The following is a 57,671-nucleotide window of genomic DNA, read 5'->3' on the forward strand; positions in this document are numbered from 1 at the left end:
TGTCTGGGACGGGCTACTAGAGTAGTTGAGTATATCCAGGAGCTGCCCAAGGAATATGTTGCCACACTGCGGCTGGGAATGGCCAGCGATACAGAGGACCTGACCGGCACGATTACGGAATCTGTTGAGGAGGTTCATATCACAGAAGCCGAAGTGCTGGCTGTGCTGAACTCCTTTCAGGGCGTGATCTCACAGGTACCGCCGATGTATTCCGCAGTGAAGGTGGACGGCAAGCGTCTGTACGAGCTGGCCCGGGAAGGCAAGACCGTAGAGCGCAAGAGCCGTGAAGTGGAGATTTATGAGATTGAGATGCAGGAAATGGTCTGGAACGGCAATTATCCGGAGATCACTTTCCGGGCGTTATGCTCCAAGGGAACCTATATCCGCACCCTCTGTGTAGATATCGGACGTAAGCTTGGTCTTCCCGGTGTGATGGTGAAGCTGGAGCGGACGATGTCGGCCGGGATCTCGGCCAGTCATTGCCTGACTCTGGAGCAAATTGCGCAGCACAAGGAAGGCGGCACACTGGATGAGCATCTGATTGCTGCCGACGAGGCGATTTCACATTTGCCCAGACATACCGTTGCGGCAGAGAAGAAGAAAGCAGCCCTGCAGGGGCAGCGTCTGTCGCCCCGTTTTGTAATGCCGGAAGTGAAGCAGGCCGGAGATTTCCGTCTCTATGATCAGCAAGGGGAGTTCCTCGGTATTTATGCTTTGGAGGCTACCGGAGCTATTGCACCTGTCAAGGTCTTTGCCCAAGTCTAAACTTTAATTTATTTGCGAATGTAGGTGAGAAACAGCGTGAGAACCGTAACGTTAAGCTATCCGATGCTGCCTGAGACGGCAGCACAGTACGCGCAGCCTCAAGTAGTTGCTCTGGGACAGTTCGATGGACTGCACCTCGGGCATGCCAGTGTCATCACATCAGCTGTTGCTCTTGCCCGCGAGGCAGGTGTACCCGCTGCGGTGATGACTTTCTACCCCCATCCCAAGGATGTTATGGGCAAGGGGGATTATGAGGGATATTTGACCCCTTCTAAGGATAAGCAGGAGCTGCTTGCCGGGATGGGGGTTGAGCTTTTATATATCATTGAATTTAATGAAGAGCTCTCCCGGGTGAGTCCGGCGGATTTTGTCTCTGTAATGCTGCTTCCGCTGCAGATTATAACTGCAGTTGTTGGGTTCGACTTCCGCTTCGGCTACATGGGCGGGGGAGATGCGGACACGCTTTCGGAGCTGGGACAGGGTGCGATGAAGGTAGAGACGGTCGCCCCGTTCCTGCTTGAAGGAGAGAAGGTCAGCAGCTCGGGTATCCGCAAGAGCTTGCTGAGCGGGGAACTGGATAAGGCCAATGCCTGGTTTGGACGTTGTTATCACTTGCGCGGTATCGTCGGTCACGGGGAGAAGCGGGGCCGGACCATCGGCTTTCCGACCGCGAACCTGCAGCTCGAAGACCGCTATGTGATTCCGGCCAAGGGCGTATACGCCGTCAAGGTCTTTTACCGGGACGAGGTCTTGTACGGGGTGATGAATGTCGGCGTGAAGCCAACATTTCACGAAGGCGTGACCACTCCGAGCTTTGAGGTTCACCTGTTTGATTTTGCCTCAGATATCTATGGGCAGGAGCTTAAGGTGGAGCTGGTTTCCTATATCCGCTCAGAGCGCAAATTTGAGTCTATCCAGGCCTTAATTGCACAGATCGGCGCAGATGCTGAGACGGCCAAAGGGATGCTGGGATATCATTCCTAATCTTTCCGGACAAGCCGTTTACTTTTGCCTGTGAAGGTGCTATACTGATTAACGTTGCTGGAATGACAGCATGTGAACCTTAGCTTGGTTACTTGTTCTCACCGACGGTGACGAGGCTACTGGCGATTATAATGAAGGAGGTGAACAGGATGGCATTGACTCAAGAACGTAAACACCAATTGATCGACGAGCACAAAACTCATGAATCCGATACTGGATCCCCTGAGGTGCAAGTTGCTATCCTTACGGAGAACATCGTTAATTTGACTGACCACTTGCGTACGCACAAGAAGGATCATCATTCCCGCCGCGGACTGCTGAAGATGGTTGGACAACGTCGTAAACTGCTGGCGTATTTGAAGAACAAAGACATCAGACGTTACAGCGCCCTGATCGAAAAACTGGGATTGCGTCGTTAATTTTCCATAAGTTATGCCCAAAAGCAGCCTGGTTGTATACCGTATGTCCTTCTTACGAGCGACAGCGGGACAGCCGGGTTGCTTTTTGAAAATTTAGGGTAAACTTTTACAGTTGACAAGTGGATAGCATTCGCAAAAACGGCTATAGCACTTCTGCGGAGGACAAGCCGTTTTTGCTTGTAGAACATACAGGAACGTATTATTACCATTCAAGGAGGGGTTTTATGGAACAACGTGTGGAAATGCAGCTGGGCGGAAGACGCCTTGTGCTGGAAACAGGCCGTCTGGCCAAACAAGCGAACGCAGCCGTGATGGTGCGTTACGGAGATACTTCAGTATTGTGTACGGTTACAGCATCCAGTGAGCCTAAAGATCTGGATTTCTTCCCGCTTACAGTGAATTATGAGGAAAGATTATATGCAGTAGGCAAAATCCCTGGCGGATTCATCAAACGTGAAGGACGTCCGAGCGAGAAAGCGATTCTGTCCAGCCGTCTGACAGACCGTCCCATTCGTCCATTGTTCCCGGAAGGATTCCGCAATGACGTTCAAGTCTTGAACCTGGTAATGAGCGTGGATCAGGACTGTGCGCCTGATATTGCTGCCATGATCGGTACTTCCGCTGCGCTCAGTATTTCCGATGTGCCGTTCAACGGACCAATCGGCGGCGTGGCTGTAGGCCGGATTAACGGAGAATTCATCATCAACCCTGATCAAGCCCAGCAGGCAATCAGCGATATTTATGTGGTTGTGGCCGGTACGAAGGATGCCATCATGATGGTAGAAGCTGAAGCCAATGAAGTGACTGAAGAAGTGATGCTTGAAGCGATCATGTTCGGGCATGACGAGGTCCGCAAGATTGTGGCTGTGATTGAACAGCTCGTAGCCGTTGCCGGTAAAGAGAAGATGGCTGTGAAGCTGCATGCGGTTAATGCGGATGTGAATACAGAGGTTCGTGCTTTTGCTGAGAGCCGTCTGGTAGAAGCCGTAAGAATTGCCGAGAAGCATGCCCGTCAGGATGCTATCGATCTGGTGAACAACGAAGCGGTGGCGTATTTCGCAGAGAAATACATAGAAACCCCAGAGCTTCTTAAGGATGTTAAGGAAGCCCTGCATGATATTGTGAAGGATGAAGTCAGACGTCTGATCACGCATGACAAGGTTCGTCCGGATGGACGTAAGCTGGACGAGATCCGTCCGATCGAATGCGATACAGCGCTGCTGCCGCGCACGCACGGTTCCGGTCTGTTCACACGCGGCCAGACACAGATCCTCAGCGTATGTACACTGGGTGCACTGGGCGATGTGCAGATTCTGGATGGTATTGATCCGGCTGAAACCAAGCGCTTCATGCACCACTACAACTTCCCTCCGTTCAGCGTAGGGGAAGCCCGTCCGCTAAGAGCACCGGGACGCCGCGAGATCGGCCACGGGGCACTCGGTGAACGCGCATTGTCCAAGGTGATTCCAAGTGAGACTGAATTCCCGTACACCATCCGTCTGGTATCCGAAGCGATTGAATCCAATGGCTCCACCTCCCAGGCAAGTATCTGTGCCAGTATTCTGGCGATGATGGATGCAGGGGTACCTATCAAGGCGCCTGTAGCCGGTGTAGCGATGGGTCTGATCAAGGACGGGGAGCATGTGTCCATCCTGACCGATATTCAAGGCATGGAAGATCACCTCGGCGATATGGACTTCAAGGTAGCAGGTACAGCAGAAGGCGTAACGGCGATTCAGATGGATATCAAAATCGACGGCATCGACCGTAAAATTCTGCAGGAGGCGCTTGAGCAAGCCAGAGAAGGCCGTATGTTCATTTTGGGTAAAATGAATGAAGCGATTGCTGCTCCAAGAACGAGCCTGTCTAAATATGCTCCGAAGATCATTATCATCAATATCAATCCGGACAAGATCCGTGATGTGATCGGTGCCGGCGGTAAAATCATCAACAAGATCATTGAAGAAACCGGCGTGAAGATCGACATCGAACAGGATGGCCGCGTATTTATCGGTTCTTCTGACGAAGCTATGATCCAAAAGGCCCGTGGCATCATCGAAGGAATTGTGAAGGAAGTAGTGGTTGGTGAGATTTATGTGGGTACGGTTAGACGCATTGAGAAATTCGGCGCATTCGTTGAATTGATCCCTGGCAAAGACGGACTTGTGCATATTTCCCAGCTGTCCACTGAGCGTGTGGCCAAAGTGGAAGATGTTGTGGCGATTGGCGACACCATTACCGTCAAGGTAACGGAGATCGACCAGCAGGGCCGCGTCAACCTGTCGCGCAAAGCGGTGCTGACTTCAGAGAGCGGAGCGAAGGCGTAAGCATTACGCTGCCGCTTCACCGCTATCCTGACTATAGATAAGAAGAGACAGAAGCAGTACAGTTCTGGCTCTTTTTTTTGGACAAGTATACGCAGCAGTACCGTCCTGACTGACGGTTATACCATACCCGCTTGAAGGCGGCATTGACGAGTATGCATAATTTGCACCCTTCATACATAGGCTGGGACAAAGCGTCCCCGCACGGCTTGACCCTGGTGCGGAGACGGAACAGACCGTTTGTGCCGGGGAGGTATAACGTCATGAAGACGGACAAGGCGGCGCTAGTGCTGGCTTGCATCGCAGTAGTCATTGGAATTGGCAGCACGAATGGACCCGTGAAAGAGATGATTGCCGGGCTTAAGCCTCAGGCGGATGCAGCCGTGATGAGCTATGCACAGAATCAGGCGGAGGATGATCTGCGCGCGCAGATTACCCGCCGGGCCGAGGCGCTGAATGCGCAGCCGGTGAATGCTGTTGTGGACCGGGTATGGAAAGCCATACCAGGGTATAACGGGCTGGAGGTCGATGTGGAGGCAACCTACCGGAGCGCGCTTTTGCGGGGACCCGAAGCAGGTCTCAAGCTGTTGTACCGCCAGATTAAGCCTAAGGTATCACTGGATGATCTGGGAGCGCAGCCGATTTACCGGGGGAATCCGGCGAAGCCGATGGCCTCGCTGATGATTAATGTGGCCTGGGGGAATGAGTATATCCGTCCGATGCTGGACATTCTGGATGCGGAGAAGGTGAAGGCCACCTTTTTTCTGGACGGAAGCTGGTTAAGCCGCAACAAGGAGCTTGCAGTAGAGATGCTGAAGCGCGGGCATGAGGTGGAGAACCATGCGTATACGCATCCTAAGATGAGTATTCTAAGCCGGACACGTGCTACTGCCGAGATTGAGAAGACGCAGAAGCTGCTGAAGGAAAGCCTGGGTGTGACGAACAAGTGGTTTGCTCCGCCGTCAGGCGACTTTAACCAGCAGACGGTGGAGATCGCCGCCTCACTGGGACTGAAGACGGTGCTGTGGACGCTGGATACGGTCGATTGGCGCAATCCGTCCCCCGAATCAGTTGTTGCCAAGATCAGCAGCCGGGTAGAGCCGGGAACGTTGATCCTGATGCATCCGACGGCATCCTCCTCGCAAGCGCTGAGAGGGATGATCCGGGGGATTAGAGCCAAGGGCCTGCAGCTGGGAACCGTCAGTCAGACACTCTCCGCTGAGCGTATCATGACTGCGGAAGTTGAGTGAACGCCCTATTTCTGATAGGATAAGAGGCGCGAATAACAAATACAGACAGAACCAGGGGCTGTGCCAGGAGGATTACACATTGGACAAAATATTATTATCGAACGGACTCCGGGTGGTGACCGAGAAGATCCCGACCGGCCGGTCCGTATCTTTCGGAATCTGGGTCAAGACGGGCTCCCGCAATGAGAACCCGCTGAACAACGGGATTTCCCATTTCATCGAGCATATGCTCTTTAAGGGGACTGACCGCTATAGCGCCAAGGATATTGCTGAACAGTTCGATGCCATTGGCGGGAACGTCAATGCGTTTACCTCGAAGGAATATACATGCTTTTATGCGAAGGTGCTGGATGAGCATCTGCCGATTGCCGTGGATGTGCTGGCAGATATGTTCTTCCGCTCACGGATGGATGCCGAGGAGCTGGCCAAGGAGAAGAATGTAATCCTGGAGGAAATCGCCATGTGCGAGGACACGCCGGATGATCTTGTCCATGAGCTGATGTGTGCTGCCGCTTACGGTGAGCACCCGCTGGCCTATACGATCCTTGGGCTGAAGGAACGCCTGCTGGAGATGACGCCGGATGATCTGCGTGCTTACATGAAGGAGCAGTACACCATCGAGAATACAGTGATCAGCGTAGCCGGTAATATTAACGACGGTCTGATTCCGCTGCTGGAGCAGCATTTCGGTTCCTTCACGAATCATGGTGAAGCGCCGGTGCTGACTGAGCCTGCATATCAGGGGGAGCTGGTGTTCCACAAAAAGAAGACCGAGCAGAATCACATCTGCATCTCCTTGCCGGGCGTCCGCAGCGGCGGGCCGCTGCAATATCCGATGGCGCTCCTCAACAATGCGTTCGGCGGCGGCATGAGCTCGCGGCTGTTCCAGGAGATCCGCGAGAAGCGCGGTCTGGCCTATTCCGTCTTCTCGTACCACAGCGCCCAGGCTGACAGCGGCTTGTTCACGGTCTATGCCGGGACAGCGCCGAAGCAGACCAAGGAAGTGACCGAGCTGATCAAAGAGATGCTGCGTGATCTGGCGGTGAACGGCCTGAGCGAGGACGAACTGCGTAAAGGCAAGGAGCAGCTCAAGGGCAGCCTGATTCTCAGTCTGGAGAGCACGGGCAGCCGGATGAACCGGATGGGCAAAAATGAGCTGATGCTCGGCCGGCAGGATACGCTGGATGAAATGATAGCCAAAATCGGAGCTGTAACCATGGAGGACATCAATGCTCTGCTGGACTTTATGTTCGCACAGCCGTTGTCCCTGGCGATGGTAGGCTCCACTGATAAAGCGATAGCCAATGTTAGGAGAGATGATCTTGCCTCATTACGTACAAATTAACAAGCTTCCGGGGAATGAGGATGTGCTGCTGCCCTGCAAAATGTCCGAGCAGGCCTCGGGGTATGACCTGTATGCCGCTGTAGGAGAGCCTGTGGTGCTTGCTCCGGGCGAGCGGACGCTGATCCCCACCGGTATATCCCTGGCGATGCCAGGCGGGCTGGAGGCACAGATCCGTCCGCGCAGCGGGCTGGCCCTCAAGCATGGCATCACCTGCCTGAACACACCGGGCACCATCGATGCGGATTACCGGGGCGAAATTAAGGTGTTGCTGATCAATCTGGGACAGGAGCCATTTGCGATTGCCCGTAACGAGCGGATCGCCCAGATGGTATTCCAGGCTGTGCCTGAAGTGACTCTGGTGGAAGTGGATGAGCTGTCTGACACGGTCCGCGGAGCCGGTGGCTTCGGGCATACTGGCAAATAGTAAACAGGAATTATAAAAAAGCTTGCGGACGCGCACCTTTAGGTGCGCTTTCCGCAAGCTTTTTTGAAATATATCGTTTAGCTGGAAGATCCCCCAGTCTGTTTCTGCACAATGACCTCGTACAGCTTCTCCATCTGGGCATCCCTGCGATCAATAATATCTTTAGCAGTTGTATAGGCTTCAATATCAGGAATCACGGCTGTGGCCGGGTCTCGGGAAGGATCAGGACGGGTGAATTTTTGGAAAGAGACCTGAAAGCCGATACCCGATGCCGGAAGCTGGAATCCGATAACATTTCCGTAAGCGGACGGCTGATTTCCGCTCGCCTCACCAATGATTTGACCGAGCTTGTTGTCTTGTATGATCAGAGCGAACCAGTTCGCCGAGCTGAAGGTGCGGGGAGAAGTCAATACATAGACGGATCCATTGAAGGAATGATCGGTCAGCCGGATATTTTGGACGGGAGCAGGTTCGTTCCTACCTGTACCGTCGTCCGGAAAGTCTGGGAATTGCTGCTTAACTTGTGTGGAGAAGCGGACCTCACCTCCAAAACTCCGGTAGCTCTTGACATCCGTGTAGGCGAGAAATTCTTCAACCACCCTGGAATCCCCACCTCCATTATTTCTTAAATCAACCGCTATATTGCTGATTCCCTGTGTATAGACCTCGTCAAAGAAACGTTTAACCATTGACTTATAATCCTGTGAATACACACAGTCATTGATCTGAAAGATTCCCAGGGACTGCTCAGGCTTGATTTCAAAAGTGAACGCAGCAGAATGTGCCGGGTACGGATTGTATTCCTTCTGTCCGCTGTCTGATGACAAGGGGATGCTCTCCGAAATTTGATGTCCGGCCCTTGTTGCGTTTATCAAGACTGTACCTTCGGTGACCAGTCTTAAATGCTGCAGGAACCATTCTGACCGGAGCAGGCTGGCTGCCTGCGTTCTTACCCAGTTCTCATTCTCAGCCGGAATAAGCTGCTGCAGATCCTCTTCGAGATCCTTGACACTGCGTCCTCCAATGGCTGTAATCCGATCCCCTGGCTGAAAGGCTCCCCGTCTATCCTTCACCAGCAGACCTTCCCGGCTCCAAAATAAAGGCAAATCAAGGATATTCACCTCCGGGAGCGGGTAGAGCGTCGTGTGCCCGTCATGAAGCAGCATGACTATAGTGTCTGCAATGAAATAGAATTCACCAAGTGTCTTGGATTGCTTAATGTTGGCGTAAGCAGTGTCAATAACGGATTGCTCATCATTGGTCCAACCGTTGATCAGACGGGGGTGCATCTGGACAAGTGTCTGTACAAGCTTATCCAGGTCCTCTTTCATTTGCTCCGGACTTAGCTCTGCCATGGCAGGACTGGGGGCATGTGCAGAAATGGCTAGCTTATTCTTTTCCGGCAAAGAGTTCGCTTGTTCACTCTTTGAGCCACTAATACTGGTCCGATTCAAGTAGACTGCTGCGGTAAGGATTGCTGCAACTGCGACGACTGGTACAATGTAACGAATGAATTTATTCCGCATAGCATTCCTTTCATATCCATTTTTAGTTGATTATAGATTGAAATATCAGCAAAACTCTGTGACTAATATCTGTGCTGCGGGAATTCCTCTCCGCTCTTCACCCATCGGCGGCTTCCGGCATAAGATGCTCTATAGTCGAATGTGGTTGTGGAAAGGAGCGTCATCCCTATGCTTACTGGCATCAGGATCGTGTTCCTGGGCGGGGACGCGAGACAAATTGAAGTGATTCGGAAATGTGTGGAATTGGATGCGGCCGTAAGCGTTGCCGGATTCGATACATGGGATGCCCCATGCCCGGGGGTAAGCCTGGAACTGTTGTCGCCCGAGCTGCTAAGTGAAGCGGATGTGCTGGTGCTGCCGGCGGTCGGCTGCGATGATGAGGGTTACATTAACGCGCTGTATTCTTCGGAACGCCTCCAGCTGCGGGAGGAGCATATCGCGGCTCTGCCGTCCCGGGCATTGGTATACACCGGCATGGCTAAAAGCTATCTGCGCGGCCTGTGTGCCGGACATTCGCTGAAGCTGGTGGAGCTGCTGAACAGGGACGATGTGGCGATCTACAACTCTATCCCGACAGCGGAGGGAGCTTTGGTGATGGCCGTACAGAACACGGACTTTACCATACACGGCTCCACATCGATGGTGCTGGGGATGGGCCGGACCGGCTTCACCATGGCCAGAACCCTCCAGGGAATGGGGGCCACGGTCAAAGTAGGCGTCAGGAAGCAGGAGCACTTTGCAAGGGCGGAGGAAATGGGCTGGAAGCCTTTTATGACAGAGGATTTGCTGCTGCATGCGCCTGAGGCGGATCTGATCTTCAACACCATACCCGCTATGATTATCAACGCACAGGTCCTGTCCCGGCTTCAGCCGCACTGCGTGATCATCGATTTGGCGTCCGCACCGGGCGGATGCGACTTCCGTTATGCCGAGAAGCGCGGGATCAAGGCGATGCTGGCACCGGGCCTGCCCGGGATTGTTGCCCCCAAGAGCGCCGGAATCATTATGGCAGGTGCGCTGGTACAGTCGATATCGGACGAGACTTTAATCAGGGGGGATGAATGAATGGATTGGCACGGAAAAACAGTAGGTTATGCCATTACCGGCTCACACTGCACCTTCGCTGAGGTGATGCCGCAGATTCAGCGGTTCATGGACTCAGGAGCGAATGTGGTGCCGATTGTGTCTGCTTCGGTACTGAACACGGATACCCGCTTTGGAACCTCGGAAAATTGGTTAAAACAGTTGAAAGATATAACAGGGAATGATATCATTTCTACAATTGTTGAAGCGGAGCCGCTGGGTCCTTCCAAGCTGCTGGATGTGCTGACGATTGCTCCCTGCACAGGGAACACAACAAGCAAGCTGGCGAACGCGATGACGGACAGTCCGGTGCTGATGGCAGCCAAATCGCAGATGCGCAACGGGCGTCCGCTGGTGCTGGCGATCTCGACGAATGACGGGCTTGGGCTTAACGCTGCGAATATTGCGAAGCTCCTGGTAGCCAAACATATTTATTTCGTCCCGTTCGGACAGGATAATCCCGAGGGGAAGCCGAATTCGCTGGTGGCGCAGATGGATCTCATTCCCGAAGCCTGTTACGCCGCCCTGCAGGGTCACCAGTTACAGCCTATGTTAGTACAACGATTTCATTCTGCATAGCTTATATAATCAGTACAAGATTGCCCGGAAGAGCGAATTTTAGCTGACGGACCCATAAGCTTCATTTCTGCCGTCCTCATCCCGGGGGCGGCACGAACAATTTTACGCTATAATAAGAGTCAGGTTATCGCGGCTACGAACACTTCTGCCTCGCGGGGTGATTTATTTCACGTAGGGTTCAGTAAGTCTGCTGAGAGAAGCAATGGAGGAATTATACATGGGTATTTTGGTGCAAAAATTCGGCGGAACCTCACTCTCCACACCAGTGGCCAGAGAACACGTAATCCGTCATGTCAAACGGGAGCTGGCCAGCGGGTTCAGCCTGGTGGTCGTAGTCTCGGCTATGGGCCGCAAGGGGGAGCCCTATGCTACCGATACACTGCTTGATCTGGCGGTTCAGAGCGGGAATTCACTGCCTCACCGGGAACGGGATTTGCTGATGTGCTGCGGGGAGATCATCTCGGCGGCCAATCTGTGCGGTCTGCTGGAGCAGGAGGGCATTCGGTCAACGGTGCTGACAGGAGCGCAAGCCGGGTTCCTGACCGACAACAGCTATGGCAATGCCAGAATCCTGGACGTGCGCACAGAACGCATTCTACGGGAACTGCGTGAGCATAAAGTAGTAATAGTAACCGGTTTCCAGGGTCAGACTGAAGCGGGTGATTTCACCACGCTGGGCCGCGGAGGAAGCGACACCTCAGCTACAGCCCTGGGGGCTGCGCTGCGTGCGGATATGGTAGACATCTATACGGATGTGGACGGAATACTCACCGCTGATCCGCGGATTGTTGAAGATGCAAGACAGCTTACTTATGTCAGCTACACCGAGATTTGTAACATGGCGTATCAGGGAGCCAAGGTTATTCATCCTCGGGCTGTGGAGATTGCCATGCAGGCGCAGATTCCGGTGCGTGTACGCTCGACCTTCTCCGAAGCGGAAGGGACGCTTGTGACCCATCCCGAGGGCTTCAGTGATGTATCCCATGGAGTGGTGGACCGATTCGTCACAGGGGTTGCCTATGTCAGCAATATTACGCAGATCTCGGTGGAATGTCCGGAGGGCAATGGAACCGGCGTGCAGCTGCAGATCTTCAAAAGCATGGCCGATAACGGAATCAGCGTGGACTTCATCAATGTGACACCGACCGAGGCCGTATATACCGTGTTCGATGACAAATCGGAGCAGGCGATTGCTACGCTGCAGGAGCTGGGCCTGCGTCCCAAGAGCTTGTCCGGCTGTGCCAAGGTCTCCGTCATCGGCGGAGGCATCAACGGCGTTCCGGGAATTATGGCGCATATCGTCGAGGCGCTCAGCTCGCAGAACATCCAGATTCTGCAGTCTGCTGATTCCAACACAACGATCTGGGTTCTCGTGAAAAAAGAAGATATGGTGCAGTCGGTTCGCGCCCTGCATGCCAAGTTTGAATTGCACCGCTGACAAGGAGGAATTCAAAGTGGATTTCGGAAGACTGATCACCGCAATGGTTACCCCGTTTGACGGGGAAGGAGAAATCAACTGGGAAGCAACTTCAAGGTTGGTCGATTACCTGATCGAGGAACAAAAGTCCGCTGCGCTCGTAGTCTGCGGAACCACCGGCGAATCGCCGACCCTAACCGATAAGGAGAAGCTGAAGCTGTTCTCCTTCGTGAAGCAGCAGGCAGCCGGACGCTGTAAAATTATTGCCGGCACCGGCAGCAACAGCACCAGACATTCCACCGAGCTTACTAAGGAAGCCGAGAAAATCGGCGTGGACGGTGTGCTTCTGGTCGTCCCTTATTACAATAAACCGAATCAGGAAGGGCTCTACCAGCATTTCTCTGCAATTGCTGCTGCAACTTCACTGCCATGCATCTTGTACAATGTGCCAGGACGAACGACAGTAAGCATGAGTGTTGCAACCACCCTGCGTCTGGCGGAGATTCCTAATATTGTGGCTACGAAGGAATGTGCTTCGGTAGACCAGATTACATGGATTGCCTCAGCTTGTCCTGAAGACTTCCATGTCTACACCGGAGATGATTCCGCCGGTCTCGCGACGCTTGCTGTGGGAGGACACGGTATTATCAGTGTGGCCAGCCATGTTGTCGGAGCACAGATGTCAGAGATGATCGAGGCCTTCACCTCCGGGAATGTCCGCCGTGCAGGCGAGCTTCACTGGCAGCTGTTTCCGGTCTTCAAGGGACTGTTCGAGTGTCCGCAGCCGCTGCCGAACCCCTCGGCCGTGAAGTATGCGCTCGGGCTGCGCGGGATGGATGTCGGCTCGGTCCGCCTGCCGCTGGTTTCACCGACGGAAGAAGAGGCGGCATTCATTGCTGCCCTGCTCAGATAAGTTAGTCCAGGCATGGATAAGTGAATAGGCGAAGATAGGTACAACGGCAACCGGCCGCTCTTATGGAGCGGCCGGTTTTTTACGTTACGGACTTCGGACTGCCGCAAATCGCATATGGTAATTATTTCTCCAGGATTAACTCTATGTTAAAAAAGTCAGGCATTGCAGCGTTTTTTGCTTGTCTTTTCCTTAAATATTGGCTGTTTGTTAAGGAAAGAATAGGACCAGGTACAGGGTGACTTGTCTTTTGCCAAAAAAATCATGTATAATGAACTTAAGTGACTTGGTGCGGTTAATTGAATATGCGGTAATCTTCCGGCAATGCGGATTTGTTGCATTGTAAGACAGGATAGGTCCTTGAATAAGTCTGTGCTAAATATGCCGGATTTACGCGCGAGGGGCGCGGTGGTGGAATTTTGAGGGCATTTGCCCGCTTCAAGAGGATATTACTGCCCGGATTCGGGAGTTTAGACCTGTGCAAGTATACAGACTTACCGGGAATTCCTTGTCGAAATAAGGAGTTAACAGCAATTTGATGTATATTACAGCGCCGCTGAAATATTGAAGCTCATTGTTAACAAATAAAAAGTATGACGTCCAACATCATAGGAGGGTTAGATTCATTTGTCCAAAAAAAACAATAACAACAACGACAAACTGACGATATTCGCACTTGGCGGAGTCGGTGAAATTGGTAAGAACATGTACGTAGTTCAGTATGGCAACGACATTGTAGTCGTAGACGCCGGTCTGAAATTCCCTGAAGAAGATATGCTGGGTATTGATATCGTAATACCGGATATCTCCTACCTCACCGAGAACCGTGACAAGGTAAGAGGGATTGTTCTTACGCACGGCCATGAGGATCACATTGGCGGCTTGTCTTATGTGCTTAAGAACCTGAATGTTCCGGTATACGGAACAAGACTTACCCTGGGTCTTGTGGAGAACAAGCTCAAGGAAGCGAACCTGCTGGGTGAAACTAAGCGGATTCTGATTAACGAGGATTCCGAGGTTGAACTGGGCACATCGCTTAAGGTAACCTTCTTCAGAACGAATCACAGTATTCCGGATTCTGTCGGGGTATGCATTGAGACACCAGAGGGCAACGTTGTCCACACCGGTGACTTCAAATTCGACCACACGCCAGTCAACGGTCAATTTGCCAATCTGCACCGCATGGCTGAGATCGGATCGAAGGGCGTTCTGGCCCTGCTGTCAGACAGCACCAATGCCGAGAAGCCGGGCTTCACACCTTCGGAGAAGAATGTCGGCATCGTGCTGGAAGATATTTTCCGCAAAGCTGAACAACGTGTGGTAGTAGCAACCTTCGCATCCAACGTGCATCGTATTCAGCAGGTAGTGAACGCTTCTGAAGCAACAGGACGTAAGATTACCGTTATTGGACGAAGCATGGTTAACGTAGTATCCATTGCTTCCGAGCTTGGTTATCTGCATATTCCTGACGGCATGCTCATTGAGCCTGAAGAGATGAACAGAATGGCAGGCAACCGTGTGGTAGTACTGTGCACAGGCAGCCAAGGCGAGCCAATGTCGGCGCTGACACGCATGGCGCGTTCCAGCCACCGCAAGGTAGACATTATGCCGGGCGACACCGTTATTATTGCGGCTACACCGGTACCGGGTAATGAGAAATATGTAGGCCGTACCATTGATGAATTGTTCCGTCTGGGTGCCAATGTTATCTACAGCGGCTCCAACTCCGGCGTTCACGTATCCGGTCACGGCAGCCAGGAAGAGCTGAAGCTGATGCTCAACCTGATGAAGCCGAAATACTTCATGCCGATCCACGGTGAATACCGGATGCAGCGCAAGCATGCACTTCTGGCGGAGTCTGTTGGCGTAGAGCCAAGTAATATCTTCATCACCGAGCTGGGTGAAGTTATTGAAATCTCCGGTGGAGCTGCACGCAGAGCGGGTAAGGTAACTGCCGGTAACGTGCTGATCGACGGGCTGGGTGTCGGCGATGTAGGCAACATTGTATTGCGTGACCGTAAGCTGTTGTCGCAGGATGGTATTCTGGTGGTTGTGGTTACCCTCAGCAAGCAGAACGGAGCGATTGTCTCCGGTCCTGACATCATCTCCCGCGGATTCGTATATGTGCGGGAATCGGAAGGTCTCCTGGACGAAGCGAACCGGATTGTTGCGGGTACGCTGCAGCGTCTGATGAGTGAGAAGGTCAATGAATGGGCTTCCCTGAAGACCAGTGTCAAAGACTCCCTCGGCCGTTTCCTCTATGAGCAGACACGCCGCAGACCGATGATCCTGCCGATTATTATGGAAGTATAAGAGAAGCATTTCTTAACAATATAGCTTTGGCAATAGCCTCTTTTCCCGGAAATATTGGACGGTTTCCTGGGGAAGGGGGCTTTTTTATGTTTTTTTCACTGCACAAAACAACATTTGGGTAACCTGACCGTTATACAGGCAAGGAGGTGCAGCATGGAGCCAAGAGACTTGGAGAAGGTGCTCCAACCCAAACTGGCGGAGATCCGCCGCTACTTGATCCGCCTCGGCGCAGGGGCTTCAGATGCAGAGGATATTGTGCAGGACACTGTGTACAAGGCGCTGTTGTATCTGGAAGCGATCGATGAGCGCAAATTCAGTGCCTGGTTGTATAAGGTTGCGATCAACCGGTATTTTGACCTGTGCCGCAGGAAGATGAAGTTTCAATACAGCGAGGAAGTGGAGGTTCATCCTGCGCCTGAGCATGAGCTCCCGGAAGCGGTGCTGCTGCGCCGGGAGCGCAAGGAGAAGATTGAAGAGGTGCTGGCCGGTATGATTCCAGCCAACAGGCAGCTGATTCTGCTGAAATATGAAATGGAGCTGTCCTACAAGGAAATTTCCGCCATGCTCGGCATCACGGAAGGAACAGTGAAGGCTACGCTCTACCGGGCGCGGCAGCAATTTCAACAATTATATGGAGGTGAGGGCGAATGACTGCCCCATGGGAAGAAGCAGAAGACCAGAATATTATGACCACCCTGAAAAAAACCAAACGGAAGAGCCTTATTCGCAGTATTCTGATTTCACTCGCGGTTAGTGGGCTTATGCTGATCGCCGTATTTTATGGCGCAGCGCAGCTGGTAGACCGTCTGTCCTCCAATGCCCTTTACAGTGAGCAGCAGTATATGAGAATCAGCAGCCCTAATGAATTCAATTCAGGCTATAGGGACAACAGGGGATTTTTATCAGGAGTACTCGAACTTCAAACCTATAAAATCGTCGACGATGTGCCTGTTCCGTGGAAGAACAGATGGCTGAATTACAACGCCTGGTGGTTTCCTTTCACAACGGGTGCGTACGGCGGCGTGTCAAACCTGACTGTAGAAGATCCGCGTATGAAGCAGGAGGGGTACGAGTATTACCGGAATTACAATTCCGACAATGGACAAAGAGAAATGGCCTTCTATATCCCGGGAGTCGATTACAACGGAAAAATTATCAATGATCTCTCCGAGCTGGACCGGATGAACGGAGATAAGCGGGTGGAGCTGGCGGTATCTTTTGACAAGGACTACTCGTTTGAAGAAGCGAAGAGCATTCTGCCCGCTGGGGCAAAACAGGTCTGGTACTGGGTCGATACGTATGATGACCGCGAGGGGTTCGGCTTTAAGCCGTTTCCTAATGAGAACGATCCCGCTAAAATGAACTATCCAACCCCGATGAGTGCGAATTACGGAGTCTACGGGTTCGGCGTCCAGCCGGACTGGGATCAGGCGAAGCCCGAGGATTTCATCGGCGCAGTACAGATTGGGGTAGACAAGAAAGACAATCACCATAGTGAGTATCAGCGTATCTTCAATTATTTGAAAAAAGACAAAGCTGCGCCGGAGGCTAGTGATCTTCGCATACTGGGTGTGGTTGTAACCGGCACGGCGGACGGGTTAAAGAGCCTCAAGGACCAGACATACGTGCGCGGAGCGGTGCTGGGTGCGGTGGTGGACAAATACTAAAATATGAAATACAGAGGGCAGCCCTTTAAAGAGAGGGGCTGCCCTCTTGAATTAGCAGCAGAAAAATACAAGTGCAATTTATATAGTGCATAAGGGAGTCCCCCGGAATGTCATACTAATAGAAATCAGAATCCTGAAGCACACGGACGGGTGTTGCAGGCAGAAGGGGAGCGCTGTGTACGATGGAAATCACAGAAGCAAGCAAGGCGGGCGGAGGGCGTAACGAAGAGATCCTGCCAGGGGAGATTAAACCAGCAGTAAATGAGCCGGTTCCTCCAGGGATACCTGGACCAGTAGGGGTACTTAAGGAATTGGGACAGACGGCGGTTCCGACAGGGGAGCCGGATATTTTTTGCATGACGATTATAGGACAGATTGAAGGTCATTTCGTCTTGCCGCCGCATAACAAGACCACGAAATACGAGCATATCATTCCCCAGCTCGTTGCAGCTGAACAGAGCAAGACCATTAAAGGGCTGCTGATCATTCTCAATACGGTCGGCGGGGACGTAGAGGCTGGACTGGCCATTGCCGAGATGATCGCTTCCTTGTCGAAACCTACGGTAACAGTTGTCATCGGCGGCGGTCACAGCATCGGTGTACCTATAGCGGTATCCTCCACGTATTCCATTATTGCTGAAAGTGCCACCATGACGATCCATCCGATCCGGATGAACGGTCTGGTGATCGGCGTGCCGCAGACCTTCGAGTACATGGAGCGTATGCAGGAGCGGATGGTGAAATTCGTGACCTCTCATTCCCGCATCACGGAAGTGCAGTTCAAGGATCTGATGTTCAAGACCGGAGAGCTGAACCGCGACATCGGTACCGCAGTGGGCGGGCAGGATGCCGTCAGGTATGGTCTGATGGATGAAGTGGGCGGGATAGGTGCCGCACTCGCCCATTTGAACCGGATGATTGCTGCTGCCCCCACTCTGACAAATGAGACACTTCCGCAAGGAGGGCTGCCCCAATGACCTTTTATACCATTCTGCCGATGGAGCAGGTATTCGAGGGGGCACTGAGTTATGTCTCTCCCGTGCAGGAGATGACTATTCAGGGCATGCTGATGCAGGTGGAGCTGCTGGATGGAGGTCAGGCGAAGGTGGTCCGGCTGCTGCAGTGTCCGCTGGATAAATATCTGGATGCGGCCTTCTCCCCGGGTGCAATCGTTCAGCTGGACCGCTAAGTGCGAACAACCCCCCTAAAGATGCATATTCTGACAAAAGAGAACATAGGTACGCCACGTCATTATATGGTATAATGTTGACTCGGGGGTGGCTGGCGTGGCTAAACGGAGAAGAAAGAAGAAGAAAGCGCTGCTGGGCAGTGTTTTAAAATATGAAATCTACGGAATTCTGCTGATTACGATTTCCGTCATTGCTTTGTCGGGGGAAGCGGCTGTCGGCCGCTCGCTCTCAAGCATGGCAGGTTATTTGCTCGGCAGATTCTATTTTGTGCTGCCGCTGGCGGGAACCTTTTATGGTCTGATGGTAATGATTAACAGGAAATGGCCGTCCACCTGGAACAGCCGCTATACCGGCGGCCTGCTCCTGCTGTTGTCCATGTGCCTGATGAGTACCATATCGGCGATGCAGCAGAAGCTGGGCCCGCTTGGGATGCTGCATCCGGGCAATGTACTGTCTCAAATACATAATGATCTATCCGGCGCCCTCTCACCGGGCGCCGGCGACAGCAGCGTGTACATGTTGGGCAAGGACATCAGCGGGGGGTACATCGGTGCGCTTGAATACGCTGCGCTCCTGTGGCTGTTCGGCAATCTGGGTGCTAAGCTGCTGATGATTGTATTGCTGGCCATCAGCTTCATGCTGATTACCAATCTCTCCTATGTAGAGCTGTTTACCTTACTCCGGGTAAGGGCCGTCAAGCTGATTGAAGGAATTAAGCTCCGGGCGGCGAACCGCCCGGCTGCCGTTCCAGTGGTCAACAGCAGACCGGCTAGAGCCAACAGAGTTACAACGCCGGAACCTGCGGATGATGACGATTACTTTGAAGAGGACGACGGATCGGGTCAGCAGCTGCCAAGACGCGGACAGTCGAAGCTGCTGGGCAGAATTACCGGATGGTTCAGCGGGACTGATCGCCAGAATCAGCCGGAAGTCATGGGCGATCCGGAGGATGAAGTGACGGATATCATCATTACGGATCCGCGGGGTGGTCCGGTCATCTCCGGAATGACAGCAGCGGGAGGTGTTCCTCTGGAGGAGTATGGCGAGGAGGACTTCCCGGATGAGGAGCTTGAGCCTGTGACGCCGATCATCCGGGATTTCTTCGAGCATATCCGCTCTGAAGGGCTGAATGCCGAGGACCGGGAGGAATGGAGCGAATTCTCACCAGCGGCACGTGGTGGTGCTGCCACCGGAACAGGTGCTGCTGAGCTTACGAGAGCGGGAGCAGATTCTGTTCCGTCAGGGGAATCTGGGGAGGGTATACTGCCTGTAGAGCTGGACGGGCTGCTGGGAAGGGCAGAGGAGGGCGAAGCGGCTCCGATTATACCGCCTCCACCTCCGCCCAAGCCGTACAAGCTGCCATCCTTCCGTTTGCTGGCTAAGCCTAATAACGGGGCGAAGGCGGGCGATCAGAATGATTATATGCAGACGGCACGCAAGCTGGAGGCTACACTGGAGAGCTTCGGTGTAAGGGCGAAGGTGCTGGAAGTGGTTCGCGGACCGGCGGTGACCCGGTATGAGATTCAGCCGGATATCGGCGTGAAGGTCAGCCGGATTGTCAATCTTACCGATGACATCGCGCTGGCACTGGCTGCCAAGGATATCCGTATGGAAGCGCCGATTCCCGGCAAATCAGCCATCGGCATCGAAGTGCCGAATTCGGAGGTCTCGGTCGTCACCATGCGGGAAGTGATGGAGACACAGATTTTTCAGGAAGCGGATTCGCGGTTATCCATTGCCTTCGGGCGGGATATCTCCGGCCAGACGATTATCGGCAATCTCGCCAAGATGCCCCATCTGCTGGTAGCAGGAGCAACCGGCTCCGGTAAATCGGTCTGCATCAACGGTATTATTACCAGCATTCTATATAAGGCTAAGCCGAATGAAGTGAAATTCCTTATGGTTGACCCTAAGATGGTCGAGCTGAATGTATATAACGGCATTCCGCATTTGCTGGCTCCGGTAGTGACAGACCCCAAGCGTGCCAGTCTGGCCTTGAAGAAGATCGTGGTGGAGATGGAGAAGCGGTATGAGCTGTTCTCCAAATCGGGCACACGTAATATGGAAGGCTACAACAACCTGATGAAGGATAATCCGGCAGCAGTACTGCCGTATATCGTTGTCATCGTGGACGAGCTTGCCGATCTGATGATGGTTGCTGCGAATGATGTAGAGGATGCGATCTGCCGGCTGGCCCAGATGGCGCGGGCGGCGGGAATTCATCTGATTATCGCCACACAGCGTCCTTCGGTAGATGTGATCACCGGCCTGATTAAGGCGAATATTCCTTCGCGGATTGCTTTCGGTGTCTCCTCGAATGTGGACTCCCGGACGATTCTGGATATGCCGGGTGCCGAGAAGCTGCTCGGACGCGGCGATATGCTGTTCCTGCCGATGGGGGCTTCCAAGCCGATCCGTGTTCAGGGCGCTTTCATGAGCGATCAGGAAGTGGAGACGATCGTGCAGTATGTCAGCAGCCAAGGGGAAGCGAATTATGATGAGTCGCTTGTGCCTGAGGTAGACGACACCTTGAGCGAGGATCAGGAGCCGCAGGATGAATTGTATGAACAGGCCGTCCAGATTGTTCTGGAAGCCAAGCAGGCCTCTGTATCGCTGCTTCAGCGGCGTATGCGCGTCGGTTACACGCGTGCCGCACGCTTGATCGACTCTATGGAGGCCAGAGGCGTAATCGGCCCTTACGAGGGCAGCAAGCCGCGTGAGGTGCTGATGTCGCTGGAGCAGTATCAGCATGGTAGACTTAGTTCATAGGCAAAGAGATGACCCAATATTTGGGCCATCTCTTTTTTGCTAAAGATAAGTTATGCAACGGTTGGTTGAACTGCTATTACTTTACCCGGGGAGCTGCAAGCAGAGCATCAACCATGTAATCAAGCTGCGCATTTAGGGAGTAGATATCATTGTAATACGATAATCCGAAGTCGATATTCATCAAACGGCCTTCCTTGACTGCAGGAATACTGTTCCAGATCGGGTCTCCCGTCAGGTCAGTCATTCCGTCATAAGAGGAACGGAAGATATACTCTCCGCTGTAATCGGCAATGACTTCAAAGGATACAGATTCCCCACCGACATCGGTCTTGCTATCTATTTTTTGCTGAATCTTCTCCGGTGCCTTCATGCCAAGATATTCATATAAGACCTGCGAGCCCCGGCCGTATTGTTTGCTCATAATCACTAACATACTGCGCTCTCCGCCGCCTTCCATGATGGAGATGGTCGAATCTAGAATTCCCGCTTCCTTCAGCTTCAGCTTACTGTCCTCCACTTTGGCATTGAAATCATTTAATAGGCTGGTGGCCTGATCTTCCTTATTAAGAGTGTGTCCAATAAAGCTGACCCGCTCAGCGGTTGTCATTTTCTCATAAGGCACCAATACGGTGGGTGCGATATCATGCAATGCATTGTAGGTTTCCTCGGAAGGAACGATAATCAGATCGGGATCAAGCGATAAGACAGCTTCCGGGCTGGCCTCGAACCAACTTCCCAACTTCTGTACATCTTTCAATTCGTTCTCGAAGGCAGCACCTTCATTTACACTAGAGACACCTACGGGCTTAATGCCCAGCGCCAGAACATCGCCCAGCAAGTACAACACAACGACACGCTGAGGATTGGCAGGCACCTCGATATCCCCTTTTATTGTAGAGATTGTCCGGGTCTGTGCCTCGGCTGCAGTGTTGTCAGGGGACGTTGTAGAGGATGCCGTCGCAGCAGGCGAAGAGGTTGGCGTATTGCTGCCGTTGCCCGCCGTCGTTGTAGTGGCAGTTCCTGAGGAACAGGCACTTAACACTATGGTGAAGCATAACAACAAGGTTAACATTAGGGATGGCTTAGACGTTCTGAACATGGATGACGCTCCTTTTAGATCATATTGATAATGATTATCATCATCAATATATCCGAGAGTGCCTTCACGGGCAATGTCATTTGCAGACAGCGCAGATATCATATCCCGCCACGGGGAAGCGGCCTGAACAGAATTTTTGTACCTTACTGGTGAGTTTCCGAAGTGCTTTTTGAACATTTTTCCAAAAGAATACGCATCCGGATAGCCCACAGAAGCTGCAATATCATGCAGTGTGGCTTCTGTGCCCAGCAATAGCTCACGGGCCTTGTCCATGCGAATCTGAACCAGATATTGGGCAGGGCTGGTCTGAAGCCGGATGCGGAATAACCTCGATAATGTCCTCGGGCTGGTGCCCAGAGTGCCGGCTAGTGAATCCAGGGTGAACGGCCTGCTGTAAGAATCATGCATATAGCGTACAGCCTGGTCGAGCACATCTGCTCTAAGCGGGTGCAGCTCCTGCCCCTGCATCTGGCGAAGCAGCTCATGGACCCACTGATAGAACAGGGCTTTGACATGCAGATGCTCAAGGTCGCTGCCTGTCTGCCACTCCCCATACATCTGGTCTAGAATCTCATACAGCGGCAGAGGATGGGCCGGAGTGCAATGATATGACGCGGTAAAAGGCTTGCTGCGCTCCAAAAGCGCTGTAAGATTGCGGCGCGCAGGCAGGGTTAACGTTGAACGGTACATAATAAGGTAATAATCCAGAATTTCATGTGTTTTCAGCAATTTAATCGTAGTGCCTTTGCCTCCGTGAAAGACAGTTGCGCCGCTGATTTCATATCGGCTGTCATCTATAAGCAGACTTGCGCTGCCGCGAACGATATACAGGTATGTACTAGCCGGAAGGCGGTACTTCAGCGGAGGTTGTCCAGAAATGAATGAGGCCTTGCGGATATCGATAACTTCTACAGCAGCATGGTTCCACAGTACAATATGGTCCTTAAAATCCATGTTTCTTCTCAACTCCTGTTGTTTCATAACCCAAGTATAGTTGATAATCGTTCTCAGTCGCAATGGATTTACGGTTCCTTGATTTGCGGTCATGCATAGGAAGTCCTGCCAGTCGTCATAATAACTTTAGCCATTCATGCAGAACTTCCAAGAGAAAGGTAGAGCGAATCCCATGACAAAACATAAGCAGTGGATCATTGCCGCCGTTACCCTTGCCCTTGCAGCTGCACCGTTTGCCGGTGCAGTCTTCAAAGATCATGATTTGATCTATGCCAAGCCATATGCAGCAGAACAGATTGCCGCAGATAGCCCTGATGAAGGGGAGGAAGCCATGCCCGTGTTCGGCACAACTCCGCTTAAGGTAGGCTCATCCGGGCAGGATGTCTATGAGCTGCAGGGAAGATTGAAGTACCTTGGTTATTTTAACGGGAAGATTGACAGCCAGTTCGGGACCAAAACCAAAAATGCTGTCACCTGGTTTCAGTGGAAATTCGGCCTGAAATCCGACGGGGTCGTCGGGGCCAAGACGAAGCTTAAGCTATACAATGCGACTACAGCCTGGAAGCCGACAGCGCCCGAGACGTCTACCGCCCAGAAGAAAGCGCCCTCCGGCGCAGCTGCAGCCAAAACCAATACGGCTGAACTGTCCTCCGGCAATACCATGGGCTTGTCCGAAAACGACCTGAAGATCATGGCTAACGCGGTTTACGGCGAGTCTCGCGGCGAACCTTTTGAAGGACAGGTGGCTGTAGCCGCAGTCATTCTTAACCGTGTAAAATCCCCAAGCTTCCCAAATACGCCTTCGGGCGTCATTTTCCAGCCGGGAGCCTTCACTGCCGTAGCTGACGGACAGATCTATCTGGAGCCTAATGAACAGGCACGCAAGGCAGTGCAGCAGGCACTGAGCGGCTGGGACCCGTCGGGCGGCTGTATCTATTACTTCAATCCCAAGACGGCGACTTCCAAGTGGATTTGGTCCCGTCCGCAGGTGAAGACGATCGGCCAGCATATTTTCTGCATGTAGCTTACTGTGTCTGTATACAACCCTCCGTAAGAGCAACCGGTACGCTGTCCTCCGGTTGCTTCCTTACTTTGGAATGGTTTAGAATGGATAATACTTCATAAACTTGTTATAGAGCATCCATCCACGCTGCAAAGGAGTTTTGGACTTGACTAATAATGCATTTCAACATGGCCATGCCGCTGGCATGCGCATACATGTTCTGCCGACCAAGGCGTTCAAGACATTCGCCATCTCACTGTATGCAGGCGTTCCGCTTGAAGAAAGTACAGTGACCTCTACCGCACTGGTTCCGTTTGTACTCCGCCGGGGGACAGCGTCCTACCCGGAGACTACCCAATTCCGCGAGCGTCTGGAGGAGCTGTACGGTGCCGGCTTCGGCTTCGATATTTATAAACGCGGGGATTACCAGATTGTCCAGTTCCGGATGGATACGATCAATGATTCCTTTGTGCAGAGCAAGGAGAGCCTGCTTGGGGAATCCTTTGCTTTTCTGGGAGAGGTATTGACCCGTCCCCTGCTTGAGAATGGAAGCTTCCGGGCTTCTTATGTAGCTACAGAACGCGAGACGATCCGCAAGAAGCTGGAATCCATTGTGAATGACAAAATCCGCTATGCGGCAGAACGCTGCATTGAGGAAATGTGCCGCAACGAGCCTTACCGTCTCCATCCCCTCGGTCAACGGGCCGATCTGGATGCTATCACGCCTGAGACGCTGTACCAGAGCTATACCTCCTGGCTGAATGGAGCTACGCTTGATCTGTATGTTGTGGGCGATACCACACCTGAGGAGGTCGAGAAGCTGGTGACAGCTCATTTTGGCCGGGCCCATCATTCCGAAGCCGGAGGCTACACCTCGGACTTCACTCCGGTATCGGTTACGGAAGTGCGGACGGTAGAGGAGAAGCTGGATGTGAATCAAGGCAAGCTGAACATGGGGCTGCGGACCTCGATTACCTACAAGGATGAACGGTATGCTTCCGCGCTGATGTACAACGGTATTCTTGGCGGTTACCCGCATTCCAAGCTGTTCGTCAATGTCCGTGAGAAGGAGAGTCTGGCGTATTACGCCTCCTCCCGTTATGACGGGCATAAGGGCATCGGAACGATTCAATCGGGGATCGAGACCCAGAACTATGGAAAAGCCGTTGATATTATCCGCAAGCAGCTGGATGAGCTGAAGGCCGGCAATATCACTGACCTGGAGCTTAGCCAGACGAAGGCGATGATCCGCAACCTGCTGTCCGAGATTCAGGATTCGGCGTTTGAGATGATTTCCTTTGATTTCAACCGCCAGCTATCCGGCAAAGACCGTTCTGCCCAGGAGCTGATGGACCAGGTCGACGGCATGGGGGCGGCTGAAGTGAAGGCTGCAGCGGATACTTTTGAGCTGGATACGATTTATTTCCTGACAGGGAAGGAGGAATAGGGATGGAGAAGCTCCATTACGAACGGCTTCAAGAAACACTTTATCACGAGGTTATGGATAACGGACTGCAGGTGTATGTGCTGCCGAAGCCGGCTTTTCTCAAAACCTACGCCACCTTTGCCACGAAATACGGTTCGGTAGACAATCACTTCAAGGTGGCGGGCAGCGAGGAGACTACAGTACCCGACGGAATTGCCCACTTCCTGGAGCATAAAATGTTCGAGGAGCCGGAAGGCGACATTTTTGCCACCTTTGCGTCGAATGGCGCATCGGCCAATGCCTTCACCAGCTTCGACCAGACGGTCTATCTTTTCTCGGCCACGGAGAACATTGAGCAGAATCTCAGCACGCTGGTTGATTTTGTGCAGCGTCCTTATTTTACCGATGAGAACGTGGAGAAGGAGAAAGGGATTATTGGGCAGGAAATCAATATGTATGCCGACAATCCTGACTGGCGCGTCTATTTCGGGCTGATTGAAGCCATGTATGCTACTCACCCGGTTCACATTGATATTGCCGGAACGATCGAATCCATCTCAACCATTACGAAGGAAACGCTGTACACCTGCTACAACTCCTTCTATCATCCCAGCAATATGCTGCTGTTCGTTGTCGGCGGAGTGGACCCTGAGCAGGTATTTGAACTGATCCGCAGCAATCAGCAAGGCAAGAGCTATGAGAAGCAGGGTGAAATTACACGTATCTTCGCGGAGGAGCCTGAGCAGGTAGCCTCGAAGCATGTGGAGAGCAGACTTGCTGTCTCCATTCCCAAAATGATGTTCGGCTTCAAGGAAAAGGTGGATGGTCTGAGCGGTGAAGCGGCGGTGCGCCGTGATCTGACCACGAAGCTGATGCTGGACCTGCTGTTTGGCAGCAGTACGGCATTGTATCAGAAGCTCTATGACGAGGAATTGATCTCGGACAGCTTCGGCCATGAATTTAACAGCTCTGCGGAGTATGCCTTCTCGGCGATTGGCGGCGATACCAAAGATCCGGGTCTGCTGCTTGAACGGATTAAGGCAGAAGTTGGACGCATTCTGGAGACGGGCTTCGCGGAGAAGGATTTTGAACGGGCCCGCAAAAAGAAAATCGGCGGCTTCCTGCGGATGCTGAATTCGCCGGAGAGCATTGCCCATGAGTTCACCCGTTACCAGTTCCGTGGAGGAGATCTGTTTGAAGTGCTTCCCCTGTATGAATCGATCACTCTGGATGAAGTGAATGCCCGGCTCCATGATCATGTGAACTGGGAGCAGCTGGCCGTATCGCTGGTGGTGAGTCCTTAATGATGTTACCGGGAGAGGACAGTAAACCGATTGGCGAAATGACAGTGCTCATTACCGGGGGCAGCGGGGGAATCGGCGGCGCGATCGCTGAGCGTTTTGCTTCGGTGGGAATGAACATTGTGATTCATTATATGAATTCGCATGAAGCGGCAAATGATGTGGCCCGGCGCTGTCTGGCGCTGGGGGCGAAGGTAATGACCGTAGCGGCGGACATGAAAGACCGCAGTCAGCTCGTACGCATGGCCGAAAGACTGGAGAGCAGCGGCATGATGCCGGATATCCTGGTCAATAATGCCGGGAAAGCTCATTATGGCATGTTAGCCGATCTGACCGAGGAGGAGTGGGACGATATCATGGCGGTGAATCTGAAGGGCACCTTTATGTGCAGCCAGATTTTCATGCCTTATATGGTCACGCAGCGTTACGGCCGGATCATTAATGTGTCTTCTGTGTGGGGGATCTCGGGTGCCTCCTGTGAAGTGGCTTATTCGGCCAGTAAGGGCGGAGTGAATGCTTTTACCAAGGCGCTTGCCAAGGAGCTGGCCCCCTCCAAGGTCACTGTGAACGCTGTAGCGCCTGGAGCAGTTCACACGGCCATGCTGTCCAATCTGCAGGCGGATGAACTGAAAATGCTGGAGGAGGAGATCCCTGCGGGGAGGCTGGCTACCCCTGAGGATATATCCTCGCTTGTTTATTTTCTGGCGCTGCCTGAGTCCGGTTATATTACGGGTCAGGTCATCAGTCCGAACGGCGGCTGGATTACGTAATAACCGGTATAATGCCAGGAACCATGAGCCTGCTCTGGAGAAATGCTCCAGCATAAGACCTTCCGGCTTGAGACATATTATAACTGTTGCTTCTAAATCTCAATATCATTACAAACCTGAGGAGGATTTAAGATGTCAACAGATTCCGTAGTGAAGAACTTTGATACCTGGAAAAGTTTTTTGGGCGACCGGGTCATTCAGGCTGAAAAAATGGGGATGAGCGACGAGACCATCACCAAGCTGGCGTTCGAAATCGGGGAATTCCTCGATAAGAAGGTCGATCCGGGCAACTATTCCAACCGGGCCATCAAAGAGCTGTGGGATGTCGGAACGGATGATGAGAAGCATACCATTGCCGGACTCATGGTCAAACTGGCGAAGAAAAACGCATAGGTACGCGGAAGAAGCTCCCCTTGCGGGAGCTTTTCTGCAATTATTACAATCGTGTCCTTGCCTTTCAATTTTTTTTTATATATCATTAACATGACCCGTGTATCTGAAACAACATGCAGGGAAAAGGAATCTATGAGGTGCGCACAAGTGGAATATAAACAATGGTATATGGAGTATAAGATACATAAGAACAGACCCGGTCTGTTAGGCGACATTGCTTCCATGCTGGGGATGCTGGAAGTCAATATTCTGACGATTAACGGCGTGGAAGGCAAGACGCGTGGAATGCTGCTGGAAACCAGCGACGATGAGAAGATCATGCTGATGGGCGAAATGCTCAAGAAAGTTGATAATATAACGGTTACGGCACTCCGTACACCGCGGCTTGTGGACCGGCTGGCGGTCCGGCATGGACGGTATATCGACCGGGATTCGGATGACCGCAAGACCTTCCGCTTTACCCGCGATGAGCTCGGGCTGCTGGTCGATTTCCTGGGCGAGCTGTTTAAGAGAGAAGGCAATCAGGTTATAGGACTACGTGGTATGCCGCGGGTAGGCAAGACAGAATCGATTATTGCCGGCAGCGTCTGTGCGATGAAGCGCTGGACGTTTGTCTCCTCTACGCTGCTGCGCCAGACCGTCCGCAGCCAGCTCGCTGAAGACGAGATGAATCCGCATAATGTATTTATCATTGACGGGATCGTCAGCACCATCCGCTCCAACGAGAAGCATTATAACCTGCTGCAGAATGTCATGAGTATGGCAAGCACCAAGGTGATTGAGCATCCTGATATTTTTGTGCGGGAGTCCGAATTCACCTTCGATGACTTCGATATTATTATTGAGCTGCGCAATTCACCGAACGAAGAGATATTGTACGAGTCGTTTACGACAAGCTACAGTGAAGATCTTTAATATATTTCATTAAGAGCATTGCTCACACAACATTCAGGAGGTGATGGTATGTCGGAACTGGGCCGGCATTTGAAGGAGGCTCGTCTGCAAAAAGGGATGAGTCTTGATGATGTCCAGGAAGTAACAAAGATCCGCAAAAAATATTTGGAAGCCATCGAAGCAGGGGATTATAAAGTGCTTCCGGGCAGCTTTTATGTCCGGGCCTTTATCAAAACCTATGCCGAGGCGGTCGGGGTTAACCCGGATGAGCTGATGGAGGAGCACGGCAATGTGCCTGCTGCTCCCGTCGATACTACCATGGAGACCGTGATTCAGAAGCGCAGCCGCAAGCCTGAAACGGAGCGTAACGCCAAGTGGCTCCCGACCTTGCTGATGTGGACCTTCCCGGTGCTGATTCTGGTGGTCATCTACTTATATGCCTCTTCCACAATGAATAATGATTCGCCGGAGAAAGCGGATAATGCAAGCATGACTACCGCGACGCAAGATCCGGCTAAGGCTAAGCCTTCTCCTACTGCCGCTGGAGGCGGTGCAGTGCCTTCAGCGGATGCGGCAGCTACACCTGATGCAGGAGCCGCGGCAACCACTGCGCCTGCTGCAACTCCAGAGCCGTCTCCATCGTCTTCTCCGGGTGCTGTCACCGTTACTCAGGACCGTAAATCGGGCAAGACGACCATTTACAAGGTCTCTGCACCTGCTGGAACCCCGGTTCAGGTACAGATTGCCGCGACCGGAGTCAGCTGGCTTGAAGTGTACAAGGGCGAGAACTCCAAGGGGGAGAAGCTCAGCTTCGGGAACACCAAGGCCGGTGAGAATCTGAGCTTTACACTGGACAGCGGCGGAATGTATATCAAATCGGGATATTCACCAGCTACGGCAATTTCGGTCAACGGACAGGCTATCACCGACGGCAAAACCTCCTCGCGTCTGCTGCTTGAACTGGACAGTGGTACGGACGGCGCTGCTGGCGGGAGTACTACCGGAGAATAATACATCCGATGTATAGTCTTTGGCGGATTGGAGAACCTAGAAGTGTTTAACAGTTCTTACGCCAAAGTGAGGTGTATTCTCTCATGACCGTCAGCTGGATTGTAACAGGGCTTGGCATTATTGTCAGTCTCCTGGGGTATTATTTGACACCGGGCGCCTGGGGATATGGTATTCTGGGCTTTGGACTGGCACATGTTCTGCTGGGGATTCTGGATATGTTCCGGGCTCCTGCACGCAGCAGATAATATTTAGAGGTGAGCGTCTCCCGGACAGTTTCCGGGAGGCGTGTTTTTAGGTGCAAATATAAGAATTTATATGTTTACGCTATAAATTATCCTTCTATTTCTCGCTGAAACGGTACCGTCCTTACAAAGGACGGAATGCCGTTTCCACTTGACTCTTTTCCAGTATTAGACTTAAGAGCCCCTATCTCATATAATAGGAACAGACTAATTGTAAGTAAAGGATGTGGAACCATGAGTTCAGAAAGTTCATTTGATATCGTATCGAAGATGGATATGCAGGAGCTGACCAATGCGGTTCATCAGACCGAGAAGGAAATTGATAACCGGTTTGATTTCAAGAACAGCAAGAGCAGCCTGAAGCTGGAGAAGGATGCGCTTGTCATCGCCTCAGAGGATGAATACAAGCTGAATGCAGTTATTGATATCCTCCAGACCAAGATGGTGAAGCGGGGAATCACGCTGAAGAATATGGATTTCGGCAAAGTGGAGCCGGCTTCGCTCGGCACAGTGCGCCAGCGGCTGGGACTGCGCCAAGGGATAGACCAGGAGAACGCGAAGAAGATCAATATTCTGATCCGCGATTCCAAGCTGAAGGTTAAGAGCACGATCCAGGGTGATCAGATCCGTGTGACCGGCAAAAGCCGCGACGATCTCCAGCAGATTATCCAGCTTTTACGCAAGGCTGATTTGCCGCTTGATTTACAGTTTAACAATTTAAAGTAAGATCATGTGCCCCGCATTGTATACTACCTTACTTGCGGGGTGCTTCATGTTTTTTTGACACTTATTTATGGCTATAATATACTAGCTAAGCAGTTTTGAAGAAAATGCTGGAATACCGGATTCGTATGGACTAGGGGAGGAACCTTCAGTGAATTTACCCAACCGCATCACATTAGCACGTATTTGCCTTATCCCAATCATGATGTTTTTTCTGCTGGTGGACTTCAGCTTCTATCCGGAACCGATACATTGGGGCTCCTTTCAGCTTTCAATTAATCACTTGGTCGCGGCAGTTATTTTTCTGCTGGCAGCCAGTACCGATGGAATTGACGGTTACATAGCCAGAAAATATAACATGGTCACCAATCTGGGCAAGCTGCTCGATCCGCTTGCGGATAAGCTGCTGGTCTCGGCCGTGCTGATCTCGCTGGTCGAGCTGGGAAGATGCGATTCCTGGATTGCCATTGTCATCATCAGCCGCGAGTTTGCCGTGACCGGCCTGCGCCAGGTGGCACTGCTGGAAGGGAAGGTAGTGGCTGCAAGCAAATGGGGAAAGGTAAAAACAGTGATTCAGATTGTTGCTATTTCCCTGCTGCTGCTTAACAATTTCCCGTTCCAGTTCGTCAGCATCCCTGTGGATGACATTGCCATCTGGGCGGCAGCCATCATTACCATTTACTCTGGCATTGATTATTTCGTGAAGAATAAGGATCTGCTGGATTTGAACAAAGCCTGAGAGGTTGGAACAGGCTGAACCTTGCAGGATACCTACAATCAGGAGGAGAACGTCAGCTATGAAAGCAGAGATTATTGCCGTTGGAACAGAACTTTTACTTGGACAAATCGTGAACAGCAATGCCCAGTTTCTTTCAGTCGAGCTGGCTGCATTAGGCATTGACGTTTATTTTCAGACCGTTGTGGGAGATAACAAAAGCCGCCTTCTGGAAGCGATCCGGATTGCTCAGAGCCGGGCGGATGTTATATTGTTCACGGGCGGCATTGGTCCGACCGAGGATGATCTGACCAAAGATGCGCTGGCTGCGGCGCTTGGCCGGACCCTGCACATCGACCAGCTGGCCATGGATCATGTGCAGCGCTTCTTCGATGACCGCAAGATTGTAATGACTGAGAATAACCGCAAGCAGGCGCTTGTCATTGAAGGGACGACTCCTCTGTCCAATGATACCGGCCTTGCGGTAGGGATTGCTTTTGCAGAAGAAGACAAATATTATATCGTGCTGCCCGGCCCGCCCCGGGAGATGAAGCCGATGTTCACGGATAAGGCCAAGCCATGGCTTCAGCAGCATGCACTTACTGGTGAAATGCCGCTCTACTCGAAGATGCTGAAGTTCGCCGGGATTGGCGAGTCGCTGCTGGAGGACAAGCTGATTGAGCTGATCCGCAGCCAGAGCGATCCAACGATTGCCCCGTATGCCAAGGAAGGCGAAGTGACCGTGCGCATCTCCACCAAGGCGCCGTCCGAGCGGGAAGCTATGGTCAAGCTCGATGCTCTGGAGAAGACGATTGCTGACATTCTGCCGGAGAATCTGTATGCCAACATCGATGTGCCGCTGGAGCAGCTGATTGTGGACTGGATGGCGGATGCGGGACTCACTCTGAGTGCTGCCGAGAGCTGTACAGGCGGTCTGCTGATGGAGAGCATTACGAATATTCCGGGCAGCGCCTCCATGTTTGCCGGAGGGATCGTGTGTTATTCCAATGATATTAAGAAGAAACTGCTGAATGTGCCTTCCGCCATGCTTGAAGGTCCGGATGCCCCGGGAGCGGTGAGCCGCGAGGTTGCGGAGGTACTGGCTGAGCAGGTGCGTATGATCGGTGACACGGACTTCGGCTTATCGGTTACCGGTGTAGCCGGACCGGGATATTCCGAGCGCAAGCCGGTGGGTCTTGTGTTCGTAGGACTGGCTGAGCGGGGCTGCAAGACAGAGGTATATGAGCTGAATCTGAAGGGCACCCGTGAGAACATCCGGCTGCGCACCGTCAAGGCGCTGCTGTACCGGTTGTGGCGCCGCCTGGAAGAACGCAAGGTTGCTACTCCGCTGGAAGGCTCGGCCTTGCAATAACTGTACGGGCCGGTATATAATTCATGTATACGGAAGAACCGTGGCTTGAGCGATCATGCTGCGGTTTTTTGTTTTATATTAGGTATAACAAATTACCCTATGGCTGTTCCTGTTAACGTAAGAAGCGGAAGAGAAGCACCTGCTGAGTTTTGCATCCGGAAGGAGGCCTTCATCTTACAATAAAAGGGAGTATTACCCCTGGGAGCAAAAAAAACGAATGTATGTTCTAAAAAAGACTTGGCAAGCCCTTCAAAACACGTTATTATAATACTATAAACAGTGAAGGAAGTGGTCTGATTGTCAGATCGTCGTGCAGCGCTTGATATGGCGCTTCGTCAAATAGAAAAACAATTCGGTAAAGGTTCGGTAATGAAACTGGGAGAATCCACTCACATGAAAGTGGAAGTTGTACCTAGCGGATCTTTGGCACTTGATATTGCACTAGGTATTGGCGGACTTCCCAAAGGACGTATTATTGAAGTATATGGACCGGAATCTTCCGGTAAGACGACGGTTGCACTCCATGCGATCGCTGAAGTACAGAAGCAGGGCGGACAAGCTGCCTTCATCGATGCTGAGCATGCGCTTGATCCCAAGTATGCCAAGGCGCTTGGCGTTAACATTGATGAATTGCTGCTGTCCCAGCCTGATACGGGTGAACAGGCCCTGGAAATCGCTGAAGCGCTTGTACGCAGCGGAGCAGTAGACATCATTGTAGTTGACTCTGTAGCAGCACTTGTGCCGAAGGCGGAAATTGAAGGCGACATGGGTGATTCCCACGTAGGCTTGCAGGCCCGTCTGATGTCCCAGGCCTTGCGGAAGCTGTCAGGCGCCATTAACAAATCCAACACCATTGCGATCTTCATTAACCAGCTTCGTGAGAAGATTGGCGTAATGTTCGGTAACCCAGAGACCACTCCGGGTGGACGCGCTCTGAAATTCTACTCCTCCGTCCGTCTGGATGTGCGCCGGGTAGAGAGTATCAAGATGGGTAACGATGTCGTGGGTAACCGCACGAAGATCAAGGTTGTGAAGAACAAGGTAGCGCCTCCGTTCAAGCAAGCGGATGTAGATATCATGTACGGCGAAGGAATCTCCAGAGAGGGAAGCCTTGTGGATATCGGTACGGAGATGGATATTGTCAACAAGAGCGGTGCCTGGTATTCCTATGAAGGCGAACGTCTGGGTCAAGGACGGGAGAATTCCAAGCAGTTCCTGAAGGAACATCAGGATATTGCTCTGCTGATCGAGAACAAGATCCGTGAGGCAAGTAATCTGACAACTCTGGTAGCGGCACCATCTGAAGCAGATGTGGTTGCGGAGCAAGAGGAAGAAGAGAAATTGCTGCTTGAGATCGAGTAATTAAGTACTCCTCTACTTCTAATTGAATAATGAAGTCATGATGGATAGGCGCCCTGTGGAGGATATTACAGGGTGCCTTTTCGCAAATATTTCAGCTTAAGTAGGTGATCGGCAGGATGGTTATACAATTGGATGAGGAATTCGAAGAACAGGATGAGCAGCAGGTGCTGGCGGATTTCCCGGCAGATCAAGAGCTGGTAATTACAAAGGTAGAGCGGCTTAAGAAGTCTAATTATCGTTATCTAATCCATTTCGGAGACTACAACATGACTGTTCATGAAGATGTCATGATTAAATACCGGATGATTACCGGGAGTATTTTTGTAAAAGCAGATCTGGAGGATATTGTTGCCGCAGACGAGCGCCAGCGGGCGTATGTGGAGGGGCTTAGGTATCTGGAGCGCAAGCCCAGAACCGCACAGGAGATGGCCCGCCGTTTAAGGGAGAAGGAAATAGGGGAGACTGTTATTGCCGAAGTTCTGCTCCGCCTGCAGGAGGAACGTCTGCTTGATGATCCCTTGTACGCCAAGCAGTGGGCGGAGCAGCGGATTGTGAATCAGCGTAAGGGCAAGATGTGGATCCGGCAGGAGCTGCGGGAGAAAGGAATTGATAAGTCGCTGATTGCGGAAGCGCTGGATGAGATCACACCCGAGCAGGAGCTGGAGAGCGCGCTGCTGACCGGACGGAAGAAATGGAATACGATCCGGGGAGATGTGAACGACAAACGGCGGAAGACAGGGGCGTTCCTGATGCGCCGGGGATTCTCAGGAGAAATGGTGCGCCAGGTGATCGGGATTCTGCGGGATGAGCAGGATTCTGAGGGGGAAGAAGAGGAGTTTTACTTCCCGGATTGATTCTCTTGACTTTATTACGGTTATCGACTCTCTTGACAAGGTCTTTTTATAAATAATAAAATATAACATGAATCGGCATAAACTAAGAATCCTTTTTCCTTCCCAAAAAGCAGACTCTTATGTTCCGGTTCGCGTACAACTCATATGAAATGTAATCGCCGGATAAGGCGGGCAATGTCCATGTGCAGCATGTGCAGTATGGCAATCGGTGTATTACCGGTTTTTTGTATGGTGATGAACGGATAGTTTAACAACTGCACAAATACCCAAGGGAAGATCCTTGGAGGATATCAACGAGGAGGTGAACAGATGGAAACATTGATCTGGGTCATTGTCGTTCTCGTTGTAGCTGCAGCATTCTTTGGATTCGGTTATTTTATTCGTAAATCCCTTGCAGAAGCTAAGATTTCCAGCGCAGAGAAAGAAGCCGTAGTCATCGTGGAGAACGCGAAGAAAGAGGCGGAGGCGCTGAAGAAGGAAACGGTACTTGAGGCTAAGGACGAAGTTCATAGAATCCGTACCGAAGCTGAGAAAGAAACTCGTGAACGTCGGAATGAAATCCAACGGCAAGAGCGACGTTTGCTGCAAAAGGAAGAATCGCTGGATAAAAAAATGGAATCGCTTGAACGAAAAGAAGAACAAGTAGCTAACAAAGAGAAACGAATTGATGAAACCCAACAGCAAATTGATGTTATTTACAAGAATCAGGTTACTGAACTGGAACGTATCTCCAATCTGAGCATCGATGATGCCAGAAGTATCATTCTCAGCAATGTAGAACAGGAAGTTCGCCATGAAACTGCTCAGATGATCAAGGAAATCGAACAGCAGGCTAAGGAAGAAGCGGACAAGAAAGCCCGTGAGATTATCACCTTGGCGATTCAACGCTGTGCGGCTGATCATGTGGCGGAAACTACGGTATCTGTCGTTACCTTGCCGAATGAAGAGATGAAGGGCCGGATCATCGGTCGTGAAGGCCGCAATATCCGTGCGCTGGAGACTCTGACCGGGATTGATCTTATTATTGATGATACGCCGGAAGCCGTTATTCTGTCAGGATTTGATCCGATCCGCCGCGAAGTGGCCCGTACGGCACTGGAGAAGCTGGTGGCAGATGGACGTATCCATCCTGCACGTATTGAAGAAATGGTGGAGAAATCCCGCAAAGAAGTGGATGAACGGATTCGCGAATACGGTGAACAAGCTACCTTCGAGGTTGGCGTTCATGGTCTGCACCCGGATCTGATCAAAATTCTGGGCCGCCTGAAATTCCGCACGAGCTACGGTCAAAACGTACTGAAGCACTCCATGGAGGTTGCTTATTTGACTGGACTTATGGCCGGTGAGCTTGGGGAAGACATCGTGCTTGCAAAACGTGCCGGACTGCTGCATGATATCGGCAAAGCGCTTGATCATGAAGTGGAAGGTTCGCATGTTGAAATCGGCGTCGAACTGGCGAAGAAGTACAAGGAACATCCGGTGGTTATCAACAGTATCGCGTCCCACCATGGAGATTGCGAGGCTACCTCGGTTATTGCTATGCTGGTGGGAGCTGCTGATGCATTGTCGGCTGCCCGTCCAGGTGCACGCCGTGAGACCCTGGAAACGTACATCAAACGTCTGGAAAAGCTGGAGGAGATCTCGGAGTCCTTCGAGGGTGTCGAGAAATCCTATGCCATTCAGGCGGGCCGTGAGGTTCGCGTAATGGTACAGCCTGAGAAGATTGATGATGCCGAAAGCTTCCGTCTGGCCCGCGATATTACGAAGATGATTGAGAGTGAGCTGGATTATCCGGGTCATATCAAGGTTACGGTAATCCGCGAGACACGCGCTGTAGAATATGCGAAATAATTAAGGAAATCGGCCCCCTTGCGGGGCCTTTTTTCATGCAGCACGCTGTGGAGTTTGGAATGAAGCAGAATAGGTGAAATTATACTTAAGCAGCGATTTATGGTTGGCAGAGCATACACAAACCAAAAATTTAGGAGGAGAAGATTATTAAAGTTTTATTTATCGGAGACATTGTAGGCAATACAGGCAGAAAAGCGCTGCGTGAAATGCTGCCTTCCCTGAAAAGCAAATATCAGCCGCATATCATCATTGCCAATGGTGAGAATGCCGCTGCCGGCAGAGGGATCACCGCTGCTATCGCTAACGAATTTTTTAACTGGGGTATCCACGGTATTACGATGGGCAACCACACCTGGGACAACAAGGATATCTTTGAGTTCATCGACGATGAGCCACGGATCATCCGTCCGGCTAACTTTCCGCCGGGGACACCGGGCCGCGGATATACCGTTGTTAAGGGGAACGGCAAGCAGCTGGCGATTGTGAATCTGCAGGGCCGTACCTTTCTTCCGGCGATCGATGACCCGTTCCGGGTGGGCGAGGAGATTGTGGAGGAACTGCGCAGAGAGCATAAGTGCATTCTGGTGGATTTCCATGCGGAAGCTACCTCCGAGAAAATTGCGATGGGCTATTTTATGGATGGACTGGCTTCGATTGTAGTCGGCACACATACTCATGTGCAGAGTAATGATGATGTGATCCTGCCTGGAGGTACAGCATATCTTACAGATGCGGGTATGGTTGGTTCAAGAGAAGGGATTCTGGGTATGGAAAAGGATGCGATCATCTATAAATTTACAACTCAGCTTCCCTCCCGGTTTGTAGTCGACGAAGGCAAATGGCAGCTGCATGGTCTATTCGCAGAACTTGATGAAGCTACAGGCAGAGCGACACGACTGGAGAAGATCCGGCTGCGTGAGGATGAATGGGTGATGAGCTAAGGACGGCAATGCCATTTCTACTTGCAAATAGGTAATTCGGTAATACTCATTTTGTTTTGGGTGAAGTGTGATATTTATTATATCGAAAAAGAGTATCTTTTGAACTATTTTCTCCGGAGAGGTCCGCAAAAAGAAGGAATTAATTCTTCTGAAGCGAATAACATCTACTGTAGTGGAAGAAGAACACCATCATTTTCCCAGGGGAGGTACTTACTATGGATGTATTAAAAGTATCAGCTAAATCCAATCCAAATTCCGTTGCTGGCGCATTAGCAGGTGTTCTTCGCGAACGTGGATCGGCCGAGCTACAAGCTATTGGAGCAGGAGCACTGAACCAGGCCGTGAAGGCCGTTGCCATCGCCCGGGGATTTGTCGCACCTAGCGGAGTGGACTTGATCTGTATTCCGGCTTTTACGGATATAGTGATTGATGGGGAAGACCGGACGGCAATCAAACTTATTGTGGAACCTAGATAACTCAAGTGAATTATTTAGATTAAGCCTGTTTACATTGTAAACAGGCTTTTTGCTGTGCTGACTGCCGCTTCAGTTAGGTGCATATACATGAAATAGACGCTGGGCCGTCAACGGTTCATTTGGATATTCAGCAAGTGAAGGAAGAAGGAGAGCTGACCTATGGTGGGAAACAGGAAGCTGAAGGTGGCAGATTTTCATTGTGATGCTCTGAGTAAGCTGCAGGCGAATTCAGGGATAGACTTCAAGAATGATCCCCGGCTGGATGTGACCGCAGAGCGGCTGGCGGAGGGGAATGTCGGACTGCAGGTTTTTGCCATCTATTTGTCTGCGGTGCGCGGAAGGGCAAAGTTCGAGGATATTCTGGGGCAAATCGAGTGCTTCCATCAAAAGGTTACCGGTCCTGGAGGGCTGCAGTGGCTGAGGTGGAAGGAAGAAGCGCAGGAAGGCAGCTTCACTGCACCGGCCTATGGAATGCTCTCTCTGGAGGGCGTGGATGGTCTGGAGGGCAATCTGTTCTATGCCCAGTTATGCTTCGAGCTGGGTGTGCGCTGCCTGGGGATTACCTGGAACTATGCCAACTGGGCGGCGGACGGTGTGCTGGAGCGGCGGAACGGCGGTTTCACTGAGCATGGCCGGAAACTGATCGACTGGTGCAACGGGAGCGGAATGCTGCTGGATGTGTCGCATTTGGCCCCGGCAGGCTTCTGGGAGCTGCTGGAGCACAGTACCCGTCCGTTCATTGCTTCGCATTCGAATTGCGCGGCGGTATGCAGTCATCCCCGCAATCTGAGTGATGATCAGCTGAAGGCACTGATTGTAAGCGACGGGCGAATCGGGCTTACCTTTGTCCCCTGGTTCGTGCGGGATGAAGGAGCGGCCCGGAGGGAGGATATGCGGAGGCATATTGAGCATGTCTGTGGTCTTGGCGGGAGCGGACAGCTGATGTTCGGCTCGGACTTTGACGGAATTGAAGCGTGGGTAGAAGGGCTGGAGCATCCGGGGCAATACGCGGAGTTCGCCGAGATGCTGCTGAAATACTATCCGGAGGCGGATGTGCGGGGCTGGCTGTATGAGAATGCGCTAGGATTCTTAAGGGATCAGTTACCTTCTTCGGCAGGAAGCGCCTCTGTTCTCGCCGGGAAATGACTATGAATTGGAAAAACCAGGATGAAGCATTCACAGAATCGTAATATGCCCGGAAAAAAGCCTCGCATTGTGATGCGGGTCTTTTTATTTTCGGGTAATAAGATGTATAATGTTCAGTGGCTTGTACAGATACTAGAGAAAATACAAGGAGTGACTTAAAAATGAGCAAGACTGTACCCGTAGGTGTGTCGGCCCGGCATATTCACCTTACGCAGGAGCACGTAGAAGCATTGTTTGGCCCAGGTTATCAATTGACCGAGTTCAAACCCCTGTCCCAACCCGGACAATTCGCAGCGAATGAGCAAGTGGCTGTCATTGGTTCGAAAGGGAAGTTCGACAAAGTAAGAATCCTCGGACCTGCCCGTCCGGCTTCACAGCTGGAAGTATCCCGCACAGACTCCTTCAGCCTCGGCGTGAAGGCCCCTGTCCGTGAATCCGGCAATATTGAAGGAACACCAGGAATTACGATTAAAGGACCTGCCGGTGAAGTTGAGCTGGAGACTGGTGTTATTGTAGCAGCGCGCCACATCCACTTCCATACTTCCGAAGCAGAAGCTTGGGGCATTGCCGATAAGCAGCTCCTGAAGGTACGTCTGGGCGGCGAACGCGGCCTGGTGCTGGAGAACGTAATTGCACGCGTATCCGACAGCTTCAAGCTGGACATGCACATCGATACCGATGAAGCTAACGCTGCCGGTGCCAATAATGGCGATACCGCTGAAATCCTAGACTAGTATTTTTATTATAGGTAAGACAAGAGCAGGGGACCTTCCTCTGCTTTTTTGTTGTAATTTTTTTTGAAAAGAAAGAAATGAAAGTTTTCATATTTGCTTTTCTGTGTTATCATTATGTGTTACGACTTTGCTGAGCGCTATGTGGAGACGCCGCAAAAGGAATATACAGTAATGGAATTAAGGATTCACCAATATATGTATGCACAATGAAGGAGATAAAATGACATTTAACGATTTGAACCTGATCCCCCCGATTCTTAAGGCGCTTAGCCTGGAAAACTATACATCCCCAACCCCGATCCAGGAAGAGTCTATTCCTGCGGCATTAGCCGGCAGAGACATCCTGGGCTGTGCACAGACCGGTACCGGTAAAACGGCGGCCTTCTCATTGCCGATTATTCAGCTGCTGAGCCAGCAGCCGGGCAGAACCGGCGGAGGCAAGCGCATCCGTTCCCTGATTCTTACGCCTACCCGTGAGCTGGCGCTGCAAATTCAGGAGAACATTCAGGCTTACAGCAAGTTCACAACCATCCGTTCGACAGCCATTGTCGGTGGAGTATCACAGAAGGCGCAGGAGCGGGCGCTTGCCATCGGTGCCGACATTCTGATTGCTACACCGGGCCGTCTAATCGACCTGATCAGCCAAAAGCGTGTGGATCTTCAGCATGTGCAGATTCTCGTGCTGGATGAAGCGGACCGCATGCTGGACATGGGCTTCATTCATGATGTGAAGCGGATTATTGCCAAGATGCCGCTCAAGAAGCAGACGTTGTTCTTCTCAGCGACTATGCCTGCGGAGATTTCGCAGCTGGTGAAAACACTGCTTGTCAATCCGGTGAAAATCGAGATTACTCCGGTTTCCTCCACGGTAGACAGAATTGAGCAGTCGATCTATCTGCTGGAGAACGGAAATAAGCAGAATCAGCTGAACCGTCTGCTGCAGGACCCGTCGATTGTATCGGCGCTGGTATTCACACGCACCAAACGCGGCGCGGACCGGGTAACCCGGGATTTAACCCGCATTAATATTACAGCACAAGCCATTCACGGGAACAAATCACAGAATGAGCGCCAGAATGCGCTAAGAAACTTCAAGAGCGGAGCGACCCGCGTGCTGGTAGCAACAGACATCGCTGCGCGCGGAATTGATATTGATGAGCTGTCCCATGTCATCAACTTCAACCTGCCGAATATCCCGGAAACCTATGTTCACCGTATTGGCCGGACCGGCCGTGCGGGGATGAGCGGCATCGCCATCTCGCTGTGCGAAGCGGAGGAAATTCCGTATCTGAAGGATATCCAGAAGCTGATCGGCAAGACGATTCCGGAGATCAAGGAGCATGCGTATCCGATGTCTAAGAGCAATCTGGCATTGCTGGCAGACCGTCCCGGCAAAGCGCCGGTCAAACCGTCGCAGAAAGCCAAGACGAATCCGCCCCGCAAGCCGAAGTCGGAATGGTTCGCGCAAGGCAAACAGCAGAGCGGCGGCAACACAGGTGGCGCTAAAGGCGCTTCTGGAAGCGGTCATGCAGGCAGTGGAGCTAGAAGCGCATCGGGCAACAGTTATGCTGGCGGTGGAGCGAGAGGTGCTTCGGGGGGCCAGGCTAATGCCAGCGGGCGTCCAGGCGGCAGCCAGAGCCAGAAATCGCCCAGCGGCTCATACGGCCGTTCAAACCCTTCGGGCAGCAGACCTGGCGGTCAGAGCGGACGTCCGTCCAGCCGTCCAGCGGCTAAAGCGGGCCGCTCGTAATTCGATTTTGTAACGTGCAGTAATGCTTGACCTTATCTAACATAAACACCCGCCATTCTCAGGTTCTCACTGAAAATGGCGGGTGTTTGTCTGCTCCATGGCCTCTTAACGGTTACATCGCTTCTTGTCTGCCGCTGACAGCTTCCCCTGCAAGGTAGGCGCCCAGCTCCTCGCGCAGCGCGGTGCTAATGGAAGTCATTGGCAAGCGGAGCGTATCCGAGGAGAGCTCTCCGAGTTCGCTGAGCAGCCATTTGATCGGGGCCGGGTTGGACTCCTTGAACAGCAGCTTCATCAGCGGCACTAGCTGATCATACGCAGCCTGTGCAGCCTCAATCTGACCGGCTCTGTACTGCTCGTAGATGCTGAGGAAGCGGCCTGTATGTACATTGGCTGAGGCCAGCATGCCTCCGGCGGCCCCGTAGCCCAGCATGTCGAAGAAATGCAGATCTTCGCCGCAGAGCACGGGCTTGCCGCCGCTCTTGGACAGCTCGGAGACGAGCAGGGGGGAGCCGGAGCAGTCTTTTAACCCTACGACATTGTTCATCTCCAGGATCGTACGGGCAGTGTCCAGCGTCATGCCGACTCCAGTGCGGCCCGGGATATCGTAAGCCATAATGGGCAGACCCACTTCTGCCGCCTTGCGGAAATGAGCGATGATGCCTTCCTGGGACGGACGGCTGTAATAAGGGACAACCACCAGTGCGGCATCGGCACCTGCGTTCGCCGCCAGCTCAGTACGGGCCACGGTAGAGTAGGTATCATTCGTACCTGTGCCCACCACGAGCGGGATAGAGCTGGACTTCAGAAGTTCCCGTGAGATATCCACGAGCGACTGTAATTCCTGTATATTGACTGTCGGCGATTCTCCAGTGGTTCCATTGACGACCAGACCATGAATATTGTTCTTGATGATGTTGTTCACATAACGCTGATACGATTCCAGATCAAGCTCGCCTGCAGCATGGAACGGGGTGACCACGGGAACATAAATTCCATAAATCTGTTCTTCTGTTAACATGAATATCGTCCTCCAAAAATGTAAAATCCGTTTGTTCTACTGTACCATGGATTATTGCATCGTTGTTAGCTATAATAAATGATGTGGGTTATCAATAATATTGATGTTAGGGTGAGACGATGGACTTAACGTATATGCGGACCTTCCGCGAAGTGGCCAAGCGGCAGAGCTTTACGCGTGCGGCTGAAGAGCTGGGCTATGCCCAGTCCAGTGTCACGATGCAGATACAGAAGATTGAGAAGGAATATGGAGTGCCGCTCATTGAACGTCATGGCCGAGCCTTGCGTTTAACTCCGCCGGGGGAAGAGCTGCTTAAGCTGTTCGTGGAGATTCTGGATCTCTATGACCGCTCTAAGGAAACGATCGCCCAGCAGATCGGCGGAACGCTTACGATTGGAACGATTGATTCACTTGCGGCCTTCTATCTGCCGCCGTTCCTGCAGCAGCTGCGGACGATGTTCCCTGGTCTGAATATTCATTTGCAGACCGAGCAGGAGGCCAATCTGATATCCAAAATCAGGGACGGAGAGGTCGATATCGGTCTTCTGCTGGACCGGAGCACGGTGGATAGCGCGCTTACGCGAACGATTATCCGCGATGAGCCGCTTGTGCTCGTGGCACCAGCCAGCCATCCGCTGGCCCGGCTGGAGCAGGTGACCCTCCAGGATCTGAACAACTGCGAGCTGATTGTATCCGAGGAGAGCTGCATTTACCGCAGCCTGTTCGAGAACCTGCTCCGGGACCACGGGATCGTGTTTCGGATTGGTTTTGAGCTGTCGAATCTGGAAGCGATTAAGCGTTGTGTACGCAATGGCCTGGGCATAGCGCTGCTGCCGCGGATTGTGGCGGAGGAGGAGATCGAGCGGGGGAACCTGTCCGAGCTGTCTTTTGCCCACCCGGAGATTCATTTCGATCTGCAACTGCTGCTGCATCCGAAGAAGTGGAAGTCCCTGCCGCTCCAGTCGCTGATTCAGATGATGCTTGAGGATGCCAAGGCGAAGACTGTTGCGCTGTAATGGTAACGTACCGGGCAGCAGCCGTCTCGTAACAAATTCATATCAGCAGAAGAGCACTGCCGTATCGCCCTCATGAAGGGTGCGGCAGTGCTCTTTTTGAGTTATAAGCTAATATTGATGATTACTTTAATACCTTTCCAGAATCAGCTGGGTCTTGAGGCCATCAGCAGGAAGAAGCCAGCCCTCGGCGTTCAGCAGGCTCATCAGCCCGGCACGTAACCCGGTTACACTGGTGCTATCGGTGGTTTTGAACGAAATCTCCACGATATTCTGGATGCCGTTTCCCGCCTCATCACGCACTGGCCATACCTCAAGAGTGATCTCCTGATTGTTCCAGGTGCCTGTATACCGCTCGAAGGTCAACGGGCCATGCGCCCGGGAGGCTGTCAGCTTCTGCTTCCCCCAGTTCGATGCAGACCAGTTCTTCAATTTGCCTGGCAGCTTGTCCAGCAGCAGCTTCAGGGCCTCTTCCTCAGCAGGAAGAACGGCTCCGGCAGCTTTGGTGCTGACCTTTTTGGTATTAGAGAAGCTAAGGGTCTGCTTGCCATACCCCCAATCCACCTCTGCTTCATAGTTATCATCTGAGGCGTCGAAGCCCTCCTGATTCGCCAGGGTGAGCGCTGCCTGGATATTTCCGTTCACGACAGGATAACGTTTCTTGTAGGTCAATTCATAATCGGACTTGTTCTCTTTTTTGCGCAGCCGCACATCCCACCCCTTGCTGTTCAGCTCAAGCGTGTCGGTATCGAAATACTCGACTCGAATAGCCTGTGGAGTAGAATTCAGATCGAATGTATCCATGACCTCGCGCTGCGGCGATCCGCTGCTGTCCAGTACAAGATCAGGGTCCGCCAGAAACTTCACCTCATAGGCTGGAACGGCGTTAGCTGCGGCTGAGACGCGCTCCGGCAGCAGGATGCCCTGTCCGGCTAATACACCGCCTGCTGTCACAATACTCAGCATGAAGGACAGGGTAAGCTTTTTCCATTTTCTCAAGCATCATCACTCCTATGATCAGGTTTGGGTATATGACCCACTTTACGGGCCAAGTATATGGGAGCGGTTAAAGTGAAAGGGGAATTGCGTTAATCCTGCATAGATTGACTCAATGACGGCTAACAGTTTTTGGTGGCCAGCAGGCTGCTCCGGAAGCTCTCCATCTGCACCGAAGGATGCCGGTCCTTGTTATGCACGGCATAGATATAACGCGGTGACATCTCCCCTTGAATAGGCATCACCTGAATTAGACCTTGCTGCTGCTCCCACTGTACCGCCATCCGGGACATCACGGAGATGTGGCCGCCCAGCTGCACGAGCTGCTTGATGGCCTCCAGTGAATCGACCTCAATCGTATTACGCAGCTGCAGCCCTTGCTGTCCGAACCAGCGCTCCGTCAGGCGGCGAGTACTGGATTCGCTTCCGTGCAGCGCAAAGGGAGTCTTACTCATCTCCTCCATAGTAAGCTGAGTCTTGCGGGCGAGCGGATGCTTAGGAGAACAGATCAGGACGAGGTCATCTGTAATCAGCGATTCAGCCTGCAGAGCAGGCTCCGTGAAAGGCTCGGAGGAGATCACACCTAAGTCGATTTCGTGGCGGATCAGCATCTCCCGGATGACCGGAGAGGGCTTCACAGACAGAGCCATGCGGATGCCGGGGAACTCCCGGGAGAACGCATGTAATATGGACGGCAGCAAATAGGTTGCAGGTACATAACTGGCCCCAATCAGCAGCGTTCCCCGGTAGAGGGTGTCGAATTCTCCGGCTACCCGCCGGGCCTCGCGGGCAAGCGCATTAATCTTCACGGAATAATGAAGGAGGGCTGCTCCGGCCTCGGTGAGAAAGGTTTTGCCGCTGCGGGCCTCGAACAGCCGGACCCCAAGCTCTTCTTCAAGCGACTTCATATGAAAGGTTACGGTCGGCTGCTTGATCCCGAGCACTTCAGCTACGCTGGTCATATGGTGCAGCTGGTCGATTAGTTCAATGATTTGCAGTTTCATCAGATTCATGGAGTTACCTCTTCCAATCGTTAGTGGGATCTCCCCCCATCATAGATTTTATCTATGAACGTTAACAGAATTCATATATAAAGTTAATTACGTGTTTACATGAAAAATAAACAACCTGCGAATACAGACGTTAGACTGAGGACAGCTCAAGAAGACAGGCAGGGATCGAAATGAATATTCAGATAAAGGGGATTCATAAAAGCTTTGGCGGACAACCGGCGCTGCTGCCTGCGGGGCTTGAATTGATGCACGGTAAGTTCACTACCTTACTGGGGCCTTCCGGCTGCGGCAAAACCACGCTGCTGCGGATGTTAGCGGGCCTTGAGCGCCCGGATGGCGGGGAATTATACGCTGACGGGAAATGTTATTTCTCCGCTGCGCAGCGGATCGATGTTCCGGTGCACAAGCGGAATTTCGGGATGGTGTTTCAGGATTTTGCACTTTGGCCGCATATGACGGTGTATGAGAATGTGGCTTTCGGGCTGAAGGCCTCAGGGCAGCGTGCGCAGCTGCGGAGCAAGGTACTGGAGACACTGGAGATGGTCCGGCTGCAGGGGATGGAGAACCGGTATCCGCATCAGCTGTCGGGCGGTCAGCAGCAGAGGGTTGCTTTTGCCAGAGCGGTAGTTGTCCGTCCGGGTGTGGTGCTCTTCGATGAGCCGTTAAGCGCGCTGGATGCCGTACTCCGGGAAGAGATGAGAGTGGAGATGATGTCGCTGGTCCGGGACATGGGTCTCACTGCACTCTACGTGACCCATGATCAGATTGAAGCGATGTCGATGTCCGACGAGATTGTCGTTATGAAAAGCGGGCGGATATTGCAGACTGGGACTCCTGAAGCGGTATACGAGGCACCGTCAGAACCGTTCGTGGCCTCATTCATCGGCAAGTCGAACTGGCTTACGCCGGAGCAGGAGATGGTGCGTCCTGAGCATATCGGATGGAGCCGGACGGCGGGCGATGATCTGTGTTATTCCGCTGCTGTACGGAGTGTCAGTTATGCCGGAGAACGTTATGAGATCCGTGCGGAGGTGGAGGGGGTCGGAATATGGACAGCCTATCTGAACAACCGGATTCCTGTAGGAGAAAGGGTTCAGCTCTATGTCTCACCACGGCGGATATGCCGGATGAATTCGAATTCAAATGAAGAAGAACTTAAAAGGAGCGAATCATAACCATGAAATGGAACAAACCGCGTAAACAAGGGGCAGTGCTGCTGTTATCTGCTGTGATGAGTATGAGTCTGGCGGGTTGTAGTACGGGCAATAGCACGAGTGCCGGCGGGGCCAGCACGAGTACACCTGAGGCAACTGGGGCAGCTTCGTCAACTCCTGAAGCTACAGAAGCCGCGTTAAGCGGCAAGCTGGTGCTCTATTCCGCCGGCCCGCAGGGCCTGGCAGACAATATTGTGAATGGCTTCAAGGCCAAGACAGGTGTCACGGTGGAGATGTTCCAGGGAACGACCGGCAAGATTCTGGCCCGGATGGAAGCGGAGAAGGCAAACCCGGTGGCCGATGTGGTGATTCTGGCTTCCCTGCCTTCCGCACAGGCGCTTAAGGCGGAGGGGCTGACGCTGCCCTACCCGGAAGCGGCCAATAAGGACAAGCTGATTCAGGACTGGTCGGATGCAGAAGGCAATTATTTCAGCTCAAGCGCATCAGCACTGGGAATTGTCTATAATACGAAGCTGGTAGCGAATCCGCCCAAGACCTGGGCAGAGCTGGCAGATGCGGAGTGGAAGGATGCCGTCAACCTTCCTGATCCGACGCTGTCTGGTTCGGCGCTGGATTTCATTACAGGCTATCTGAGCGTGAACGGCGAGCAGGGCTGGGAGCTGTTCAAGAATTACAAGGCGAACGGTGCCGCTATGGCTGGAGCGAACCAGGAGGCGCTTGATCCGGTGATTACAGGAGCTAAGAGTATTGTAGCAGCAGGGGTAGATTATATGGCCTACAAAGCTAAAGCAAAGGGAGAACCGCTGGATATCATCTATCCTGAGGAGGGTACGGTGGTAAGTCCGAGACCGGCAGCAATTCTAAAAACGAGTCCGAACGTGGCCAATGCTAAAGCATTCATTGATTATCTGTTGTCTGACGAAGCTCAGCAGCTGGTAGCGGATGCGTATCTCATACCGGGCCGCGAGGATATTGAAGCTTCAAACCGGACCAATCTGAAGGACATCCCGCAGCTTAAGGCAGACTGGACCTGGATGAGTGAGCATGGGAATGAGACGGCTTCGAAATTCGCGGAAATTTACAAATAAAGGCTTAAGGTTGAGGTGAAAGCAATGAGTCCAGTCTCCATGGACAGTAACCGGATACTTCGGAGAGCGGGCTTGCTGCTCTCCTTCTTTTTGCTGGCGGTCAGCATCGGCATTCCGCTTCTGCTCATCTTCTGGCAAAGCGTTACCCCGGATCAGCGGCTGGACTGGATGGCCCCCCTCCGTACGATCACCGGACACAGTCTGTCCGGGGTGCTGCTGAACTCGGTATGGCTTGGAATATGCGTAGTGGCAGGAACTACGCTGCTTGCGATGCCGCTGGCCTGGATGATGGCCAAGACCCGTATGGGGCTGCACCGCTGGATTGATGTTATTCTGCTGATTCCGTTCATGACCCCGCCGTATATCGGCTCCATGGGCTGGATTCTGTTCATGCAAAAAGGCGGATATCTTCAGCAGTGGCTTCCGGGTGCGGGTGCGTTAAGTGATTCTTTCTTCAGCTTCTGGGGAATGGTCTTCATTATGAGCATGCATCTGTTCCCGTTCCTGTATCTGCTGCTTCGGGATGCGCTTATTCGAATAGGCGGCAATCTGGAGGAGGCGGGAGCGGTGCACGGGGCAAAGGCAGGCTACCGCTTCCGGCGGATCATCATGCCGCTGCTGCTGTCGGCCTATGGCATGGGGGTGATGCTCGTCTTCGTCAAGACGATTGCGGAGTTCGGAACACCGGCTACCTTCGGCCGCAAGATCGGCTATTATGTCATGACCTCGGAAATTCATAAATACATTTCCAGCTGGCCGATTGACTTCGGCAAGGCTACATCGCTCGCATCCGTGCTGTTGTCGGTCTGTCTGGTCATCTGGTACATGCAGTCGGCGGTCAGCCGCCGGTTCACTTACCGTTTGGTGGGGGGCAAGGGACAACGCTCCAAGATGTATTCCCTGCGCGGCGGTGCAGGCTGGTTAGCGGGCCTGTATCTGGCTGCCCTGCTGCTATTATCCATAGGCATCCCCTACTTCTCGATTATCGCCGCCTCGCTGATGAAGCTGCGCGGTTCCGGGCTGTCGCTGGACAATCTGACGCTGGATCATTACAGGGAGCTGCTCTCCTGGGGATCGGCGAGCCTGAAGGCGATTGGGAACAGTCTGGGGCTGTCGCTTGCCGCAGCATCGGTGGCTGTCGTGCTTGGAGCCGGCCTTGCCCTGGCCATCGGCAGGTCTTCGGGGCGGCTGCAGCGGATCATTGATCTGCTGAGTCTTTTGCCTAATACGGTTCCGGGCATTGTAATGGTGGTGGGGCTGATTCTGCTCTGGAATGCGCCATGGATGCCCTTCACGCTCTACAACACCTACGGGATGGTAGTGCTTACGTATGTGGTGCTGTTTCTTCCTTATACCGTGCAGTATGTGAAGTCCAGCTTCTCGCAAATTAACGGGTTGCTGTTTCAAGCGGCCCAGGTGAGCGGAGCAGGCCCGTTCTATATCTTGCAGCGGATTCTGCTTCCGCTCATTATGCCCGGTATGCTGGCAGGCTGGATGATGACCTTCACCATATCTGTACGGGAGCTGGTTGGATCGCTGCTGATTCTGCCGCCTTCGATGCAGACCTCGGCTACGTATATTTTTGCCCAGTTCGAACAGGGGCAGGTATCGCTTGGCATGGCAATGGCGGTGGTATCGGTTGGCTTGACGGTGCTGCTGCTGCTCGGCATTGAACTGCTGAATTCCAGAACAAAGTGGACCGGATTATGACGAAGCTGACCATATGGGGCGGAGCCGGTGAACACGGGCGTTCCGCTTACCTCCTGAGTGGAAGGGGCTACCGTCTGCTGCTTGATTGCGGCGTCAAAAAAGGCGGAGCCGGACAATATCCCCTCATCGAACCCGGGCAGGCGGCTTTGCTGGACACGGTACTGCTCTCCCATGCCCATGAGGATCATTCGGTAGCACTGCCGCTGCTGTATGCGCAGGGTTACAAGGGTGAGGTATGGACAACGCGGGAAACAAGGGCGCAACTGGATGCTTACTTACGCTCTTGGCGTTCAAGTATTAGTCGTGAGGGCCATGAGCTGCCATACACTGAAGCAGATGAACAAGCGATCCGTTACCGGTATCTGGAGGAAGAGGGCAACTGCCTGTCCTGGTTCAGACTGATTCCCGGAATTCAGGTCATGTGGGGACGAAGCGGGCATCTGGCGGGATCTGTATGGTTCCTGATCGCTGCGGAAGGGCGCTCAATCTTCTATTCCGGCGACTATACGGCGGAATCCCTGTTACTTGCGGCTGATTCACCAGCTGAGGCGATACAAGCAGCCGGAGGCATCCCGGATGCGGACCAGAGGCTGAGGGTATGGTCGTGCGGCCAGCGTCTTGATCTGGCGGTGGCCGATGCGGCGTACGGAATGGACGAGGAGACCCAGTCCGATAAGCTAAGGCAGCTGGAGCAGGCCATCCGCAGGACTGCGGCACGGGGGGGCAAGGTGCTGCTCCCGGTTCCGGCAGGCGGACGGAGCCAGGAGATGATGCTATGGGCTGCCAAGCTGTTCGCGGATCTGCCGATGGTAGTGGAAGCGAAGCTGATAGAGGGGATGAGGCGGCTGGCAGCCTCGCCGTTCTGGCTTAGGAGTGCTGAGCGAACAGGAGGGTATTCCGCAGCGGATCACATAGCAGACTTTCTTGCCGCCCGCCGCTGGACGATGCCGCAAAGCGAGGCGGAGCGGGAGGAGCTGCTGTCAGGCTCCGGCCCTTCCCTGTGGTTCGTGCCGGATGGCATGATGCAATCGTCCTTGTCCCGCTGGTACTATGCGAGGTGGGCGTCCCATTCAACCTATTCCGTGCTAATCACCGGTCATGTAGCGGCCGATACCTTCGGATACAAGCTGCTGCATGAACCGGGACAGCATGGAGTATGCGAAGTGCTTAAGCTGCGTTACAAGGTGCATCAGGGCCGGGAAGATGTGCAGCGTATGCTGAAGTCTCTTCCGGTCCGGCACGCCGTACTGGTTCATGCCGCGAAGCCGGAGACCGACAAGCTCCGCGAAGCCTTGATCCAGAGCGGGCAGCTGACGGGCTGCACGCTGCATTCTATGGCGGCGGGGGAAACGCTGGATTTGGATTAACTATGAAAAGATGAAAGAGGCTGTCTCGTAAGCGGGAATTTTGCTTATAGAGGGGCCTCTTTTTTGTTTTTTAGCAAATTGTATGCGGAATTCCGAATACAATCGGTGCTGCTGTGATGTGGATGGGCCTCATGCTCCGCAGTCCGTAACATTGTAGAGAAATCCTGCAAGAAGTGCAGTAATACGGCCCAATAGAAACGACTGATGCTGAAATCCTGCATAAAATGCAACAAAGCTAGTGTTAACTTGCTCTGAACACCGGAATTTCTGCAAATGATGCAACAATGTACCACAACCAGTAACTTTTTTAGTGAAGTCCTGCAAAATGTGCAACAATGCTGCTTCATACAAGCGGTTGGTGAGAGAAAACGCTCTGAATTGGTGAGAGATGGGAGGAGCACCGCCAGGCTCGTTAGGGTGATTTTGTCCGCTTCCCGCATAAACAGCGGAGCGGGCAGAATGATTGTGGACAAGCGGAGCGTTCGCCTTTGTGTCCGGATTTTCACCGCTAAGGGGGAATGAAAAAATCTGGACACAACAGCGATGGGAACAACGTTCTGTTTTCGGAGCGTCCACACAAGCGCTCACACTGATCCTGCTCCAAAATAAAGGCTGTCCTAAGTAGCTATATCATGGATTTCGGGTCTTCCGCTTTTCAAAGCACCTTCCTGCCCTTACTCAAGCACAGGAAAACAAAGCTCACAAAGATGCCTGCTGACCATGTCTTCCGTGTATCTCTCCATAACCGGCCGCCCGGGATCAAGCTTATGGCCGCTGCGTGACAACGCCGGGAGAATCTCGGCCCATGCCTGACCGACAGCTTCAGCTGTATGCTGGAGGGTTACCACTGCGTAGGCTCCGCCGGGAAGCTCGCCGTAAGGTACTGAGGCCTCTTCGGGAGGATTCTCAGGCAGGCTGATGCAGGCATCATATCGGCAGAGCTCCGGCCTTGTAGTTGCAGGGTTGTCCTGCGGAATGCCGAACAGCACCGCCGAGCCTTGAAGCAAGCCTTGTTCCCGCGCCCAACCCTTCAATTGTTCCATCGCCTGAGCGTTGCCGTGGCCGTAGGGGCCTGTCTGCCGTACATAAGCTATGCGTGTTGCCGGAATGCTTTCGAGCTGAATGTTCATCATTGTTCATGATCCTTTCTGTGGTCAAATGGAGTACAACCCGAATGCTAACATGGACTAAAATAGAATGCATTTCTTTTTTTGTGGGCTTCCCAGGCGGCAAGATGTTGACATCAAAAACTAGAATATGGTATATAAAAGGGAGTGTTAGCACTCAAGTGAGTGGAGTGCTAAACGATGCTCCGCAATCCGAAGGTTACTTTTGAAAGGAGATTTATTTATTCATGGCTAAAAAAGAGTTTAAAGCTGAATCCAAAAGACTGCTGGAAATGATGATTAACTCCATTTATACGCAGCGCGAGATTTTTCTGCGGGAACTGATCTCCAATGCAAGTGATGCCATCGATAAAATCTATTACAAGGCACTGGCCGATGATAGTCTGGTGTTCAATAAAGAGGACTACTACATTAAAGTAACCGCTGACAAAGAAAGCCGCACGTTAACCATTGCCGATACCGGCATCGGGATGACACAGGAAGAGCTGGAGAACAATCTGGGGATTATCGCGAACAGCGGCTCGTTTGCTTTTAAGAAGGATAATGAAGCCAAGGACGGACACAATATCATCGGACAATTCGGGGTCGGATTCTATTCCGCATTCATGGTGGCGGACGATGTGACCGTAATCAGTAAGGCGCTGGGCAGCGAGCAGGCGTTCAAATGGGAATCCCAGGGGGCGGACGGCTACACGATTGAGCCTTGTGAGAAGGATACGGTCGGTACCGAAATTACGCTGAAGATCAAAGAGAACACCGAGGACGATAACTACGATGAATTCCTGGAAGAATACCGTCTGAAATCGATCATCAAGAAGTATTCGGACTTCATCCGCTTCCCGATCAAGATGGACATTACCGGCAGACAGCCCAAAGAGGGCGCCGAGAATGAATTCATCGATACGATTGAAGAGCAGACGGTCAACAGCATGGTGCCAATCTGGCGCAAGAACAAGAAAGAGCTGACTGATGAAGATTACAACAATTTCTATGCAGAGAAGCGCTACGGGTTTGACAAGCCGCTGAAGCATATTCACATCAGTGCCGACGGCGCAGTGGTCTACAACGCAATTCTGTTCATCCCGGAGAATACTCCGTTCGACTACTACACCAAGGAATATGAAAAAGGTCTGGAGCTCTACTCCAACGGCGTGCTGATTATGAACAAATGCGCCGATCTGCTGCCGGATTACTTCAGCTTCGTCAAGGGGATGGTCGATTCCGAGGACCTGTCGCTTAATATTTCCCGTGAGATGCTGCAGCATGACCGCCAGCTGACAATGATCGCCAAGAACATCAAGAGCAAGATCAAGAGCCAGCTCCTGAGCCTGCTGAAGGATGAGCGCGAGCAGTATGAGACGTTCTATAAGTCTTTTGGCCGACAGCTGAAGTTCGGGGTCTATAACGACTACGGTATGGAAAAAGAAACGCTGCAGGATCTCCTCATGTTCCACTCTTCCAAAGAGAAGAAGCTGGTGACACTGGCTGAATATGTAGAGAGAATGCCGGAAGACCAAAAGTATATCTACTACGCTTCCGGTGAATCGGTAGAGCGTATTGAGAAGCTGCCGCAGACCGAAATGGTGCTGGACAAGGGCTATGAGATTCTCTACTTCACCGATGATATCGATGAATTCGCCATCAAGATGATCATGGCATACAAGGAGAAGGAGTTCAGAAATGTCTCCAGCGGTGACTTAGGCATTGAAGAGAGTGCCGAGGATAAGCCATCCGAAGCGGAAGAGAATGAGAACAAGGGATTGTTCGAAGCCATGCAGGGCATTCTGTCCGGCAAAGTGAAGGCGGTCAAAGCCTCCAAGCGGCTGAAATCCCATCCGGTCTGCCTGTCCACTGAAGGCGAGCTGACGATCGAGATGGAGAAAATCCTCAAGGCCATGCCTAACGGCGGCCAGGATGTGCAAGCGGACAAGGTGCTGGAAATCAACATTCACCATGATGTCTTCAAGTCCCTGAAGGCTGCGGCCGAAGGCGACAAGGAGAAGCTGGGTCTGTACACCAACCTCTTGTACAATCAGGCGCTCCTGATCGAAGGCCTGCAGGTTAATGATCCGGTGCAGTTCACGAACGATATTTGTAAAATCATGGTCTAAGCAGGCGCAACCGCCAGCCTTAAGACCGTAATTCAGAAGAACCCCCGCGCTGACGCTTGACCGGTGCGGGGGTTTTGGCGTGCGCATGAAGCCAAGCTGCGGGCCGTTCATCCTCAGGATGAAGGGAGTCGAAATTGGACATCCTCCAGAAGATAAGCAGGCCATTAGAGTGACTTGAAGGTCTCGATGAACTTGGTAGCCATGGACGACAAATACTTATCCTTCATCCATACGGCGGCCACGCGGGTGCGCAGGGTCTCGCAAAGGATCTCTTTGTAGATCAGGTTGCTGTGATTGGCCAGCTCAAACGCCGACTTGGGTACAATTCCGATCCCGAGTCCCGCATTGGCCCAGAGCAGCGTGGTCCGGGCATCATCGTTCATACAGAAGATCTGTGGCTCAAAGCCGTGCTCCAGACAGGTCTCGCGGATGAGCTGCTCGAAGCGGCGGTAGATGATGAGCGGCTTGGCTTGCAGCTCGCCCAGCTGGGCAGCACTCTGGCTGGGGGCCCAGTCATAATCAGCGGTCATCACCGCGATCATCGGCTCCGAATGGAAATACAGGCATTCCAGATTGCTGGTGTTGAACGGGGTGCGGATAATGCCCACTTCAACAATGCCCTTGTTCAGCAGGTCGATAATCATGAACGTATTGCTTTCATGAATCTCAAAGGTTACGCCCGAATAGCGCTTATGGAACGCTGTCAGCGGCTCGTGCAGCAGGGTAGCGCCTGATGAAGAGACCGTTCCAATGGTAAGGCTCCCCTTTAGCCCTTTGGCATAGTCGCTGATCTCCCGGGCGGTGGAGTCCGTTAACTCCAGGATTTGCTGGGCCCGGTTACGCAGAATGATTCCGGCATCCGTCAGCTGGATGCTGCGCGGTCCGCGCTCCACCAGCTTGACTCCGAGCTCCTCCTCCAGCAGCTTGAGCTGCTGGCTGAGCGGGGGCTGGGCCATTTGCAGCTTCCTGGCTGCGGATGTAATTTGTCCTTCCTCGGCAATCGCCAGGAAATACTTTAATTGGCGGATATCCATGGTTGAGCCTCCATTTGTAAGGGGTATGACATACGTTATCCATATGGGAGAGATACGAAACCAATATTATGAATATATAAGCAGGTATGACATAATCATAACGGGTCTTTTATTTTTTTCAAGAAGGATTACATACTACGCTAAGTTAGGTGAGGATGAATGTGCGCAAAATTGCAGTTTTCTTAAAACCATACAAGAAAGAAGTGACAATCGGGCCGATTTTCAAGCTGCTGGAGGCGGTTCTCGAGCTGCTGCTGCCGACGATTGTAGCCCTGATCATCAACAACGGAATAGGCAAGCAGGATAGCAGCTATGTCTACCGGATGGGGTCCCTGATGGTGCTGATGGCTATTCTGGGCTTCGGCTGCTCCATGGTATGTCAATATTATGCGGCGCGGGCCTCACAGGGGTTCGGCACCACGCTGCGCAACAAAATGTTCAAGCACATCTCTTCGCTGTCGTATGCCGAGCTGGATGTCATCGGCACGCCTTCGCTGATCAACCGGATCACGAATGACGTTAACCAGCTGCAGGTGGCAGTAGCCATGCTCATCCGGCTGGTCATCCGTGCGCCATTCATCTGTATCGGGGCTATTATTATGGCGATGATTCTGGATTTCCGCCTGTCGCTGATCCTGATTGCCGCCACTCCGGTCTTCGGTGTTATTCTGTACTTCATCATTACGCGCAGTTCACCGATGTACCGTAAATATCAGGCTAAGCTGGACCGTCTTGCGCTGGTGCTCAGCGAGAATCTCTCGGGCATCCGGGTGATCCGGGCCTTCGCCGAGAGCCGCCGCGAGAAGCAGCGCTTCAATGAAGCCTCTGAGGATCTGACGCAGACGGCCATCCGTGTCGGACGGATCTCCGCTTGGCTGGGACCGATGACGACACTGGTAGTGAACGCAGCAATTATTGCCATTCTATGGGCAGGCGGCATTCACATTGAAGCAGGGAGTCTGTCGCAGGGTGAGATTATTGCATTCATTAACTATGTAACCCAGATCCTGCTGGCCTTGATCGTAGTCTCCAATCTGGTCATTCTGTTCACCAAAGCTTCGTCGTCTGCCAGCCGCATCAATGAGGTGCTGGCGATGACAGCTTCGGTTGTTGAAGTGCCTGCTCATGCCCCTGCTGCGAAGAGGGACGGTGCAGCGCCGGTGATTTCCTTCCGCAATGTCTCTTTCGGCTATAACACGACCGGTGAGCTGGCCCTGGAAAATATCTCCGTTGATATCCTCAAGGGGCAGACGGTAGGATTAATCGGCAGTACCGGCTCGGGCAAAACCACTTTCGTAAATCTGATTCCGCGCTTCTACGACGCTGTGGAAGGGGAGGTTAGGGTCGAGGGTGTAAATGTACGGGACTACCGCCTGGAGCAGCTGCGCAGCAGAATCGGCATTGTGCCGCAGAAGGCGGTGTTGTTCACCGGGACGATTGCCGAGAATATCCGCTGGGGGAAGGCGTCTGCTACCCGGGACGAGATCATGGCCGCAGCGGCGGTTGCGCAGGCTGAGGAGTTCATCACCCGGCTGCCGGAAGGGCTGGATACGCTGGTGGTACGCGGCGGGCATAACCTGTCCGGTGGCCAAAAGCAGCGCCTGACCATTGCCCGCGCTGTCGTCGGACGTCCGCCGATTCTCATCCTGGATGATTCCTCCAGTGCGCTGGACTTCGCTACGGATGCGGCACTGCGCCGCGCACTAAGCAAGAACAGTACAGATATGACCGTACTGCTTGTATCCCAGCGGGTGAGCACAGTAAGGCAGGCCGATCAGATTATTGTCTTCGATGAAGGCCGGATTGCCGGAATCGGTACGCATGAGGAACTGCTGGAGAGCTGCGCAGTCTATCAGGAAATCTGCATGTCACAGCTCTCAAGCGAGGAGGCTTTACAATGACCAGTACAATGACCTGGAAACGTCTGTTTCAATATACCCGTGAGTACCGGAAAATAACGTATGGAGCTATCTTCTGCGCCATCCTGAGCGTGGTTGCCAGCCTGATCGGGCCGCTCCTGATTGGCCGCGCCATCGA

The 57,671-nt window shown here is 52.6% G+C and carries 51 protein-coding genes (2 of these 51 cut by a window edge); 44 read left to right on the forward strand and 7 right to left on the reverse strand.

Features of this window, described 5'->3' with window-relative positions:
• The 7 genes from truB to dut form a co-directional block, all read left to right on the forward strand.
• Window positions 1-765 carry the 3' portion of a tRNA pseudouridine(55) synthase TruB gene (gene truB / locus MHH78_RS16260; RefSeq protein WP_076078650.1) on the forward strand. Its footprint begins 150 nt before the window's first position, so only the last 765 of its 915 coding nucleotides appear in the window; its start codon lies off the left edge, out of view; its stop codon occupies window positions 763-765.
• Window positions 766-801: 36 nt separating this feature from the next.
• Window positions 802-1,749, forward strand: coding sequence for a bifunctional riboflavin kinase/FAD synthetase (locus MHH78_RS16265; RefSeq protein ID WP_076078651.1), 948 nt, complete (start codon window positions 802-804; stop codon window positions 1,747-1,749).
• A 149-nt stretch (window positions 1,750-1,898) separates the two neighbouring features.
• A complete protein-coding gene (gene rpsO / locus MHH78_RS16270; RefSeq protein WP_019910460.1) occupies window positions 1,899-2,168 on the forward strand; it encodes a 30S ribosomal protein S15 in 270 nt (89 codons plus the stop codon).
• 224 nt (window positions 2,169-2,392) lie between these two features.
• The gene (pnp, locus tag MHH78_RS16275) at window positions 2,393-4,495 is read left to right on the forward strand and encodes a polyribonucleotide nucleotidyltransferase (RefSeq protein ID WP_341168003.1); all 2,103 of its coding nucleotides are present in this window, start codon (window positions 2,393-2,395) and stop codon (window positions 4,493-4,495) included.
• Window positions 4,496-4,755: 260 nt separating this feature from the next.
• A complete protein-coding gene (locus MHH78_RS16280) occupies window positions 4,756-5,742 on the forward strand; it encodes a polysaccharide deacetylase family protein (RefSeq protein WP_341168004.1) in 987 nt (328 codons plus the stop codon).
• A 79-nt stretch (window positions 5,743-5,821) separates the two neighbouring features.
• Window positions 5,822-7,087: a M16 family metallopeptidase gene (locus MHH78_RS16285; protein ID WP_341168005.1), complete on the forward strand. Its 1,266-nt coding sequence runs from the start codon at window positions 5,822-5,824 to the stop codon at window positions 7,085-7,087.
• Window positions 7,059-7,511 carry a dUTP diphosphatase gene (dut, locus tag MHH78_RS16290; protein WP_076078657.1) on the forward strand — a complete coding sequence of 151 codons (453 nt, stop codon included), beginning with the start codon at window positions 7,059-7,061 and terminating at the stop codon, window positions 7,509-7,511. Before MHH78_RS16285 ends, dut begins: the two co-directional genes overlap by 29 nt.
• 77 nt (window positions 7,512-7,588) lie before the next feature.
• On the opposite strand, the gene MHH78_RS16295 is transcribed toward dut, so the two are convergent.
• The gene (locus MHH78_RS16295; RefSeq protein ID WP_341168006.1) at window positions 7,589-8,842 is read right to left on the reverse strand and encodes a S41 family peptidase; all 1,254 of its coding nucleotides are present in this window, start codon (window positions 8,840-8,842) and stop codon (window positions 7,589-7,591) included.
• Between the two features lie 363 nt (window positions 8,843-9,205).
• Here MHH78_RS16295 and dpsA point away from each other — a divergent pair, with 363 nt between their 5' ends.
• From dpsA to MHH78_RS16345, 10 genes are all read left to right on the forward strand, one after another.
• Entirely contained in the window at window positions 9,206-10,102 is an 897-nt protein-coding gene (gene dpsA / locus MHH78_RS16300; protein ID WP_076078661.1) for a dipicolinate synthase subunit DpsA, read from the forward strand.
• Entirely contained in the window at window positions 10,103-10,699 is a 597-nt protein-coding gene (locus MHH78_RS16305) for a dipicolinate synthase subunit B (RefSeq protein ID WP_036724740.1), read from the forward strand. It begins immediately after the preceding gene.
• Window positions 10,700-10,916: 217 nt separating this feature from the next.
• A complete protein-coding gene (gene dapG, locus MHH78_RS16310; protein ID WP_341168007.1) occupies window positions 10,917-12,137 on the forward strand; it encodes an aspartate kinase in 1,221 nt (406 codons plus the stop codon).
• Window positions 12,138-12,153: 16 nt separating this feature from the next.
• Complete coding sequence (gene dapA, locus MHH78_RS16315; RefSeq protein WP_341168008.1) at window positions 12,154-13,029, forward strand: 4-hydroxy-tetrahydrodipicolinate synthase; 876 nt, start codon at window positions 12,154-12,156, stop codon at window positions 13,027-13,029.
• A gap of 624 nt (window positions 13,030-13,653) precedes the next feature.
• Window positions 13,654-15,339: a ribonuclease J gene (locus MHH78_RS16320; RefSeq protein WP_036724742.1), complete on the forward strand. Its 1,686-nt coding sequence runs from the start codon at window positions 13,654-13,656 to the stop codon at window positions 15,337-15,339.
• A gap of 153 nt (window positions 15,340-15,492) precedes the next feature.
• Window positions 15,493-15,990: an RNA polymerase sigma factor gene (locus tag MHH78_RS16325; RefSeq protein ID WP_341168009.1), complete on the forward strand. Its 498-nt coding sequence runs from the start codon at window positions 15,493-15,495 to the stop codon at window positions 15,988-15,990.
• Window positions 15,987-17,006: an anti sigma factor C-terminal domain-containing protein gene (locus MHH78_RS16330; protein WP_341168010.1), complete on the forward strand. Its 1,020-nt coding sequence runs from the start codon at window positions 15,987-15,989 to the stop codon at window positions 17,004-17,006. Before MHH78_RS16325 ends, MHH78_RS16330 begins: the two co-directional genes overlap by 4 nt.
• A 182-nt stretch (window positions 17,007-17,188) precedes the next feature.
• Window positions 17,189-17,983 carry a ClpP family protease gene (locus MHH78_RS16335; protein WP_341168011.1) on the forward strand — a complete coding sequence of 265 codons (795 nt, stop codon included), beginning with the start codon at window positions 17,189-17,191 and terminating at the stop codon, window positions 17,981-17,983.
• Window positions 17,980-18,195 carry a YlzJ-like family protein gene (locus MHH78_RS16340; protein ID WP_341168012.1) on the forward strand — a complete coding sequence of 72 codons (216 nt, stop codon included), beginning with the start codon at window positions 17,980-17,982 and terminating at the stop codon, window positions 18,193-18,195. Before MHH78_RS16335 ends, MHH78_RS16340 begins: the two co-directional genes overlap by 4 nt.
• Window positions 18,196-18,292: 97 nt before the next feature.
• Entirely contained in the window at window positions 18,293-20,965 is a 2,673-nt protein-coding gene (locus MHH78_RS16345) for an FtsK/SpoIIIE family DNA translocase (RefSeq protein ID WP_341168013.1), read from the forward strand.
• A gap of 76 nt (window positions 20,966-21,041) precedes the next feature.
• On the opposite strand, the gene MHH78_RS16350 is transcribed toward MHH78_RS16345, so the two are convergent.
• Complete coding sequence (locus tag MHH78_RS16350; RefSeq protein WP_341168014.1) at window positions 21,042-23,018, reverse strand: AraC family transcriptional regulator; 1,977 nt, start codon at window positions 23,016-23,018, stop codon at window positions 21,042-21,044.
• A gap of 172 nt (window positions 23,019-23,190) precedes the next feature.
• On the opposite strand from MHH78_RS16350, the gene sleB reads away from it, so the two are divergent.
• From sleB to MHH78_RS16445, 19 genes are all read left to right on the forward strand, one after another.
• Window positions 23,191-24,042 carry a spore cortex-lytic enzyme gene (gene sleB, locus MHH78_RS16355; protein ID WP_076078799.1) on the forward strand — a complete coding sequence of 284 codons (852 nt, stop codon included), beginning with the start codon at window positions 23,191-23,193 and terminating at the stop codon, window positions 24,040-24,042.
• Between the two features lie 145 nt (window positions 24,043-24,187).
• A complete protein-coding gene (gene yfmF / locus MHH78_RS16360; protein ID WP_076078679.1) occupies window positions 24,188-25,468 on the forward strand; it encodes an EF-P 5-aminopentanol modification-associated protein YfmF in 1,281 nt (426 codons plus the stop codon).
• 2 nt (window positions 25,469-25,470) lie between these two features.
• A complete protein-coding gene (yfmH, locus tag MHH78_RS16365; RefSeq protein ID WP_341168015.1) occupies window positions 25,471-26,751 on the forward strand; it encodes an EF-P 5-aminopentanol modification-associated protein YfmH in 1,281 nt (426 codons plus the stop codon).
• Complete coding sequence (ymfI, locus tag MHH78_RS16370) at window positions 26,751-27,518, forward strand: elongation factor P 5-aminopentanone reductase (protein WP_036724753.1); 768 nt, start codon at window positions 26,751-26,753, stop codon at window positions 27,516-27,518. Before yfmH ends, ymfI begins: the two co-directional genes overlap by 1 nt.
• A 132-nt stretch (window positions 27,519-27,650) precedes the next feature.
• Window positions 27,651-27,911 carry a DUF3243 domain-containing protein gene (locus MHH78_RS16375; RefSeq protein ID WP_036692667.1) on the forward strand — a complete coding sequence of 87 codons (261 nt, stop codon included), beginning with the start codon at window positions 27,651-27,653 and terminating at the stop codon, window positions 27,909-27,911.
• Between the two features lie 132 nt (window positions 27,912-28,043).
• A complete protein-coding gene (locus tag MHH78_RS16380) occupies window positions 28,044-28,826 on the forward strand; it encodes a DUF3388 domain-containing protein (RefSeq protein ID WP_036724755.1) in 783 nt (260 codons plus the stop codon).
• Between the two features lie 48 nt (window positions 28,827-28,874).
• A complete protein-coding gene (locus tag MHH78_RS16385; protein WP_341168016.1) occupies window positions 28,875-29,816 on the forward strand; it encodes a RodZ domain-containing protein in 942 nt (313 codons plus the stop codon).
• An 83-nt stretch (window positions 29,817-29,899) separates the two neighbouring features.
• Window positions 29,900-30,061, forward strand: coding sequence for a hypothetical protein (locus MHH78_RS16390; protein WP_179090467.1), 162 nt, complete (start codon window positions 29,900-29,902; stop codon window positions 30,059-30,061).
• 231 nt (window positions 30,062-30,292) lie between these two features.
• Window positions 30,293-30,784 (forward strand): YajQ family cyclic di-GMP-binding protein, encoded by a 492-nt coding sequence (locus MHH78_RS16395; protein WP_036724757.1) that lies wholly within the window; start codon window positions 30,293-30,295, stop codon window positions 30,782-30,784.
• Between the two features lie 148 nt (window positions 30,785-30,932).
• Window positions 30,933-31,520, forward strand: a complete 588-nt coding sequence (pgsA, locus tag MHH78_RS16400; RefSeq protein WP_036724758.1) for a CDP-diacylglycerol--glycerol-3-phosphate 3-phosphatidyltransferase — start codon at window positions 30,933-30,935, stop codon at window positions 31,518-31,520.
• Between the two features lie 58 nt (window positions 31,521-31,578).
• Window positions 31,579-32,868: a competence/damage-inducible protein A gene (locus MHH78_RS16405; RefSeq protein WP_341168017.1), complete on the forward strand. Its 1,290-nt coding sequence runs from the start codon at window positions 31,579-31,581 to the stop codon at window positions 32,866-32,868.
• Between the two features lie 297 nt (window positions 32,869-33,165).
• A complete protein-coding gene (gene recA / locus MHH78_RS16410) occupies window positions 33,166-34,230 on the forward strand; it encodes a recombinase RecA (protein ID WP_076078685.1) in 1,065 nt (354 codons plus the stop codon).
• Between the two features lie 116 nt (window positions 34,231-34,346).
• Entirely contained in the window at window positions 34,347-35,084 is a 738-nt protein-coding gene (locus MHH78_RS16415; protein WP_341168018.1) for a regulatory protein RecX, read from the forward strand.
• 309 nt (window positions 35,085-35,393) lie between these two features.
• Window positions 35,394-36,935, forward strand: a complete 1,542-nt coding sequence (rny, locus tag MHH78_RS16420) for a ribonuclease Y (protein ID WP_209879583.1) — start codon at window positions 35,394-35,396, stop codon at window positions 36,933-36,935.
• A 146-nt stretch (window positions 36,936-37,081) separates the two neighbouring features.
• A complete protein-coding gene (locus MHH78_RS16425) occupies window positions 37,082-37,876 on the forward strand; it encodes a TIGR00282 family metallophosphoesterase (RefSeq protein ID WP_340757696.1) in 795 nt (264 codons plus the stop codon).
• A gap of 215 nt (window positions 37,877-38,091) precedes the next feature.
• Window positions 38,092-38,352 (forward strand): stage V sporulation protein S, encoded by a 261-nt coding sequence (locus MHH78_RS16430; RefSeq protein ID WP_019910496.1) that lies wholly within the window; start codon window positions 38,092-38,094, stop codon window positions 38,350-38,352.
• A gap of 159 nt (window positions 38,353-38,511) precedes the next feature.
• The gene (locus MHH78_RS16435) at window positions 38,512-39,498 is read left to right on the forward strand and encodes a dipeptidase (RefSeq protein ID WP_341168019.1); all 987 of its coding nucleotides are present in this window, start codon (window positions 38,512-38,514) and stop codon (window positions 39,496-39,498) included.
• 161 nt (window positions 39,499-39,659) lie between these two features.
• A complete protein-coding gene (gene pduL / locus MHH78_RS16440) occupies window positions 39,660-40,232 on the forward strand; it encodes a phosphate propanoyltransferase (protein WP_036692683.1) in 573 nt (190 codons plus the stop codon).
• Between the two features lie 220 nt (window positions 40,233-40,452).
• Window positions 40,453-41,982 (forward strand): DEAD/DEAH box helicase, encoded by a 1,530-nt coding sequence (locus MHH78_RS16445; protein ID WP_341168020.1) that lies wholly within the window; start codon window positions 40,453-40,455, stop codon window positions 41,980-41,982.
• A gap of 112 nt (window positions 41,983-42,094) precedes the next feature.
• On the opposite strand, the gene dapA (MHH78_RS16450) is transcribed toward MHH78_RS16445, so the two are convergent.
• Window positions 42,095-43,000 carry a 4-hydroxy-tetrahydrodipicolinate synthase gene (gene dapA, locus MHH78_RS16450; RefSeq protein ID WP_341168021.1) on the reverse strand — a complete coding sequence of 302 codons (906 nt, stop codon included), beginning with the start codon at window positions 42,998-43,000 and terminating at the stop codon, window positions 42,095-42,097.
• A gap of 119 nt (window positions 43,001-43,119) precedes the next feature.
• On the opposite strand from dapA (MHH78_RS16450), the gene MHH78_RS16455 reads away from it, so the two are divergent.
• The gene (locus MHH78_RS16455) at window positions 43,120-44,016 is read left to right on the forward strand and encodes a LysR family transcriptional regulator (RefSeq protein ID WP_076078701.1); all 897 of its coding nucleotides are present in this window, start codon (window positions 43,120-43,122) and stop codon (window positions 44,014-44,016) included.
• A 126-nt stretch (window positions 44,017-44,142) separates the two neighbouring features.
• On the opposite strand, the gene MHH78_RS16460 is transcribed toward MHH78_RS16455, so the two are convergent.
• A complete protein-coding gene (locus MHH78_RS16460) occupies window positions 44,143-45,012 on the reverse strand; it encodes a hypothetical protein (RefSeq protein WP_341168022.1) in 870 nt (289 codons plus the stop codon).
• 119 nt (window positions 45,013-45,131) lie between these two features.
• Complete coding sequence (locus MHH78_RS16465; protein ID WP_341168023.1) at window positions 45,132-46,022, reverse strand: LysR family transcriptional regulator; 891 nt, start codon at window positions 46,020-46,022, stop codon at window positions 45,132-45,134.
• A 170-nt stretch (window positions 46,023-46,192) separates the two neighbouring features.
• On the opposite strand from MHH78_RS16465, the gene MHH78_RS16470 reads away from it, so the two are divergent.
• Genes MHH78_RS16470 through MHH78_RS16485 form a run of 4 tightly spaced genes read left to right on the forward strand, consistent with a single transcriptional unit; the run spans window position 46,193 to window position 51,362 of the window.
• Window positions 46,193-47,197 (forward strand): ABC transporter ATP-binding protein, encoded by a 1,005-nt coding sequence (locus MHH78_RS16470; RefSeq protein WP_341168024.1) that lies wholly within the window; start codon window positions 46,193-46,195, stop codon window positions 47,195-47,197.
• A gap of 2 nt (window positions 47,198-47,199) precedes the next feature.
• Window positions 47,200-48,285: an ABC transporter substrate-binding protein gene (locus MHH78_RS16475; RefSeq protein WP_341168025.1), complete on the forward strand. Its 1,086-nt coding sequence runs from the start codon at window positions 47,200-47,202 to the stop codon at window positions 48,283-48,285.
• A 24-nt stretch (window positions 48,286-48,309) separates the two neighbouring features.
• On the forward strand, window positions 48,310-49,995 hold the full coding sequence (locus MHH78_RS16480) for an ABC transporter permease (protein WP_341168026.1): 1,686 nt from the start codon (window positions 48,310-48,312) through the stop codon (window positions 49,993-49,995).
• On the forward strand, window positions 49,992-51,362 hold the full coding sequence (locus tag MHH78_RS16485; RefSeq protein ID WP_341168027.1) for an MBL fold metallo-hydrolase: 1,371 nt from the start codon (window positions 49,992-49,994) through the stop codon (window positions 51,360-51,362). The genes MHH78_RS16480 and MHH78_RS16485 overlap by 4 nt, the downstream gene beginning before the upstream one ends.
• Window positions 51,363-52,036: 674 nt before the next feature.
• On the opposite strand, the gene MHH78_RS16490 is transcribed toward MHH78_RS16485, so the two are convergent.
• Window positions 52,037-52,495 (reverse strand): AraC family transcriptional regulator, encoded by a 459-nt coding sequence (locus MHH78_RS16490; RefSeq protein WP_341168028.1) that lies wholly within the window; start codon window positions 52,493-52,495, stop codon window positions 52,037-52,039.
• Between the two features lie 221 nt (window positions 52,496-52,716).
• Between MHH78_RS16490 and htpG the strand changes: the two genes are divergently transcribed.
• Window positions 52,717-54,600 carry a molecular chaperone HtpG gene (htpG, locus tag MHH78_RS16495; RefSeq protein WP_341168029.1) on the forward strand — a complete coding sequence of 628 codons (1,884 nt, stop codon included), beginning with the start codon at window positions 52,717-52,719 and terminating at the stop codon, window positions 54,598-54,600.
• 164 nt (window positions 54,601-54,764) lie between these two features.
• On the opposite strand, the gene MHH78_RS16500 is transcribed toward htpG, so the two are convergent.
• Window positions 54,765-55,634, reverse strand: a complete 870-nt coding sequence (locus MHH78_RS16500) for a LysR family transcriptional regulator (RefSeq protein ID WP_341168030.1) — start codon at window positions 55,632-55,634, stop codon at window positions 54,765-54,767.
• Between the two features lie 155 nt (window positions 55,635-55,789).
• On the opposite strand from MHH78_RS16500, the gene MHH78_RS16505 reads away from it, so the two are divergent.
• Both MHH78_RS16505 and MHH78_RS16510 read left to right on the forward strand, forming a co-directional pair.
• On the forward strand, window positions 55,790-57,535 hold the full coding sequence (locus MHH78_RS16505; RefSeq protein WP_445668049.1) for an ABC transporter ATP-binding protein: 1,746 nt from the start codon (window positions 55,790-55,792) through the stop codon (window positions 57,533-57,535).
• Window positions 57,532-57,671: the 5' portion of an ABC transporter ATP-binding protein gene (locus tag MHH78_RS16510; RefSeq protein WP_341168032.1), read on the forward strand. The gene runs 1,600 nt beyond the window's last position; only the first 140 of its 1,740 coding nucleotides appear in the window; its start codon is at window positions 57,532-57,534; the stop codon falls past the right edge of the window. The genes MHH78_RS16505 and MHH78_RS16510 overlap by 4 nt, the downstream gene beginning before the upstream one ends.

The sequence above is a fragment of the Paenibacillus sp. FSL H3-0333 genome, assembly GCF_038002805.1.
Classification (GTDB): Bacteria; Bacillota; Bacilli; order Paenibacillales; family Paenibacillaceae; genus Paenibacillus_AQ; species Paenibacillus_AQ silagei.

What these genes read in the sequence shown, in the direction of transcription:
- MHH78_RS16380 (WP_036724755.1), top strand. Translation starts at nt 28,044, where the DNA reads ATGAGGTGCGCACAAGTGGAATATAAACAATGGTATATGGAGTATAAG.
- MHH78_RS16395 (WP_036724757.1), top strand. Translation starts at nt 30,293, where the DNA reads ATGAGTTCAGAAAGTTCATTTGATATCGTATCGAAGATGGATATGCAG.
- MHH78_RS16455 (WP_076078701.1), top strand. Translation starts at nt 43,120, where the DNA reads ATGGACTTAACGTATATGCGGACCTTCCGCGAAGTGGCCAAGCGGCAG.
- MHH78_RS16330 (WP_341168010.1), top strand. Translation starts at nt 15,987, where the DNA reads ATGACTGCCCCATGGGAAGAAGCAGAAGACCAGAATATTATGACCACC.
- MHH78_RS16485 (WP_341168027.1), top strand. Translation starts at nt 49,992, where the DNA reads ATGACGAAGCTGACCATATGGGGCGGAGCCGGTGAACACGGGCGTTCC.
- MHH78_RS16470 (WP_341168024.1), top strand. Translation starts at nt 46,193, where the DNA reads ATGAATATTCAGATAAAGGGGATTCATAAAAGCTTTGGCGGACAACCG.
- MHH78_RS16335 (WP_341168011.1), top strand. Translation starts at nt 17,189, where the DNA reads ATGGAAATCACAGAAGCAAGCAAGGCGGGCGGAGGGCGTAACGAAGAG.
- MHH78_RS16445 (WP_341168020.1), top strand. Translation starts at nt 40,453, where the DNA reads ATGACATTTAACGATTTGAACCTGATCCCCCCGATTCTTAAGGCGCTT.
- MHH78_RS16305 (WP_036724740.1), top strand. Translation starts at nt 10,103, where the DNA reads ATGGATTGGCACGGAAAAACAGTAGGTTATGCCATTACCGGCTCACAC.
- MHH78_RS16375 (WP_036692667.1), top strand. Translation starts at nt 27,651, where the DNA reads ATGTCAACAGATTCCGTAGTGAAGAACTTTGATACCTGGAAAAGTTTT.
- MHH78_RS16505 (WP_445668049.1), top strand. Translation starts at nt 55,790, where the DNA reads ATGAATGTGCGCAAAATTGCAGTTTTCTTAAAACCATACAAGAAAGAA.
- ymfI (WP_036724753.1), top strand. Translation starts at nt 26,751, where the DNA reads ATGATGTTACCGGGAGAGGACAGTAAACCGATTGGCGAAATGACAGTG.
- yfmH (WP_341168015.1), top strand. Translation starts at nt 25,471, where the DNA reads ATGGAGAAGCTCCATTACGAACGGCTTCAAGAAACACTTTATCACGAG.
- dapG (WP_341168007.1), top strand. Translation starts at nt 10,917, where the DNA reads ATGGGTATTTTGGTGCAAAAATTCGGCGGAACCTCACTCTCCACACCA.
- MHH78_RS16350 (WP_341168014.1), bottom strand. Translation starts at nt 23,018, where the DNA reads ATGGATTTTAAGGACCATATTGTACTGTGGAACCATGCTGCTGTAGAA.
- rpsO (WP_019910460.1), top strand. Translation starts at nt 1,899, where the DNA reads ATGGCATTGACTCAAGAACGTAAACACCAATTGATCGACGAGCACAAA.
- sleB (WP_076078799.1), top strand. Translation starts at nt 23,191, where the DNA reads ATGACAAAACATAAGCAGTGGATCATTGCCGCCGTTACCCTTGCCCTT.
- MHH78_RS16280 (WP_341168004.1), top strand. Translation starts at nt 4,756, where the DNA reads ATGAAGACGGACAAGGCGGCGCTAGTGCTGGCTTGCATCGCAGTAGTC.
- MHH78_RS16475 (WP_341168025.1), top strand. Translation starts at nt 47,200, where the DNA reads ATGAAATGGAACAAACCGCGTAAACAAGGGGCAGTGCTGCTGTTATCT.
- htpG (WP_341168029.1), top strand. Translation starts at nt 52,717, where the DNA reads ATGGCTAAAAAAGAGTTTAAAGCTGAATCCAAAAGACTGCTGGAAATG.
- dut (WP_076078657.1), top strand. Translation starts at nt 7,059, where the DNA reads ATGATCTTGCCTCATTACGTACAAATTAACAAGCTTCCGGGGAATGAG.
- MHH78_RS16340 (WP_341168012.1), top strand. Translation starts at nt 17,980, where the DNA reads ATGACCTTTTATACCATTCTGCCGATGGAGCAGGTATTCGAGGGGGCA.
- MHH78_RS16465 (WP_341168023.1), bottom strand. Translation starts at nt 46,022, where the DNA reads ATGAATCTGATGAAACTGCAAATCATTGAACTAATCGACCAGCTGCAC.
- rny (WP_209879583.1), top strand. Translation starts at nt 35,394, where the DNA reads ATGGAAACATTGATCTGGGTCATTGTCGTTCTCGTTGTAGCTGCAGCA.
- MHH78_RS16430 (WP_019910496.1), top strand. Translation starts at nt 38,092, where the DNA reads ATGGATGTATTAAAAGTATCAGCTAAATCCAATCCAAATTCCGTTGCT.
- pnp (WP_341168003.1), top strand. Translation starts at nt 2,393, where the DNA reads ATGGAACAACGTGTGGAAATGCAGCTGGGCGGAAGACGCCTTGTGCTG.
- MHH78_RS16405 (WP_341168017.1), top strand. Translation starts at nt 31,579, where the DNA reads ATGAAAGCAGAGATTATTGCCGTTGGAACAGAACTTTTACTTGGACAA.
- MHH78_RS16435 (WP_341168019.1), top strand. Translation starts at nt 38,512, where the DNA reads ATGGTGGGAAACAGGAAGCTGAAGGTGGCAGATTTTCATTGTGATGCT.
- MHH78_RS16325 (WP_341168009.1), top strand. Translation starts at nt 15,493, where the DNA reads ATGGAGCCAAGAGACTTGGAGAAGGTGCTCCAACCCAAACTGGCGGAG.
- MHH78_RS16385 (WP_341168016.1), top strand. Translation starts at nt 28,875, where the DNA reads ATGTCGGAACTGGGCCGGCATTTGAAGGAGGCTCGTCTGCAAAAAGGG.
- MHH78_RS16490 (WP_341168028.1), bottom strand. Translation starts at nt 52,495, where the DNA reads ATGATGAACATTCAGCTCGAAAGCATTCCGGCAACACGCATAGCTTAT.
- MHH78_RS16480 (WP_341168026.1), top strand. Translation starts at nt 48,310, where the DNA reads ATGAGTCCAGTCTCCATGGACAGTAACCGGATACTTCGGAGAGCGGGC.
- MHH78_RS16295 (WP_341168006.1), bottom strand. Translation starts at nt 8,842, where the DNA reads ATGAAAGAGGACCTGGATAAGCTTGTACAGACACTTGTCCAGATGCAC.
- MHH78_RS16500 (WP_341168030.1), bottom strand. Translation starts at nt 55,634, where the DNA reads ATGGATATCCGCCAATTAAAGTATTTCCTGGCGATTGCCGAGGAAGGA.
- dapA (WP_341168021.1), bottom strand. Translation starts at nt 43,000, where the DNA reads ATGTTAACAGAAGAACAGATTTATGGAATTTATGTTCCCGTGGTCACC.
- MHH78_RS16415 (WP_341168018.1), top strand. Translation starts at nt 34,347, where the DNA reads ATGGTTATACAATTGGATGAGGAATTCGAAGAACAGGATGAGCAGCAG.
- pduL (WP_036692683.1), top strand. Translation starts at nt 39,660, where the DNA reads ATGAGCAAGACTGTACCCGTAGGTGTGTCGGCCCGGCATATTCACCTT.
- MHH78_RS16390 (WP_179090467.1), top strand. Translation starts at nt 29,900, where the DNA reads ATGACCGTCAGCTGGATTGTAACAGGGCTTGGCATTATTGTCAGTCTC.
- dpsA (WP_076078661.1), top strand. Translation starts at nt 9,206, where the DNA reads ATGCTTACTGGCATCAGGATCGTGTTCCTGGGCGGGGACGCGAGACAA.